Genomic DNA, 52,782 nt, shown 5'->3' with positions numbered 1-52,782 from the left:
AAGGGAAAAGTGGTGTTCATCAAGGGGATGAAAGCCGAAATGGAGAAGAGGCAAGGGAAAAGTGGTGTTCATCAAGGGGATGAAAGCCGAAATGGAGAAGAGGAAGAGAAAAATGGTGTTCATCAAGGGAATGAAAGCCTAAATGGAGAAGAGGAAGAGAAAAGTGGTGTTCATCAAGGGAATGAAAGCCGAAATGGAGAAGAGGAAAGGGAAAAGTGGTGTTCATCAAGGGGATGAAAGCCGAAATGGAGAAGAGGCAAGAGAAAAGTGGTGTTCACCAAGGGGATGAAAGCCGAAATGGAGAAGAGGAAAGGGAAAAGTGGTGTTCATCAAGGGGATGAAAGCCGAAATGGAGAAGAGGCAAGAGAAAAGTGGTGTTCACCAAGGGGATGAAAGCCGAAATGAAGAAGAGGAAAGGGAAAAGTGGTGCTCACCCACAACTGAAAGCGAAAAATAAGCAAGCAAAAAAGTAATAAAGAGGCTCCACCAAGCACTAATCGATAACCTCACACAAAATATTCCCTCTCCCTCTGTCCTACAAATGCTTATGCTATTGTTAAATAATATTTTCTTAAGCAGAAATTCAATTGGCAACAATAAGAAAATTATATTTAATATGAAGTTCATTTTATTAAAATAGTAGATAATTACTCATTTTCGTATTTTTAAAATGTAAAAATGATAAAAAGTCATAAAAAAACCTTTAAAACCGAACGAAAATAAAAATATTATCATGATAATTCGTAAATTAACTCTTTCTTTTTAAAATATATACATGATAGAATAGAGGCAGATTTACGGTGGAATAGAGAGAAATAGTCGGGAGGATATACATATGAAGCATTTAGCAGAGCAAGATGAACTTGTTTTTAAAGCAATACAGCAAGAATTAGGTCGTCAAAGAGCGAAAATTGAATTGATTGCGTCAGAAAACTTTGTTAGTGAAGCAGTAATGGAAGCGCAAGGATCTGTATTGACCAATAAATATGCAGAGGGTTATCCTTCCAAACGTTATTACGGCGGATGTGAATATGTAGATATTGTGGAGGATATTGCTCGTGACCGCGCGAAAGAAATTTTTGGCGCTGAACATGTAAATGTACAGCCTCATTCAGGCGCACAAGCAAATATGGCAGTTTATTTTACTATTTTAGAGCATGGTGATACCGTATTAGGGATGAATTTATCTCATGGTGGTCATTTGACACATGGAAGTCCTGTTAACTTTAGCGGTGTTCAATATAATTTCATTGAGTATGGTGTAGATAAAGAAACGCACTATATCAATTACGAGGATGTTCGTGAAAAAGCATTGGCACATAAACCAAAATTAATCGTTGCTGGAGCAAGTGCGTATCCACGTGAAATTGATTTTGCGAAGTTCCGTGAGATTGCGGATGAGGTTGGAGCGTATTTAATGGTGGATATGGCTCATATTGCTGGTTTAGTTGCTGCAGGTCTCCATCAAAATCCTGTTCCTTATGCTGATTTTGTAACCACAACAACACATAAAACATTACGTGGGCCTCGTGGTGGAATGATTCTTTGTAAAGAGGAATTTGCGAAGAAAATCGATAAATCGATCTTCCCTGGCATCCAAGGTGGACCATTAATGCATGTAATCGCAGCAAAGGCAGTTGCATTTGGAGAAGCGCTACAAGCCGATTTTAAAGATTATGCGGAAAATATTATTGCGAATGCAAAAAGATTAGCAAGTGGTTTGCAAAATGAAGGGCTTAGCTTAGTATCTGGTGGTACCGACAATCATTTATTGTTAGTGGATCTACAGTCTTTAGGATTATCTGGGAAAGTGGCAGAACATGTGCTAGATGAAGTTGGAATTACCGTTAATAAAAATACGATTCCATTCGATCCAGCAAGCCCATTTGTAACAAGTGGAATCCGTATTGGAACTGCAGCGGTAACATCTCGTGGCTTCGGATTAGAAGATATGGATGAAATTGCTTCTATTATTGGTTTTACTCTTAAAAATCATGAAGATACTGAGAAATTAGCGGAAGCGGCTAAAAGGGTTACGGCATTAACGAGTAAATTTGAATTGTATAATCAACTATAATAAAAAAGAGGACATTCATTAAGCAAACCTGCCTATTGAATGTCCTCTTTTCTTTAAGCTCGGTTTTTTTCTTGTCTTTTCGGAAAAACTATCATAGAATTTTCGAATTTAAAAAAGGATTTCAGTTGATTCACTAACACTTTTTCTGTAGAATGAATAGAAGTGTGTTAACGAATGTATCCTGTCGAAATAGAAGGGATACAGAGACTATAAATGAAGGAACGGAGTGAATGTTGTGGCAAAGGTATATGTATTTGATCATCCACTTATTCAGCATAAACTTACATACATTAGAGAAACGCAAACAGGTACAAAAGAATTTAGAGAGTTAGTAGACGAAGTAGCAACGTTGATGGCTTTTGAAATTACACGTGATATGCCATTGGAAGAAATTGAAATCGAAACACCAGTTAGCAAAACAAAATCGAAAGTGCTTTCTGGTAAAAAATTAGGTATTGTTCCTATCTTGCGTGCTGGTATCGGAATGGTTGACGGAGTTTTAAAATTAATCCCAGCTGCAAAAGTTGGTCATATCGGATTATACCGTGACCCTAAAACATTACAGCCGGTTGAATACTATGTAAAGTTACCTTCAGATGTAGAGGAAAGAGATTTTATAGTAGTGGATCCGATGCTTGCGACAGGTGGCTCTGCTATTGAAGCGATTCATTCTTTAAAAAACAGAGGCGGAAAAAACATTAAATTTATGTGTTTAATCGCTGCTCCTGAAGGGGTAGAAGCATTAAAAGAAGCTCATCCAGATGTGGATATCTACATTGCGGCACTTGATGAGAAATTAAATGAAAAAGGTTATATTGTACCCGGTCTTGGAGATGCAGGAGACAGATTATTTGGTACGAAATAAATATAAACAAGCTGTTACCTTTATAGGTAGCAGTTTTTTTGTTTAGTGAGAACCATTTACGATTCGTATCCTAAAAAGTTGGCTGTGAGAAATGTCACACCTGTTGGTAGCATACATAAAATAATAACTTGCGGTCAAAATAAAAAGCATAACGATTTGCAGGGGGCGAATGGTATGCTAAAAAAAACACTAATAATACTCCTTTTTCTACTACTATTATCCAATTCAACAATAGCAGCATCCTTAAAAACTCCAAATCTTCCCTCGCAAAATCCAAATGAATTACAAATTGCCATTGTACATACGAAGAAAAATTATGCGGAACAGGAAATTGATCAACTCCTTAAGCAATATCCACATTTACAAAAAAGATTTATTTTTAAAGAAGTGTTCAGTGGTTTTTCGGTAGAAGGACCAGTACGGGAACTAGAAAAATTAAAACAAAGTGAAAATGTGAATCAAGTTTCAAAAGTTCAAACTTATTTGGCAGAGGCAGAAGATCCAGTTGAAATTATTGGGGCAAATGAAATTAGAAATTATTTAGGGAAATCACTTGAACATGTTAGCGGAAAAGGGATAAAAGTAGGCGTGATAGATACAGGAATAGATTATCAGCATCCAGATTTACAAAAAAATTATAAGGAAGGCTATGATTTTGTAGATAAGGATAAGGATCCAATGGAAACAAAAGGATTAGGGAAGAGAGATACTTTGCATGGCACGCATGTTGCAGGGATTATCGCTGCAGATGGGAAAATGAAGGGTGTGGCTCCAAATGCTACTATTTATGTATATAGAGCGCTGGGTCCAGGTGGTTCTGGAACGACAGAGCAAATATTAGCAGCGATCGACAGAGCTGTAAGAGATAAGGTGGATATTATAAACCTTTCATTAGGTAGTGATGTCAATGGTCCGGATTTGCCGATTAGTCTTGCTTTAAATGAGGTAGTGAAGAAGGGGATTGTTGCTGTTGCGGCCGCAGGGAATGCAGGTCCGGCAGAATGGACGGTTGGTTCTCCAGGAACAGCGTCTAAAGCTATTTCAGTTGGAGCCTCTACTCCCAATATGAATACTTCCTTTATTAATATAAATGATCAAAAAATCCCCTTAACAAATATGGGAAACAGTAAGGAGTGGGCAAATATAGGCTCTGTTCACTTAGTAGGCGGTGGATTAGGGAAGAGAAATCAATTAGCGAATGCAAAAGGGAAAATAGTATTACTGGAAAGAGGAGAATTAACTTTTACAGAAAAGGTGGAAAACGCCTATGAAATGGGAGCTATCGGTGTATTGATATATAACAATATAGAAGGGCCATTTCAAGGGATGTTAGAAAAAGAAGTGTCTATACCAGTGGCAGGAATTACGAGAGAAGAGGGAGAATTTATTAAAGAGTCCATTCGTAAAAAGGAAGTTTATTTAACAATAGAAAAAAAGTGGGAAAAAGATATATTGGCAGATTTTAGCTCTAGAGGTCCGGTTACGAGCACGTGGGAGATAAAACCAGATGTTCTTGCGCCTGGAGTTGTGATAAATAGCACAGTACCTGATGGATATATGGCGTTGCAAGGGACAAGTATGGCGGCACCATTTGTTGCTGGAGCGTGTGCGCTGTTGTTAGAAGCGCATCCGGACTGGGGGCCAGAGGAAGTAAAAGCAGCATTAATGAATACGGCGAAGCCCGTCAAAAATAGACAAAATGTGACATATAAAGTATATGAACAAGGAGCAGGTAGAATTCAAGTCGATCAGGCAATAGATGCTAATGTTCTTGTTATGCCTGGAAGTATTCGTTTTGGGAAATATAAATTAGTGAAAGAACAAAATCAATATCAGGCGTATATTACGGTTAAAAATGTCGGAGAAAATATCGAGAAAATATCCTTTGACATCCCAAAAGGAAAACGAGGAATTAGTTGGAAATTGCCTCTTTCCTTCACTCTAAAACCAGGACAAAAGAAAAACGTCCCAATCATCATGAATATTGACAATAATCTTTTTAATGACAAACTTCAAGATGGTATAATTAAGGTAAGAGCCGGGGGACAGTTGATAGAGTTGCCGTATTTATATGTGTTAGAAGAGCCGGATTATCCAAGGATTATGGGATTCGATCTTCTCAAAAATACTGGTGAAAATAGCTATGAATATGAGACGTATTTACCGACCGGTGCAGAAGAATTTGGAATTGCCCTCTTTCGAGAAGATACATTACAATTTGTACAGTTTTTAGATTGGAAAAAAGAAGTGAAAAGAGGCCAACTGAAAGGTAAATTTAGCATTGCGAAAATAGAGGAAGCGGGAACCTATCGATTAAAAGTTTTTGCGAAAAAAGCCGGGAAAGAGGACATGCTTGAAAAAATATTAAAAATAAAATAAGCTATAAGAAAGAGATTGTTAAATGGTGAGCAATGAATTTTTTTTTTGTATTTAAATGCATTGACATTGACAATGCCCTATTGTATGCTTACAAGGGGTATGAATAGGTTTTCACCCGCGGAGTATCAAGATTTTAACACAGAGATAGTGTTAATAGAGTTAAGGGGCAAACGATGAATTTGCTTAGTTTATCTATAGAAAATGAAGGATAAACTTATTGCTTAATGCCCATGAAATGATACAAAAGGAATGTGCTTTTTCTCTGCTTCGCTTTATTTTTCGCGGGTTTAGAGTGATGCCCTGAAAATAAAGGAGGATAGAGAATTGGAACAATTGTTTGAGATATACATAAGGGTTAAGAAATATTTGTATTTCTTTTTATCATTTTGTGCATTTGCTTGGGCGCTCACCCCCTATCAATCTGTTTTTCTTGGTCTCTTCGTCGGAACGAGTGCCAGTGTATTCAATCTCACCTTACTGGTTAGAAGAGCAAAGGTATTTGATAAAGCCATTGAAGATGAAGGAAAGGTTTATGGTTTAGGAACCTTGTCTCGAATGGCGACAGCAGTAATTGTTTGCTTAATTGCCGTAGAATATCCACAAAAAGTTCACTTAATAAGTGTTGTAATTGGATTGATGACAGCTTATATTGTCATTATGGCAGATTATTTAGTGCGTTATTTTATTTTACATAAGAATGGTGAGAAAAGAGGTGAGTAATATTGCATCATGAAGCACCTACCAAAGTGTTTTTAGGATTAACTTTTAACCTATCTAATGTTTTAATGATTGTTGTATCAAGTTTAATTGTATTTTTAATTGCGTTTTTTCTCACTCGTAATCTTCAAATGAAGCCAACCGGCAGACAAAATTTGATGGAGTGGATCATGGACTTTGTCCGAAATATTATTAAGAACAACATGGATTGGAAAGACGGTGGAAGATTTCACGTATTAGGGATCACTCTTCTTATGTACATCTTTATTTCCAATATGTTAGGTCTACCTTTTGCTATTTCAGTGCATCATGAGGTTTGGTGGAAATCACCAACAGCCGATCCTGGTGTAACCTTAACGCTTGCGATTATGGTAGTAGGTTTAACTCATTACTACGGTGTCAAAATGCGTGGTACAAAAGGATACTTTAAGGAGTATGTTCAACCGGTAGGATTTTTATTACCATTAAAAATAGTCGAGGAATTTTCTAATACGCTCACGCTTGGTCTCCGTTTATACGGAAACATTTTTGCGGGTGAGGTTCTACTAGACTTACTAGTAAATGGCTTAGCAAAGACAAATCTTATTGGTACAATAGCTGCCTTTCCATTAACAATGGTATGGCAAGGATTCTCTGTTTTTATCGGAAGTATCCAAGCGTTTATTTTTACTTTATTAACAATGGTTTATATGGCTCATAAAGTAAGTCAAGACCATTAATATATATACCCAGTTCAGAAAATGGACAAACTTTATAATAATTACAATTTAGGGAGGATTTTAATAATGGGTTCATTAGCAGCAGCAATTGCAATTGGTTTAGCAGCACTAGGTGCAGGTTTAGGTAACGGATTAATCGTTTCTCGTACAGTAGAAGGGATTGCTCGTCAACCAGAAGCAAGAGGTATGCTTCAATCAACAATGTTCATCGGGGTTGCATTCGTAGAGGCGATTCCTATCATGGCGGTTGTTATCGCATTTATGGTTCTTTAATCGAATAAGAATATATTTATTCCTTAGTTATGGCGAAGATCATTCGATAAGAACCTTCGCCATTCCTTTATTTAAAACCAACAATTCACAAAAAAACAATGCTCAAATGAGTATATTGATAGCCAAAAATTGTTCCTATTATTTTATAAATAAGCATATTCACCTTTTTTCCATAAGCGAATAAAGGTTTCCTGTATGTGATAAAACACATTATCTGAAAGGAGTGAATCAAGCGTGTTCACAAATGGATTAGTATTAGGTGCCGTAATGGATTTCGCGGGCGGTGACGTAGTCGTTCAATTAGTATCTTTCTTATTATTATTGTGGGCAATTAAAAAGTTTGCTTGGGGTCCTTTAATGAAAATGATGAAGGATCGCGAGGAATTTGTCGCAAGTGAAATAGATAATGCTGAGAAAAGCAGACTAGAAGCTGCCAAACTATTAGAAGAACAAAGAGCATTATTGAAAGAAGCGCGTACTGACGCACAAGAATTAATCGAAAAAGCAAAACAACAAGCAGACGCTCAAAGAGAAACAATCATTGACGATGCTAGAAAAGATGCAGAACGTTTAAAAAATGCGGCTTTAGTAGAAATTGAGCAACAAAAAGAAAAGGCTGTTGCCACAATTCGCGATCAGGTTACTTCTCTTTCTGTTTTAATCGCTTCTAAAGTGATCGAAAAAGAATTAAACGAGCAAGATCAAGAAAAGTTAATTCATGATTACATTCAAGAGGTAGGCGAGAAACGATGATGGATACAGGTGTTGCAAAGCGTTATGCTTTAGCCCTTTTCCAAATCGCCAAAGAAAACGGACAGATAGATCAATTGGATGAAGAAGTGCGTGTGGTGAAATCACTCGTAACCTCTTCGCCAGAAATTCATACATTTCTACAATCTCCTAATATCTCATTAGAAAAGAAAAAAGAAATGGTGAAAGTAGCATTTGCTTCGGCAAGTGAGTATATACAAAACCTTTTGATGCTACTGATTGATCGCCATCGGGAAGAGATGATTACCAGTATTTGTGATCAATTTATTGCTTTTGTAAATGAAGCAAAAGGGATTGCAGATGCAAAGGTATACTCAATCAAACCGTTAACAGACGATGAGAAAAGAGCTATTTCAGCTACATTCGCTGCAAAAGTTGGGAAAATATCGCTAAATATTGAAAATATCATTGATTCTAACTTATTAGGTGGAATTAAGGTGAGAATCGGTAATCAAATATATGATGGTAGTCTTCAAGGGAAGCTAGACCGTCTACAACGACAATTATTAGGATAGTAATCTTTAGATAGGGGTGAAACGCATGAGCATCAAAGCGGAAGAAATCAGTGCTCTTATAAAAAAGCAAATTGAAAGTTACCAATCAGAAGTTCAAGTAAGTGAAGTTGGTACAGTAATTAATATTGGTGATGGTATCGCTCGTGTACATGGCCTAGATAACTGTATGGCTGGAGAACTTGTTGAATTTTCTAATGGAGTAATGGGCTTAGCTCAAAACTTAGAAGAAAGCAATGTAGGTATCATTATTCTTGGTCCTTACACAGATATTCGTGAAGGCGATGAAGTTCGTCGTACAGGAAGAATCATGGAGGTTCCAGTTGGTGATGCGCTAATCGGACGCGTAGTAAACCCTCTAGGACAACCAGTCGATGGACTTGGTGCGATTAATACAACAAAAACACGTCCAATCGAATTTTTAGCACCTGGGGTTATGGATCGTAAATCTGTAAGTGAGCCGCTTCAAACAGGTATTAAAGCGATTGACGCATTAGTGCCAATTGGTCGTGGACAACGTGAATTAATTATCGGTGACCGTCAAACAGGGAAAACATCTGTTGCGATTGATACAATTCTTAACCAAGCGGATCAAGACATGGTTTGTATCTATGTAGCAATTGGACAAAAAGAATCTACAGTACGTAACGCGGTTGAAACGCTTCGTAAAAATGGTGCATTAGATTACACGATTGTTGTAACAGCATCTGCTTCTCAACCAGCGCCATTACTATACTTAGCTCCATATGCTGGTGTAGCGATGGGTGAAGAGTTTATGTATAACGGTAAGCATGTTTTAATCGTGTATGATGATTTAACAAAACAAGCATCCGCTTATCGTGAATTGTCCCTATTACTTCGTCGTCCTCCAGGTCGTGAAGCATATCCAGGGGATGTATTCTACTTGCATTCACGTCTGCTTGAGCGTGCAGCTAAATTAAGTGACGCAAAAGGTGGAGGTTCTATTACTGCTCTTCCATTTATTGAAACACAAGCAGGAGACGTTTCTGCATATATTCCAACAAACGTAATTTCGATTACAGATGGACAAATTTTCTTACAATCTGATCTATTCTTCTCTGGTGTACGCCCAGCGATAAACGCAGGTTTATCTGTTTCTCGTGTTGGTGGTTCTGCGCAAATCAAGGCAATGAAAAAGGTTGCTGGAACATTGCGTCTTGACCTTGCATCATTCCGTGAGCTAGAATCATTTGCTCAATTTGGATCTGATTTAGATAAAGCGACACAAGATAAGTTAAATCGTGGTGCTCGTACAGTAGAAGTATTGAAACAAGATCTTAATAGACCATTAAAAGTAGAAAAACAGGTTGCGATTCTTTATGCCCTAACTCGTGGACACTTAGACGATATTCCTGTTTCAGATATTAGACGTTTCGAAGAAGAATTCTTAAATTGGCTAGATCACAATCATACTAATGTGGTAGAACATATTGTTTCAACAAAGGATCTTCCATCTGATGATGATATGAAAGCAGCGATTAACGATTTCAAAAAAACGTTTGTAGCTTCTGAATAAGAAGGCAAACTTAAAGATTGGTGGTGAGAATCTTTGGCATCTTTACGTGATATAAAAGCTCGTATTGAATCAACAAAAAAGACAAGCCAAATTACGAAAGCCATGCAAATGGTTTATTCGGCTAAAATGAATAGAGCAGTTATTAATGTAAAAGCATTTATTCCGTACATGTCTAAAATGGAAGAAGTGACACATTCAGTAGCGCTCGGCAGCTCAGGCGTTAGCCATCCAATGCTTCAAACACGTCCTGTTAAAAAAACTTGCTATCTTGTCATTACTTCTGAACGTGGACTGGCAGGGGCATACAACAGTAACGTACTTAGAAAATTGAATCAAACAATTAAAGAGCGTCATCAATCAAAAGATGAGTATTCCATTATTGTCGTTGGAAGAATCGGTAGAGACTTCCTATTGAAACAAGGACATAATGTTATCTTGGACGTAGTTGGAATACCAGATTTACCAGATTTCTTAGATATTAAAGATGTAACAAGCAAAGCTGTAGGCATGTTTGATGATGGTACTTTTGATGAGCTCTATGTTTATTACAGTCATTATGTAAGTGCAATCCAACAGGATGTAGTAGAGAAGAAGGTTCTTCCGTTAACGGATATGGATGCTACGAATACTACATTAACATCTTATGAATTCGAGCCATCAGCAGAAGAAATTCTCGATGTTCTATTACCGCAGTATGCAGAGAGTCTATTATACGGCGCTTTACTAGACAGTAAAGCGAGTGAGCATTCTGCACGTATGACAGCGATGAAGAATTCTACTGATAATGCAAAAGAATTAATAGGTGATTTAAGTTTACAGTATAACCGTGCAAGACAAGCAGCTATTACACAAGAGATAACAGAAATCGTTGGTGGAGCTGCAGCGTTAGAATAACGATGATAAATAAGTTCTGCTTGACTTCTGGTTTAGCAGAACTGCTTTTAAGAAAGTTTAGGAGGGAAAATAATGAGCACAGGACGAATTCTTCAAGTTATGGGACCAGTTGTAGACGTGAAGTTCGATGGAGGAAGTCTGCCTGACATTAACAACGCATTAAGAGTTGTTCCAGGTCCAAATAGTACTTCTAAAGTAGAATTAACACTTGAAGTGGCCCTTCATTTAGGTGATAACACAGTTCGAGCTATTGCGATGTCTTCTACTGATGGCGTTACAAGAGGCTCAGAGGTAATAGATACTGGAAAATCTATTTCTGTTCCTGTAGGTGATGTTACTTTAGGTCGTGTATTTAATGTATTAGGAGAAACAATCGATTTAGATTCAGAAATTCCAGCAAGTGCTAGACGCGATTCTATTCACAGAGAAGCTCCTAAGTTTGAACAATTATCAACACAAGTAGAAATTTTAGAAACTGGTATTAAAGTAGTAGACTTATTAGCGCCTTATATTAAAGGTGGTAAAATTGGACTATTTGGTGGAGCCGGTGTAGGTAAAACCGTTTTAATTCAGGAATTAATTAATAACATCGCTCAAGAGCATGGTGGTATTTCCGTATTCGCAGGTGTTGGGGAACGTACTCGTGAAGGAAATGACCTTTACCATGAAATGACTGATTCAGGCGTTATTAAGAAAACAGCGATGGTATTCGGACAAATGAACGAGCCACCAGGTGCTCGTATGCGTGTTGCCTTAACAGGATTAACAATGGCTGAATATTTCCGTGATGAACAAGGACAGGACGTTCTATTCTTCATTGATAACATTTTCCGCTTTACTCAAGCTGGTTCTGAGGTTTCGGCATTACTTGGCCGTATGCCATCAGCGGTTGGTTACCAGCCAACATTAGCAACAGAAATGGGTAAATTACAAGAACGTATCACATCAACAAACGTGGGTTCTGTAACATCTATCCAAGCTATCTATGTACCAGCGGATGATTATACAGATCCAGCACCAGCTACAACATTTGCTCACTTAGATGCAACAACAAACTTAGAGCGTAAATTAACAGAGATGGGTATTTATCCAGCGGTAGATCCACTTGCTTCTACGTCACGTGCTCTTTCCCCTGAAATTGTTGGCGAAGAGCATTATAATGTAGCAAGAAGTGTACAATCTACACTGCAACGATATAGAGAGCTACAGGATATCATTAGTATCCTAGGTATGGACGAGCTAAGTGATGACGATAAATTAATCGTTCACCGTGCAAGAAGAATCCAATTCTTCCTATCTCAAAACTTCCACGTAGCAGAGCAATTTACAGGTCAAAAAGGATCTTATGTACCTGTAAAAGAAACTGTAAAAGGATTTAAAGATATTCTTGATGGTAAATATGATCATCTTCCTGAAGATGCATTCCGCTTAGTAGGACGTATCGAGGAAGCGATAGAAAAAGCGAAATCTATGGGTGTAGAAGTATAAACTAATCAGGAGGGGTAGTAATGAAGACGATTAAAGTCAATGTAGTAACTCCTGATGGCCCGGTGCATGAATCAGATGTAGAAATGGTGATCGCAAAAGCAGAAAGTGGAGAGCTTGGGATTTTAGCAGGACATATTCCAATGGTTGCTCCACTTAAAATAGGAGCTGTTCATTTGAAAAACGGTTCAGATTCTGAATATCTAGCGGTGAATGGTGGGATTTTGGAAGTTCGCCCAGATCAGGTGACAGTACTTGCTCAATCTGCTGAATTAGCGGAAGAAATTGATTATGATCGTGCCTTACGTGCTAAGGAGCGTGCTGAACAAAGGTTACATGCCCAAAAGTCAGAGCATGTAGACTTTAGACGTGCAGAACTTGCTCTTCAACGTGCAATGAATCGTATATCCATTGTTGAGAAAAAATACTAAAAAAGTCCCTAAGGGGGCTTTTTTTAGTATGATAAGATATTCAACAGAAGTATGAAGTAGACTTTCATTCCGTGTTTTTCCATACGCTTCGAGAAGCATTATATCGTAATTACTTTGACTTAAGTTTTTAAATATAATTAGAAATACTGAGCAGGAGTAAGCTTAGTCCTTTGGAAAGCGAAATGGATTTCAGTCTGCAGATATTATAATGAAAAGTGCCTTAATTTTAAATTCTTTACAGCTACTTAGGTGGGGTATTGCCACCCATTTATATAGGATGAAAAAAACAAAAAAATAATAAAATTAAAGTGAAACCTTTTTATAGGTCAATACGTCAAATAAGAGTTGAATCCGAAGGGATAGATTGGAGGAAGAAATGGTAGAAGCTTTTGGACAACAAGCAATGCTGAGTATTTTAGTACATATCATTTTTATCGCTCTTTCGTGGTGGGCTTTACAGTCACTAAATTTTGAAAAATTCCTACGCAAGAACCGAGTTTTTCAAGCAAGAGTATTGTATGTATTATTAGCTGTTATAATGGGATCAATTGTCAGTAATTTTTTACTAGACTACTTAAGTTGGTCACAGCAATTACCATTAATATTGAAGTAATTACCAGAATAAGAAATAATTAATAAGAAAGATAGGTCTTCATACATGTTTTCATTGCTGCGTTTTTTCAGTAAAATTCATTTTGTGCGCTTAAATAGTTTGTTCCTTGATTAACGTTTTATTCATGTCAAAAAGTGACGATTAATCATTAGTATGCAATTCTTCTCCATGGTAACAATGATAGTATGGGGGAGGAATAACAATGAAGATATATAAAACGTTAATTATTATAATAATTATAATTGGTTTGGCTGGTCTTACATTTGGGAATAACATCACTATCGCGAAAACGAAGTCTGATTTAATAACAATAAATGAAATTTTACAAAAACAAGAAAACGTAACGATTAATGAATGGTCTCTGCATGCAAGAGAAAGACTGGAAAATGTTACAAGCATAGAAGATGCCAAAGCATATCAGTCGAAATTGAAGAAAGTTTTCCCAAATGGCGACTGGGTAGAGACAAAAACACATCAAAGCTGGCAAGCAAAGATGGTTGTTCCATCCAGTAATCAAACGGAAGAGAGTATTATCATAACCACTTCTTTAACAACTAATGCCGTTCAATCATATATTATCTATGAGGTGAGAGGGAAGAAGTTAGAGGATAAAGAAATGAAAAGGTTAGATATGGAAATTAATGAAAAAATTTCTGACATATTTCGCGGGAAACCGACAATTTTCTCTTGTATTAAAGGCGAATTCAGTGATAAGATGAATGAGACTTTGCCTTATAAAGTTAACCATTTGCTAGATGCATTTCAGGCAAAAGAAGTAGAGGCGTTGGAAGAGGATGATTTTATATCCACATCCGCATATTCGCCCTTATTTGAAGAACGAATTGATAATAGCGAAAAGGAAATGAACGTACAAATAGGATTGAGAACACAAGATATGGGAGGAAAAACTACGTTCGTAGTTGGCACACCCATCATAACGATTGAATATTAATATAGAGATATTGGACGCGGAGGGGAATAGACTTTGGATAAAATCATCGTCCGCGGCGGAAAAAGGTTAAATGGAACGGTTAAAGTAGAAGGCGCAAAAAATGCCGTTTTGCCTGTGATCGCCGCTACATTATTAGCAAGTGATGGAAAAAGTATAATTAAATCAGTTCCGACTCTTTCAGATGTATATACGATTAATGAAGTATTACGATATTTGAATGCAGACGTACATTTTGAAAATGGAGAAGTAATCGTTGATGCATCAAACGACTTAAGTGTGGAAGCACCGTTTGAATATGTACGAAAAATGCGTGCATCTGTTTTAGTTATGGGTTCATTGTTAGCAAGAAATGGCCATGCAAGAGTAGCATTACCTGGGGGTTGTGCAATTGGCTCTAGACCAATTGATCAACATCTAAAAGGCTTTGAAGCAATGGGAGCAAAGGTTCAGGTTGGTAATGGATTTATCGAAGCTTCAGTAGAAGGTCGCTTACAAGGAGCAAAGATCTATCTTGATTTTCCAAGTGTAGGTGCTACTGAAAATATTATGATGGCTGCATCTTTAGCAAAAGGTACGACTATTATTGAAAACGTAGCAAAAGAACCGGAAATTGTAGACTTAGCAAACTTCCTAAATAAAATGGGAGGAAAAGTAAGAGGTGCTGGTACGGGAACGATTCGTATCGAAGGTGTAGATGTACTACATGGTACAGAACATACTATTATTCCTGACAGAATTGAAGCAGGAACATTCTTAATTGCTGCTGCTATTACTGGTGGAAATGTATTGGTACAGGGTGCTGTTCCAGAGCATTTATCTTCTTTAATTGCAAAAATGGAAGAAATGGGTGTTGTCTTCAAAGAAGAAGAGGATGGTATCCGTGTAGTTAGTGCTGAAAATTTAAAAGCTGTAGATATCAAAACAATGCCTCATCCAGGATTCCCAACAGATATGCAGTCTCAAATGATGGCATTACTTCTTCGTGCAAAAGGAACAAGTATGATTACAGAAACAGTTTTCGAAAATCGCTTTATGCATGTTGAAGAATTTAGACGCATGAATGGCGATGTGAAAATTGAAGGTCGCTCTGTTGTAATGAACGGACCAACTAATCTGCAAGGTGCAGAAGTGGCTGCTACGGATCTTCGTGCTGCTGCTGCTTTGATTTTATCTGGACTTGTAGCTGATGGTATCACACGTGTTACAGAGCTTAAGCATTTAGATCGTGGCTATGTAAATTTCCACCAAAAGTTAGCTGCTTTAGGTGCTGATATCGAAAGAATTACAGAAGAAAGTGAATTAACATTAACTGCAAGCTATGTTGCAGATTTAAACGCATAATATATAGGGCAAACTTTATTTATCATTACGTTCAGATAAATAAAGTTTGTTTTTTTATGGGCAAAATTATACATACTATGAAAAAATATTTTAGAATGACAAAAATAACCAAAGTGAAATATGTATACGAAAAGTTGTTATATAATAGAGGAAATAGCAAGAGGTGTTTAAATAACAGGATTGCTAAAATAGTATGCATAACCGAAATATTTAGAACTGTTTTTTTAGTGAAAGCTATCTATTTAAACAGAAAAAAGAAGGAATAAAAGCTTGTCCATCTCCATAAGAATGTTTTAGAGACAGTTAGAAGGTCTTATTTCTATCTTATGGAGGCTTTTAATTCATGATTAAAATCAAACCTTTCATCGTACTAGGAGTTATTCTGTTTGTCATCACTTTACTTGTTCCTACCATCCTTGTTCTCCCCTCTGTTCAGGATAAAAAAGAAGAGGCAAAGAGTAATACGGAATCGCTTGAAGTCGCAGAGCCTGCAATTGAAGTAGCCGTATACCGGGAAAATAAGCAAGAAATAGAAAAATTGGACCTAGAAGAATATGTAGTTGGGGTTGTTGCATCCGAAATGCCAGCGAAGTTTGAAATGGAAGCATTGAAAGCACAAGCCTTAACAGCAAGAACATATATTGTAAAAAGAATGGTCAATCAAGAAAAATCAGATTTACCAGATGGAGCATTAGTTGGTGACACAATTGATTATCAAGTATACAACAATCGAGACGAATTAAAGAAAACTTGGGAAAATGCCGGCTATGATTGGCAAAAGAATATGGAAAAGATTGAAGAGGCTGTAGCGGCTACAAAGGGCCAAATTTTAACGTATGAAGGAGATCCGATTGATGCTACATTTTTCTCCACAAGCAATGGCTACACCGAAAACTCAGATGATGTATGGGCCAATTCTATCTCCTATTTACAAAGCGTAGAAAGCCCCTGGGATGTAAATTCTCCAAAGTTTAAAGGGGAAGTTACAATGACTGTCAAAGAGATCGAAAACACACTTGGAGTATCTCTGACAGCAAGCAGTGAAGTATTAGAAAATGTTAAATATACAAAAGGAAAAAGAATTGCAAGCGCGAAAATTAATGGAAAAGAAATATCAGGAACAGACATTAGGGAAAAGCTAAATTTAAAATCAACTGACTTTACAATGGAACGAAAGGGAGATACCGTTTATATTGCCACAAAAGGATATGGTCATGGTGTCGGAATGAGCCAATATGGAGCAAACGGAATGGCAGCCAACGGAAAAAACTATGAAGAAATCGTTAAATATTATTATAAAGGTGTAGAAGTAACAGCATCAGATGATATGCTGACGAAATATACAGCTCAGAAATAAGGATATGATTCAATGTAGGGTGGAAATCAGCCCAAAAAAGAATATATCAGCCAAAGCAGCAAGGAAATCAGCCAAACCAAAAATATATCAGCCAAACCCAGCAAGTCTCTATCCCGAGACTTGCTTTTTTAGCTAACAATAAAAATTTCCTTTTCTATGTATAGAAAAAAGAACTTTGTCGAAAAATAAGTCTAAAAAATTTTTTATGCTACTAGGTATATATTTGTCATTATCTGTTCAGAATGATTGCTGAGGTGATGATAAAATGAGAGAGGAAGAAAACAAACGTACTTCTCCAAAAAAGTCAAAAGTAAAAAGCTTTTTTAAAAAGCGTTGGGCATTTCCAGCCATTTATATCGCAAGTGCAGCTATTATTCTAACAGGTGTCCTTTGGTATCAAAATAGCGCATCAGAAACAGATAAGTATAAATATGATGCAGATATGCCAACAAAGCCAATTGATGAGCCTGCAGAACCAGTAGCAAAGGAATTTGAAAACTTTGCATGGCCGGTAGTAGATTCAGAGTCGTTTATTACGCAAAAGGAATTCTATGACAATACTGCAAGTAAAGAAAAACAAGCTGAATCATTAGTGTTCTACAATAATCAATATCAGCCAAATACAGGTATTGATTTAAAGATGGAAGATGATAGTGAATTTGAAGTAGTAGCTGCTTTAAGCGGAACTGTTACTAAAGTGGCAGAAGATTCTCTGTTAGGAAACACAATTGAAATTGATCATGAAGATGGGATTAAAACCTATTATCAATCAGTGAAAGATTTCCAAGTAGAAGTAGGCGATGAAGTAACGAAAGGCCAACCATTAGCTACTGCTGGAAAAAGTAAATTGAATCAAGAAGCAAGTGTCCATGTACACTTTGAAGTAAGGAAAGATAATGTTGCTGTAAATCCAATTGATTATTTTGGTAAGCCATTAAGTGCCTTGCAAAGTGACGATACTTCTGGTGCTACATCAGAAGCTGGTTCAGAGGTAGAAAACTCAAGCTCCACTGATGAAGAAATGCCAACGGACAACTCATTTGAAAATGGGGTAAATTCTAATCAAGATGAAGATTCAGAAGGAACTACATCTACAGATCCGAACGCATAATAATAACAGCTAAAAATAAGAAGCGGTTGCTATAAAAGGTCTTACAAGCATTAGGTAAAATAAATCTGATGCAAAGTAATGGCTGTATAGCAACCTCTTTTTATTTGTTTTGACGAAGCAATTTCTTCTTTTTAAAGAAAACTTTGAATTTGAAGTAAAGGAGTTCTACTCGAAGGAAGAAGATTTAGCATGGGAAATGTCGAAGGGAGAAGCGCAACAAAATTAGACAAATTAAGCTTTCTAAATAAAATTTCACCACTGGTTATGCTTTTTAGCATCCAATTAAATCGCAACTAGGTAATAAGTAATGGTATTATTTTGCTATTTATAAAAATTATAAAAGTAATATAGCGTAAAATGACAAATTTCTCGGGAAATATTTTTCCTGCATTAACAGTTTTATCTCGAATGCTTCATCAAAGAATCAACATAAATAAAAAATACTCATTGTATTTTCGTTCTTCATTTGATTCCTTTCCAGCAACTTTAATTAGAAATCCTTTTTTCTAATCTGGCATTACAAAGAAAATTAGGAAGAAACAGGTGGAAATTAAAGAAAATAAGAAAAAAATTAGACAAACCTTGTCCCTATTCATATTTTTCTGCATAAAGTCTTACCCAAGCTAATAAAATGTTACAAACCTTACAAAGAGGAAGTTTGGAGTGAGGGGTCGTTAGCAGACAATGGATATGTAGTCGAGGACATGTTTAATCATAATAAGTACAGAAAGCCTTTGACTTTCTGCCGCATGAAGAAAAGTATTTTGCAGGAAAGGAAACGTGCGGGATGAAGAATTTCGATGAAGCGAAAAGCGAGTCTCATTTCACACTTCTCACATCCAATTTAGGGAGGGCGAGTGGTGTGCACGATTACATCAAAGAGAGAACTATCAAGATTGGAAAGTATATCGTGGAGACGAGGAAAACGGTTCGCGTAATAGCGAAAGAGTTTGGCGTATCCAAAAGTACAGTCCATAAAGATTTAACAGAAAGACTTCCTGAAATTAACCCAGATTTAGCAAATGAAGTGAAAGAGATCCTTGATTATCATAAATCAATTCGACATCTACGCGGTGGGGAAGCAACTAAAATGAAGTATAAGAAGGAAGAGCTAGAAGGGGAAACTGTACAGTAAGAAAAATATGGGCAGCTTTTTCATCCATTGAAATAGAAAAAAACAGGGTGAAGTAGAGATTATACAAAAATGCCCGGGAGATTTTTAAAAAGAAAGGAAAGTTTGAGAAATGCAGTTACAACAGTCTATCGATGGAGGTGACTCCATCGGTAGAGAAAAAAAGATTTGTATAAAAAAAGGATTCGATTAGAATGCTAATAAAGGGTACATAATAGTGTTAAAGGACTTTGAAATCAATGTCCTTTTTCTTTTGTAGAGAAAAAACATAACAGCTTAAAAAAATAGTTGAGTAATTCTTCGATGCATGTAAGGTATATAGCTGCTTTTTTTTGTGAAAATAATTCATTTTTTTGACAAAAGGTTACTTATTTCTGCATCCATGTGATAAAATAAAAAATTAGAGTGGTATAAGTAGATAGAGAAAAACATACAAAATTTTAACCTAAAACATACATAATTCATCTTTTGATAAAGAAAAAATGGTTGATTTAATATAGAGCGATAGTAAGGCATATTTAAGCGTTAGTGGCATTTTTTAGGGGAGAAGTGCTAGCTGTGCGAATACATGACATTCTAGACAAGACTAATGAATGTTTATTGTCAGCATCATTTAATGAAACTTAAGTATGAGGATATCGTTACATATAGTGTGAAAGCCAGCTCTTTAACTCTATAAGGAAAATGAAATGATGAAATCGAAAAAATGACAAGCTAAACGAAGGAGGAACGTATTTAATGTTTGCTAGAGATATTGGTATTGACTTAGGAACAGCGAATGTTCTAATTCATGTAAAAGGAAAAGGGATTGTTTTAAATGAGCCTTCTGTTGTGGCGTTAGATCGCAATACAGGTAGAGTATTGGCAGTTGGAGAAGAAGCTCGTCGCATGGTTGGTCGTACACCTGGAAATATTGTGGCTATTCGACCATTAAAAGATGGCGTTATCGCTGATTTTGACGTAACGGAAGCGATGTTAAAGCATTTTATCAATAAATTAAATGTAAAGGGATTTCTTTCCAAGCCAAGAATTCTTATTTGCTGTCCAACAAATATTACAAGTGTGGAACAAAAAGCAATTAAAGAAGCAGCGGAAAAAAGCGGAGGAAAGAAAATCTATTTAGAAGAAGAACCAAAGGTTGCAGCAATTGGTGCAGGAATGGATATTTTCCAACCAAGTGGCAATATGGTAGTTGATATTGGTGGTGGTACAACAGATGTTGCAGTGCTATCAATGGGCGACATCGTTACTTCTTCCAGTATCAAAATGGCTGGAGATAAATTTGATAATGAAATTCTTCAATATATTAAACGCAGATATAAGCTGTTAATTGGAGAACGTACTGCAGAGAATATAAAAATTAACATCGGAACTGTTTTCCCTGGATCCAGAAAAGAAGAAATGGACATCCGTGGACGCGATATGGTTTCAGGTCTTCCTAGAACCATTACCGTTTATTCAGATGAAATTGAACAAGCATTGAGAGAGTCAGTGACAGTCATTGTACAAGCTGCAAAAAGTGTCTTAGAAAGAACGCCTCCTGAGCTTTCAGCGGATATCATTGATCGTGGAGTAATCTTAACAGGTGGTGGAGCATTGCTTCACGGAATTGATTTACTATTAGCGGATGAGCTTAAAGTTCCAGTGTTAGTAGCGGAAAATCCAATGGATTGCGTAGCAATTGGTACGGGGATTATGCTAGATAACATTGATCGTCTCCCAAAAAGAAAATTCAGCTAATAAATTTGGGGGGAGCATAAACAAGAGCGAAATGTTCTTGTTTATGCATAGGAAAATGAAATCTAATTATTCCATACCCGTTACGACAAAGGATAAACCTAAAAAAATCGGAACATGAAAAAAATTTCTTGTTCCGATTTTTTATTTGATTTCAGTTGTTTTTTATAGGCGAAGTCAAGGAGACTTTCATCACTCCCAGCGGAAACCAAAAGGATGTTAATAGAACTCCTCATTTTAAAAAAAGAACCACTCAAAATATATCCTCCTATATCTACCAGTAGATTGTTTTAAAGATAACCCGATATAATAAAGGATGAATACAAACATTTTTAGACTTTTTTCAACAAAATTTAATGTAATATTTTAATATTTTTTTTATAATAGAGTATATATGTGAGAATCGAAAATTTGTATAGATTGGAGACTGTTATGTTTAAGGGATTCTATACAGCAGCTTCTGGTATGCTTGCACAGCAACGCAAAACCGAAATGCTTTCTAATAATATGGCCAATAGTACAACACCAGGTTTTAAAGCAGATCAATCATCGATGAGAGCTTTCCCTGAATTATTACAGCAAAGCGTTAAGAAAAATGCGGTAGGAGCTGTCGAAAAAGAACAAGTAGGCTATTTAGCAACAGGAGTCTATATGCAGGAAGCTATACCAAAGTTTACACAGGGAGACCTTAACCAAACGGAACTAAACACTGATTTAGCACTATTAAATGTAAACGTTCCTGGGAATGGTACAAACCAAAATGGCGGATTATTTTTTACCATCCAAAATGCAAATGGAGAAGTAGCTTACTCACGAAATGGAAATTTCACTTTAGATGGGGAAGGCTATTTAACTACTGCTAGCGGATTACGCGTTTTAGATGAAAATAATGAGCCCATTCAACTAACAAGCACTGATTTTTCGGTTACGTCTGATGGTGTAATCACAGGCAGTAATGGAGAAGCATATCGTCTTGGAATAAGCTATACAGATTCACCAGAACAGCTTGTGAAACAGGGCGATGGTTTGTATCTAGCGCAGGATGGGGCAGATCTTCCAAGTGCTTACGCTAATGATGACGTTAATTTTCAGATAAAACAAGGATTTTTAGAGAATTCCAATGTGGATACAGCCCAAACAATGACGGATATGATGACGGCGTATCGAGCATTTGAGGCAAATCAGAAAATGCTGCAGGCATATGATAAGAGTATGGATCAGGCAGCAAATGAAATTGGTAAAATATAATCTCTTTTAGAGAACTATTTTCTAAAAAATATTATTAATCCATAATAAAGTTAATTAGGCTGCGGGTTAAAAGCAAAACCTTTCTGAACGCAGCTTTTCGATAGACAGGGCTAGTAAAGGGGGACGCTATGAATAGAACGATGATAACGGCTACGAATACATTAACACAGCTGCAAAAGCAAATGGACCTCATCAGTAATAATATGGCCAATGTCGATACAACTGGGTATAAAAAGCAAAATGGCACATTTACAGATATGCTTTATCAGCAATTTAACAATCAAAAGGATGAGACCCAAGAAGTCAATCGACAGACTCCAAATGGAATCAGACAAGGAGTAGGCGCAAAAATTGCGCAAACACAATTAGTGATGACACAGGGAACCATTAAAGCCTCTGATCGTGTTTTGGATACGGCGCTAACAAAAGAAGGGCAATTATACAGAGTGCTAGTACAGGATGGCGGAGCCAATGAAGTTCGCTATACAAGAGATGGAGCGATGTACTTATCTCCTGTTTCTGATACGGAGAATATGCTGGTTACAAAAGAAGGCCATGCTATCCTTGATGAGAATAATAACCCAATTTTATTAAATAATAATGGTAAAGATTATTCTTTTTCTTCCACTGGGACTCTAACAGTTCAGTTAAATAATGGTGGGCAGGAAACAGTGAACCTTGGTATCTCTTATGCCAATAACCCACAAAGTCTTGAAAAAACCGGTGATAATTTATACCGACTTTCTGACGCGGCAGATGAAAATCAAGCAATTTTGAATTTAGACGGTACTAGAAGAAATGAAATTGCTATGAAACAGAATGCATTGGAGCAATCCAATGTGGATATAAGCAAAGAAATGGTTAATCTGATTGCTACACAGCGCTCCTATCAATTTCAGTCCAGATCCATCTCTTTAGCAGATCAGATGATGGGATTAGTGAATGGAATACGTTAAAAAGGAGAGAAATGATGGCATTAAATAGCAGTAGTCAGGAAATGGTAAAGACAAGAGAAGAGTTCAAAGAAGAACGGAAAGATAAGAACAATACAGAAGAGAATGCTTCTCCTAAGCGAAAGGTTAGAGTTCGTCTGTTTCCTATTTGGCTACGTATCATTGTCATCCTTTTCATAATGGCTGTCAGTGTTCTAGCTGGAGCAGTTGTCGGATATAGTGTAATGGGAGACGGAAAAGCAAGCGATACCTTTAAAAAAGAAACATGGACGCATATTGTCAATTTAATAAATGAAGAGTAAACAAGAGGGGAATTTGTAAAAATAACATACATATTCCCTTTTTTAGGCTTTAGTCGAGAACCCTCGTGACTTCAGTCGTGGGGTGTTGACATAATGATTCATAGGAAAAAACATCTAAAAAAAGGAAGGGATATCCCTTCCTTTTTTATAGCATTTTTTAGTACAATAATATATAACCACATATTAGTAGGAGGTCACAAAATGTTAGATATAAATCAAATTAAAGAAATTATTCCTCACCGATACCCATTTTTATTAGTAGATAGAATTTTAGAAGTGGAAGAAGGAAAAAAAGCAGTCGGTATTAAAAATGTTTCAGCCAATGAAGAGTATTTTAACGGACATTTCCCAGAGTATCCTGTTATGCCAGGTGTACTGATTGTAGAAGCTTTGGCTCAGGTTGGTGCGGTTGCTATGTTGATTAAAGAAGAAAATAAAGGCAGACTTGCATTCTTCGCTGGAGTGGATAGCTGCCGCTTTAAAAAGCAAGTATATCCAGGAGATCAACTACGTCTAGAAGTAGAAATGACGAGAGTACGCGGAAACTTTGGAAAGGGAAAATGTGTAGCAACTGTGGATGGCGAAATTGCATGTGAAGCAGAAATCATGTTTGCCCTAGGGGACAAAAAAGAAGCTTAAAAGGTTTAAAAAGAGGGAAGAGACTCTGTATGAAACATACGAAGTTTCTTCTCTTTTTGCTAAAGATGCTTTACAACATTGTTTATTATTGGAATTAAGGAATAAGGCGTAATAATTTTCTATTCTTGGATAACCTAATTATTGACCAATTAAAAGGTCATTATGACGATACTTATTTCAAGAAAAGGGGTATAACGAATGAATAAATGGATTAAGTTATTAGGTATTTCAGCGTTATCTGCTATGCTTTTAACTGCTTGTGGTGACGATGATAATCAAAGTCCAGCGCCAGATGACGATACAACAGTTGAAGATACAGATCTAGACACGGATGATGTTGTACCAGATACTGATTTGGATAATGACAATGAAACAGATGTACCAGATGAGAATACGGATGAAGATCTAGATCCGACTACGGATGATAATGATCCTGGAGAAGACATGATCGAAGATAAAAATGACGCTAATGACAAAGACGACGTAGACGAATAATTGGTCTACTAAACCTTATGATTTCAAGGTTCGTTCTTACCAATTAAGCTGCATTTTAGAATGCTGGCTTATGGTAAGAACGGGCTTGAAATTATTATTTTTGATCTATCCCCAACTAATTAAGAAGCCTTAATTGACAATTGCCCTGCTTGTTCCTAACCTCTTTCCCGATTAGAGCTTCTTTTCCAAAAACGTCTGTGGTTTGCTTTGCATTAGCTCAGTAAATTTATCGGATAAATTATTCCCTTCATATCCTTCTTCAATTAAATATTGGAGGAGCAGCTCAGCATAGTCTTTTCTATCTCTTTTTAATGTTCCCTCTAAAAGAATACTTGCTTTGTCGCCGAATTTTTGAATAGACAGAATGGTGACTTCAAAAGGAGCGGGATCATTTTCTTTTTTGGTAATAATAGCTTGCACAAGTAATTCTTCCTTCTTTTGAAAGGCTTCATCGAGAAAGTCGATAGAGGACAAGTCCGTATAAACTTCTATGAGCCAATGATTATAATCATCTTCTTTATTGATAATTAAACCATCAATTAATTTAATTGGTATCAGCTTTTCTTTCGTTAGAATCTGTAAAGAAATCAACTTAAAGGTTTTCATGATAAACCCTCCCTAGGCAAATTCTCCATTTCTTATATTATACCTTATCTGAAACGTTTCATCTAAACTCTACGACAAGTAGGCTATTGTTTTGTAAGTAAATGAACTCTACTCTATATTACAAAAATGTTCCCCAGAATCCCTCATTGAAAGATTAACCGTAAAATTCCCTTTTTAAAATTATAGTGATAAAACATTGTTCTATATTGTTCACTAGTTGTCAGTGTTTAGAGGAGGTTTTTCTCCAGCCTCTTGTTTCTGCAGGTAAATCTTAACATAATACAAAGATGCTAATTTTGGGATTTATTATATAATTAGTAAATATGAATAGGTAATTGTTTCATTGGCTATTCATTAATCCCAATGTCCTATCAAATTAATCCTTAAAGTTTAGGTTAAAATAATAAAAGGGACAAGGTTTAAGGCGGAGGTAGGAAATGTATAAAATCATGATGATAGAAGACGATGAAAAAATTAGGCGAATTGTCGCTGATACATTAAAAAAATGGCAATATGATGTGGTGGAAGTGACACAATTTAACCAAATTTTAAAAGAATTTGAGAATACGGAACCTCACCTCGTTCTCTTAGATATAAATCTTCCAATTTATGATGGTTACTATTGGTGTCAGCAAATACGCTCCATATCTAAAGTGCCGATTATTTTCCTTTCTTCTAGGAATCAGAATATGGATATTATTATGGCCATCAATATGGGTGGAGATGATTTTATTCAAAAGCCGTTTGATCTGGATATTCTCGTCACGAAAATAAGTGCACTCATTCGCCGAAAGTATACTTATCAAGAGATTGAAATTCCTAGTTTTAACCATCGCGGGCTGAAATTAAATGTCACTAATTCAACCATTGAATATGAAGGAGATGGTGCAGAATTAAGTCGTAACGAATTTATCCTTCTACAATTGCTGATGAGGAATATAGGTAAAATAGTCTCGCGAGAAGATATGATGCAAGCACTGTGGAACGAAGAGCAATTCGTTGATGATAACACTTTAACTGTAAATGTGAATCGCTTGCGAAGAAAGATAGCAATTTTAGGACTTGAGGAATTCATTCATACTCGAAAAGGAATGGGGTATTTGATTGAATGAAATTCCTTCATTATCTTTCTTATGAAAAGCCTTATATATTCCTGTATCTAACAGGTACCTTAATTCCATCCGTAATATTTAGTACTATCAGTAATGAGGAGTGGAGATGGGGAACGTTTTTATATGCTTTTACCATCGCTTGCATAGTGTTATTTGGATTTTTATTATTACGTTACCAACAGAATATACGTGTTATACGACAAATGCAAAGGGAGGACTATGATGGCTTGTCGTTAGAAGGAGAATATGCGAAGGATTATATAGAAAAATTAAAAAGAGAACATATAAGAGAAATGAATACGATTCAAAATAAGCAAAAGGAACATTATGACTTTATTGTATCCTGGTTCCATGAAATAAAGACCCCTATTGCAGTTATTGGCTTACTTCAGCAAACAGAAATGGATGCCAACAGTTTAAGAGAAGAAATAGGGAAAATTGAAAACTATGTCGATCAAGCTCTTTATTATGCAAAGCTCGATAGCTTTAGTCAGGATTATGACATTCAAAGCTGTGATATTATGCAGATTTCAAAAGAGATCATTAAGTCCCACTCAAAAACCTTTTTTTCTAAAAAAATCCGCATTAATTTGCAGTCTAATTCATTGAACGTTCAAAGCGACCCCAAATGGCTACAATTTATTATCAATCAACTGTTAACCAATAGTTTAAAGTATACCGGAAATGGTGGAGAGATTACGATTTCAACACATAGTACTTCCAAAGAAAAACAACTGCTGATTCAAGACAATGGAATTGGAATTAGCCAGAAAGACCTTCCGCGAATTTTTAATCGCGGTTTTACTGGGGAAACGGGACGTACTTACGCAAAGTCAACTGGGATGGGCTTATACTTAGCTCAAGCCTTATCGAATAAGCTTGGGCATTATATCACTTGTACCTCTGAGGATGGCTCTTTTACACAATTTATTATTCATTTTCCAAATAATTACGACCCGTATGTATCAATGAAAAAAACACACATTTAACGTGTGTTTTTTTCATTGATGATTTTGTAGTAAATAGATGTGGATGAGATATAAAAGATCAGATACGTGAGTACGTATAATCCCATGACAGAGAAAATAATAGTCGTTAAAGAAGGTAAATCTTTTATAACTAGAATGACTGAGTAATATAAAAGAAACCAACTGTGTATCAATCCAAGTATCAATGGAGGCAAGAATACGAACAATAATTGTTTCCTAATAATCTTTTTTATTTCTTTATCTTCAACACCCATTTTTCGTAATACTTCATAGTGTTCACGCTCTTCTGTAGCTTCGCGAAGCTGTTTAAAGTAAATAACACTCCCTAAAGCAAACAATGCAATAACGGCAAAAAACGCCACAGAAAACAATATTAAAGAGGATGACTCAGTATCCACAGAATACATATCTACAAAGGCTGAATAATACGCTCCTTCTGTTTTCATAACAATATCGTATATTTTACGTGATACGTCATTGGATGTTTTTGGATCTTCGATTTGATAAATTTCATAGGAATAAAGAGAATTATTTTCTTTTAGTGACTCAAAAGCTTCATCAGCAATGACGAGTACAGATGGTTGAAGAGCAGTATCTCCATTGGGACTAGTTGGGATGCTCAACAATGGATATCGAATTTTTTCGATAATATGGAATTTATGATCTCCTAATACTGTTATTTCAGGTTGAGAATCTTTATAGAGTGTCGGATCATCTATTCCTCTTGTTAAAAGAATTGCCTCTTTATCTTCTAGATCCACTTTTTCACCGACTTCACGTAAATCAATAATAGCATTTAACTGTGACTCAGGGAAAAGGTGAAATTCCTCTGTATAATATTCGGGATGGCTAAAAAATGTATTTCTATTTTGTACTTTTTCTGTTTTAATTCCTGTTAGGGTTTCATGTGCAATAATTGGATGGGAGTCATTCATAATTTGTTCAATTTGTTTTTGCGTTGCGGCATCTTGTGTCGAAAATGCAAGATGATTAGGAAATTCCTTTTTTACGACATCAGCTTTCACGGCATAATCGACAGCAATAAATCCAACAGTGAAAATGACAATCGCACTAATCAGTGAATTAAACGTAAAGTTTATGGTATTTCCTCGAATAGAGAAACGAAGGGAGGAAATCCATAACATTTTGTTTCCGATAAGATAGTTTTTACTTTGACTCATTTTTTGTAAAACCCAACCCGAAAACTGGCGGAAAAATAAATACGTTCCTAACATTAATGCCACTGTTGTAGCAATTAATGTTACTTTAAAATAATCTTTCCAGATGTCCGTATCCCCTGATAAGGTAATTGTGTAATAGGATAGAGCTATTAAGATAATGGACAATAGTGCCAAAGGCATGGAAAATTTAAAGGGTTTGTCCATTTTTTCTTTAGCATGAAACAGTTCAACTAATTGCACACGACGAACATTTACATAACTTTGGACCGTTATAATACCGATTAATAAGGCAAATAACAAAATAGTTGAAGCAATAGCTTCCATCGGAAAAGAAAAGGAAATTTCTTCCTTGTAATGCATTAAGTTCATTAATACAGCACCAAAGAATTTAGATAGTAATCCGCCGATTAGAATACCACTGGATACAGAAATAGTGCTCAAAAATAATGTTTCAAAAAAGACCATTAAAGCAACTTGTCTTTCTTTCATTCCGTAAAGCAAGTACATGCCGAACTCTTTTTTTCGTTGCTTCATAAAAAATGAATTAGCATATAAAATAAAGAACACTATAAACAAAAAGACAATAATCGAGGCAATAAAGATAACCGATTTATAGTTTTCTTTATTTTGAATGGCTGCAACTACATCTTCGTTAAACATTAATCCAGAGAATGTAAAGTAAATGACAACCCCAACAAGCATGGAAATGAAATAAATCGTATACAAACGGAAGTTTCGTTTCATGTTTCTCCATGATAAATCAATGATGTTCATCGCTGCTCACTTCCTAATGCACTTTGAATCGTTAAAATTTGATCGTAGAATTCCTTTTCTGTTCGGTCTCCTTTAAACATTTCATTAACAATTTTCCCATCACGCAGAAAAATAACTCGTTGAGAGTAACTTGCTGCATACGGATCGTGGGTAATCATCATAACAGTCGTCTTAAATGTTTTATTGAGTAATTGTATTTGTTCTAGTAGCTGAGTAGCAGATCTGGAATCAAGGGCACCCGTAGGCTCATCTGCAAACACAATCACTGGATTGGTAATAATGGCTCTTGCTGCAGCCGTTCTCTGCTTTTGACCACCAGAAATTTCAGCCGGATATTGCTGTAATATCGCTTCTATATTTAACGCCTCTATTATTTTTGCTAATCGTTCTTCCATTTCTGCCACAGGTGTTTTTTGTAAAGAAAGTGGGAGCAGAATATTTTCTTTCACTGTTAAGGTATCGAGTAAGTTGTAATCCTGGAAAATAAACCCCATTCTTTTTTGGCGAAATTCTCGCAAGGCTTTCTTTTTCATATCTAACAGTGATTTTCCCTCAATCCAAACATCCCCACCATTAAAAGTATCAATTGTTGAGAGAGTATTCATTAAGGTAGTTTTTCCAGAACCAGATGGTCCCATAATCGCTGTGAATTCCCCTTGTTCAATGGTTAAATCGATATTTTTTAATACTTGGGTTTTCCCATAAGATTTCGATAAATTTTTAGTTTGAATAATTTTAGTAGTCATTGCTTCGTCTCCCTTCCTCCTATACTTTACCTATTAATTTGTCCGCAAACCATCGATTTAAGAATATGTAAAGTGACATTTTTGTCATGTTAGATACGAATAAATCAAAAGTATAGATAATTTGCTTCTAAAGTTTTATTCCTAGTGTTCTAACAACTATAAAAAGAGGATAAATTAGTCTCAAAAATAGACTAATTTATCCTCTTTATCTGTATATCCATATCATTTAAAGCACGGCGGGACTTTCATTTAATGATACTAAATCCTTTAATTCATCGGTTGTTAGCTCTGTCATCCAGTTTTCATTTTGGATAATTTGATCATTTAACGATTGTTTCTTCTCAAGCATCGCATCGATTTTTTCTTCTAGTGTCCCCGTACAAATAAGCTTATGCACGTGAACGAAACGTGTTTGGCCAATCCGATATGCACGGTCAGTCGCCTGGTTTTCAACAGCTGGATTCCACCAGCGGTCATAATGGATAACATGGTTGGCTGCTGTTAAGTTTAATCCAGTTCCTCCTGCCTTTAAGGAAAGAAGGAATATCGGGAATTCACCATCCTGGAACTGTTCAATAAGGCGATCACGCTGCTGTTTGGACATACTGCCATTTAGGAATGGGACATCCACCTTGAATTTCTTCTTCATCATTTGCTGTATCATATGTCCCATTTCAATATATTGGGTAAAAATAAGGCAGCTTTCTCCTCTTTCCAAAATGGTATCGGTCAGCTCTGCCAATTTCTCCATTTTCACAGACCGATCCAGTAAACTAGTTGGCGTTTGCTCCTTCAAATAAAGGGCAGGGTGATTGCAAAGCTGCTTTAATTTACTTAACATCTGCAAAACAAGCCCTTTGCGTTCAAATCCAGAAAGCTGCTCAATTTGGACAAACGTATCCGTTACTAATTGTTCATATAAGGCAGCCTGCTCCGTAGTTAACGGACAATATTCCTTTTGCTCCAGCTTATCAGGCAGATTTAAAGCAACATCTTCATCTTTTTTTGTTCTTCTCAGTAAGAATGGACGGATAAGCGTCTGCAGCTGCTGAATCTGCTCCGGTTTATTTTCTTTTTCAATTGGAATCACAAAGCGTTTTTGAAATTGACCAAGACTGCCTAAATAGCCGTGATTGGTAAAATCAAAAATAGACCAGAGCTCATTCAGGCGATTTTCCATTGGTGTTCCAGAAAGGGCAATATAATGGGTGCCTTTTAATTTTCTAACTGCTCTTGATTGTTTTGTCTGAGCATTTTTTATATTTTGCGCTTCATCTATGGCAATCGTGCTCCAAGTGATTTCTTCAAAATTTTGCAAATCAATATGGCTTAATCCATAGGAGGTTAAAACCACATCAGATTCCTTTGCTTTTTGAATAAAAGCATCATCTTTTAAACGGTTTGCTCCATAATGGAGGTATACGTTTAAATCAGGTGCAAACCGTTCTAATTCCTTTTGCCAATTGCCAAGGACAGAAGTAGGACAAATAATCAGTGCAGGTGTGGTCTGTTCCTTTTCGATCTCTTTCACCTTTAAGAGATAGGAGATTAGCTGTACCGTTTTTCCGAGTCCCATATCATCTGCTAAAATTGCTCCAAAACCGTACTTTCTTAGGAAAAGGAGCCAACTCATACCAAGTACCTGGTAAGCACGCAGATCCCCTAAGAAGCTTTGCGGAACTTCCTCCAATGGAAGATTCTTGACCTCTTTTAATTGATGAATCATTGTTCTCCATTGTCTGTTTAGTTCAATTTGGATTTTGGCAAATGTTTTTGGATTCTCAAGCTCATCATTTTGTTGTTCCTCTGCCTGCATTAATTCCTGCTCGATAATATCACGAACATGCAAACCTTCTTTTTCGGCTTTTTTCATTAAATCCTGTATTTGACGAATAAAGGCAGGATCTAATTTTATCCAACGACCTTTAATGAAAACAAGACGCCGTTTTTCTTCAACTAGCTTATTGAATTCTTCTTCAGAAAGGGTAACCCCATTCATGGAAAAACGCCAATTATAATCAAGCATCGCCTGAAGACCAACGAAGGATGGACGGTGACTAGTGCTAGAAACCTTTGCTTTTACCTTCAGATTGGCAGCTTTCATTGCTTGCCACCAGGAAGGAAGGAGAATGTCCACACCAAGTGCAAGGAATGTTTCACTTGCTTCTGACAAGAAAAGCCATGCTTCCTCCTCGGTTAATTGATTGGTTATTCCCTTTTTCCCTTTTAGCCATGGAAAAAGAAGGAGCCAGCGCTGTTGTTCTTCCTCTATATAAGAAGCATAATCTAACCATTTCTTCGGCATATTGCTCTCATCATGAATATCTACTACGAGCTCCGGGTTGTCCTTGGATTTTAAAAATAAATCCAAATCCCAAGTTGTATCGATTTCTGTCGGCTCATCTAAGCGAATGCCTAATGTAAATGGATAGTCGTTCTCTTTTAGTCCCATCCATTCCTGCCATTTATCCTCTGTAAAATAAGCGGCTAGCTGCTCTGCTGGAATATTCGCGTTCTTTAATGTGTCCATTCGTTCATGGAAGCTTTGTTTTGTCTCTTTATGATCCTCTAAATAATGATTAAGGGACTGATGGAACCATTGTTGAATAAAGTCATTATTCGTTTGACCCTCCAACTCATCTTGAAGCTCTATTTCCCAGAAGCTTGGATCAAACTCATCTATCACACGATAAGGAAGGGACCATTGGAAATTCCCGACTTCCCATTGACTGAAATCTGGTATCCATTCTTTATGGGTAATGGCTTCTAGTATACTTGGTGCAGCAGCAAGACAAACCTGCGCTGTATCATTCCAATCCCATTCGATATATCGATTAAATCCTTCGGTTGCTAGTAAAGTGACCAGTTGCCAGCCACTAACCAATACTCCTTCTATCCCATCAATCGTTGCGGTATCTAAAACAGTACCATAATAGCTTTCCTGATGCTGCTGGAAAAGAAGCTTTTTCCAATAGCTTGGGTAAAGATAGCGATCCTCTATTTCACCTGTTAAATAAAATCCTTTACTCTCATAATAATGAACATTTATTTTTAAATAGTTAGTTTTCAACATGGATTAGCTTTCCCTTTCTACATTCTTCATGAAAGGCTCTTAATCGTTTCGTACGCTCTAAGATAACCAGTAAGAATTGCTCGAATTCGGTTTGCTTTTTCATTTTTTTATAAAGGGTACGCAATTTCTTTAATTGGCGGACAGCGATTCGATAGTGTTCTCTATTTTTTCCATCAATATGTTCTTGAATAGAACGGTGATATAAGGAAAGCAATACAGAGTAATCGTATTCCTGCAAAATTTTAATTTGTTCTTTATGAAGGTGCTCTAGTCCAAATCCCATCATCGTAAATAAATCAATCCATTTATCAAACTGTTTTTTCTCATACAGAAAATCTTCATATTTGCGAAAGCTGTATGGAAGGGTATGAATATAAGCCTTTTCCAATAAATCCTCTTTGTTTAATGCCATGCAGTAGGGAAGAATCGCACGCAGGGCCATTTGTGTAAATTCATGGCAATACTCGTCATCTTCATCTGCAGATAGATAATTTTTCAGTTCTTGAATAAACGCTGGAACATATAAATCCATCCGTTTCCACGCTTTTCGACTCGATAAATAGTCCATCCAATAAAGCATATAAGTAGTAAGTTGAGAGCCGAGAGACTGAATCACTTTGAGAGCATCCTCATCTTTTTGGAGAAGAATTTCAAGATGGATAATAGCCACCTTTTCAGAGAATGCGGGATTTTTCCTTGCTAATATCTGTTCTAGTTCCTCTTGTCTCCACCCTTTTGTAGCAAAAAGATCTGTCCACATTAGGCGATATAGTTGAATACACTCAAAATTTAATAGTGGTTGAATCGTGAGGAGCGCCCTCACGTCCTCCTTTAAACGAACTAAAAAGTTGTCAAATGCAAATGGAAAAGTAAAGTTCGATAGTTTATAGAGATTATCCTCAATACTGTTCATTAAATCATGGAAAAGATGGCGATAATAGCGATTAATCGTTTGTGTATTATGATCTGAACTTTTACTAAGTGCTAATAATTGCTTAAATGTAAATACTTGGGCGATGACTAAATAAAGGAGCTTCCACTCTGTTTGAAGAGGCGTAGCTGCTTTTATTTTTCGCATATAAATATAATACGTTTCTGCAATCATATATGGTTTATTTTGATTGGTCTCGATAAGTGATTGAAAGCTCTTTTCAAAGGTTTCAATCCAATCTGTATAATTTGGCTCTTTGTCTTCTGTCTCTTTCAATAAGTCGCTTGCTCGCATAATGCCGAGATTTTTCAGCATTTCCGCATTTTTAATTGGCTTTCTCCAACTCTCTAGCCAAGTGGACACCTTTCCAACCTGTGCAAGTAAATAGAAAAACAAAGCAAGCTGATGACGGCAAAAACCTTCCGCATGACAAGTACAAGAGCTATATTGAATATAATCCAAATCCAATGTTGCCTTTACTGGCGTAACATCCTGGATCATTCCAGTAACAAGCTCATTGGAGAATTTGACTTGATAGACAAAGCTTTGCCTATATAGAAGAAGTCCCTTTTCTACAATCTTTTTCATTTGGGGATCATTTGCATCCAATAAATTCATTAAGTTTTCTGCACAAAAATTCACTGGCTCTAAATATTTTTCTTGAAGCATAATGCATCCCTCCCATACTCATAATTTCCGTGTAATGACTTGAAAACATGCTCCGTGAATAGCTTTAAAAAAAGGAAGCACGAAAAAAAGTCCATTCTTTAATTATAACGCTTTTTATAAGGAGATGGTAGAGGACATAAGCAAGGAAGAAAAAGAGAAGGGAAGTAAAGGCGCGAGTGGAGTGGAAGAAGAAAATTAGGTAAAGCGGTGGGCATGTGAGTGGGAAAAAGCGGAAATCAGGTTTAATTGGCTGAGGATATCAGCCAAAAAAAGAATAAATCAGCCAAAGCAACGAGGATATGAGCCAAAAAAAGAATAAATCAGCTAAAGCAACGAGGATATCAGCCAAAAAAGGAATATATCAGCCAAAGCAGCGAGGATATGAGCCAAAAAAGAAATATATCAGCCAAAGCAGCGAGGATATGAGCCAAAAAAAGAATAAATCAGCTAAAGCAACGAGGATATCAGCCAAAAAAAGAATAAATCAGCCAAAGCAGTAATATATCAGCCAAACCCACCCCTCCAACATCAAATCCACTTCCGCCACCACATAAAATAAGGGCTGTCCCATTAGACAGCCCTCATTTCATCATCCTTATTTTTAATATAAACGTTTAAAACTATCAAAATGCTCTTTATAATAGGAGTTATCCAAACTTGTCACACGAACTCCGCTTGAATCAGCATGAATAAATTCATTATTGCCAACATAAATTCCTAAATGAGAGATACCTTGCTTGTAAGTATTTTTAAAATACACAATATCTCCAATTGATGGAACATCTACGTAATAGCTGCGATCATAGTATCCTTCAGCAGAATAACGTGCAATTGATTTTCCACTATGGTTTAATACATAGTAAACAAATCCGCTGCAGTCAAAACCAGCAGTTGTTGAACCGCCCCAAACATATGGAAGGCCAATAAGATTTTTAGAGGTAGAAACTACCTTAGAAGCATAGGATTGTCCGCTATTTCCAGTGGAAATAAAGGTTGGCGTACTAGAGCTAGAACCAGAGTTAGAACTAGTATTCCCTGTGTTTGTAACCTTTTCAGATGCATTAACCTTTAGTTTTTGTCCTGGGAAAATTAAATCAGATTTAAGATTATTTAATTGCTTAAGCTGGCTCACAGACATTTTATAAATAGAAGCAATTTTGCCTAACGTATCCCCACTTTTAATTGTATAGGTGCCTGTAGATGTAGCAGCGGCATTGCTACTAGTAGTTCCGGAATTTGAATTTCCAGATGAACTCGTTGCAGATGTAGTGGAAGAGGCACTTCCTGGCTTAGAAACATACAAAACATCACCAGCATAAATAAGTGTGGATGTTAGGTTATTCCATGTTTTTAACTCGCCTAAAGAAATAGAATACTTATTTGCTATTTTAATAAGGGAATCCCCTGAAACAATTTTATGCGTTTTTGCAGCTGAGCTTGTCTTCGTTGAAGAGTTGCTTTTTGTAGTGCTAGTCGTTTTGCTGCTGGTAGACTTGGAACTATCTGCAATCGTTAATTTTTGATTGATTAGAATTAAGTCTGATGAAAGCTTATTAATCGACTTTAACTCATTAACAGTAGTATTGTAAGACTTCGCAATCTGTCCTAATGTATCCCCTTTTTTTACTACGTAAGTACTAGCTGAGGCGTTCGCTGCAAAAGTGGTTGACAGAATCGCGGTAGTTGCCAATACTGTGACTTTCTTCTTCATTTTTTATCACTCACTCCTAATGAATATACTATAGTATAACTATATTACCATATACTATCAGACTATTGACCTTTAATTTAGGAAAATAGATAGAGTAATAGGAAAATAGGTAAATTCTCATAGATAATTACGGATGGGGAGTACGTTATCTTTGGAAGGAGGCAGTGATAGAAAAAGATTCAATCTAATCAGGATATGTGAGGAACGTGATAAGAACGAAGAATGAAAAAAGATTGCGCTCAAGAACACCAATTACACACAAGTAATGTGAGAAAAGATGAGAGAGGCAATCCTGAAGCACTATATTATTATTGCCAGTTATTTATTTTATTTTGGATATAATCTGTATATCGATTATCTTTAACTAATTGGAAAATCATTAGTGCATCTTTCATATATTGAGTAGCTAGGACAAAATTCTTTTGTAATTCATAGTTATATCCTATATGATAGTGAAAGTGAGCCAACAGATAAAGATTATCCTGTTGGATAGCCCAATCAATTGCCTCCTTACAATAAGCAATGGAAGTATCAAATCGTGACTGATCCGTTAATGATTTAGCGATATTAAAATATAGCCTGCTTTTAATCGTATCATCTTGTAAATAGGGAAGCTGATTAATAGCTTTAAATGCTTGCTCATAGATAGATAGGGAATCATCGATGAAGCCTTCTTCATAGTAAAAGATACCTTTACTAATATAAATCTCTAACTCTCTTTCTGTGAAGACCTTATCAAAGGTAAGTTCAATTGCTTCATTAATAAGATTTACGGCTCGGTTAAAATCACGGTCGATTTCAAATACATAAATCGCTTTGTGCCAAAGTAGCATTTGATAGTTTTTCTTATGGTGGATAAATAAGGGATTTTTTTCTTCTGCTTTTACAATTTGTTTTACAGTATGATAATCGGTATTTCTTCGTGCCGCCTTTAATTGGCGAAAGGTTTCTTCTACATAATCTAGTCTCGGTGTGGTGCCAATATCGAAGAAATAATTCACATCTACTCCTAATCGTCCGGAGATAAGATAAAGAGTAGAAGACAATGGAAGCACTTCTCCTTTTTCAATCTTGCTTATCTGCGCCTGTGTACATATATTGTGCGAAAGCTCCTTTTGTGATAAGCCTATTTGCTTTCGTAATTCCTTGATTTTTTCTCCAACCGCTGAAAAATCCACTCGCTTCACTCCTACTTAGAAAAGCCTGCCTATTTTTATGAATATTCCTAAAGTTATATTTTACTATGATTTTTTAGATGAAACAGTGTAAAATGCCGAAAAATGCCGAATTATACTTAAAAATCAAGAATTCATCTATCTATATAATATGATTTAATAGATTTTACCGCAATATATTAAGAATATTTTTGCTATTTCTAGATGTGCCCACCTACGCCTTCTATTTATTAGCATAATGGAACTTAATTGAGCAATTTTAATAGAAATCGTGATTTCTATTAAAACCAATAACTGTTTTACAAGTAGTCCTTTTATCTCCAATTTTCTGCCGTTTTCTGATAAGAAAGCGGTCTTTTTTTGCACATTTTTAAAAGGGTGATTTTGGAATAGGGGAGGGGCTTGCTCCGTTACCGTCTTGGCGACAGAAAGGTGGAAAAGGTAACAGAGAGAGCCCATCAGTGACCGCCCAGGCAAAGAAAAAACAGAAAAGGTAACAGAGAGCAGCTCAATGCACAACTTGACTACAAAAAAGCCTGGTCAGCCTTCTTTTTCAAGATAAATTGGATGAAGACTTTATCGGTGGTTATGTATGGATAGCAATAGGAATATGTATTACAAAAACCGCTTCTTCATCTCCTCTGTCGGAAGCATGCAGGATTCTCGTTTGCCAAACCATTTATAACGATTTCTAGCAATATAGCGATAAAGAGGATCTCTTAGGAAGGAAGGAATTATTTTTAAAATAGTTAGAAGCTTCCAGCCGTTTGAAAGATAGCGGCATATTTCCAAAGCCGCATCGGATTCTATATAGCGCTTATTCTTTTTAATAAGGACAACACTATCTACATCGGAAAGATGATGTTTCTCTAGCAAGCTTTTTCCGACCTCGCTCTGCAGAGAAGCAAAGAAAAATTGTTTTTTTGGATCCCTCTTTATAATAAATTGCACACTACTATTGCATAAATTGCAAACTCCATCAAATAAAATAATCATCCGTTTTTCCTCCTAAAAAGGTGGCTATTATTAGCATGTATTTTAGCAAATTATGATAAAAAAGTATGTAACTTTTTCTCTTCATTTTCGTAATAGAGTTATTATTTTTTTAGGAAGATAATAATATACAGATAGTTGACGGAGAATAAAAAATAAAGTTTTGTAGGTGATTTTTTTTCCGTTTTTATGAAAAAATGGTACGCTAGTAGTAGTAGATTAGAAGGGGAGATAGGAATGAAAAAGAGATGGATGCTTTTACTGATATTAATACTGGTAGCAGTGGCAACAGGATGTAATAAAAACGAGCCTACCCCAGATGAACGGCTATCGCAATATATAAAACTGTGGAATGATCAGAAATTTAAAGAGATGTATGCCTGTCTTTCAACAGAAGCAAAAGAGAACATTTCGGAAGATGATTTTGTTTCCAGATACGAAAAAATCTACAAGGATTTAGACATCAATGATTTAGAGATAACATATACGAAACCATCCGAAGACGAGAAGTTCAATAAAGTAGAGAAAACAGAAATTCCATTTTCGGTAAAAATGAACAGCGTGGCAGGAGAAATCAGCTTTGATAATCAGGCGAAGCTTGTAAAAGAAGAAAAAGAGAAAGAAGAGAACTGGTATATTAATTGGGATACTACTTATATTTTTTCTGAGTTAGGTCCTGATGATAAAATTTCCGTTAGTACCATTCAAGCAGAACGTGGCAGTATAGTCGATACGAATGAAAATCCACTTGCGATGAATGGTGTCATCTACGAAATTGGACTTGTTCCAGAGCAAATGGGAGATAAACCAGATACAGTCATCAATGATCTGGCAAAGCTTCTAGATATAAAAAAGGAAACCATTGAGAAAGCATTAAATGCAGAGTGGGTACAGCCAAGCTTTTTTGTTCCGATTAAAAAAGTTGCCACAGGAGACAGTGCTTATTTAGAAAAGCTTTTTGCATTACCTGGCGTTCAAAAACAAGATACCAAAGGCAGAATTTATCCATTTGGAGAAAGTACTGCACATTTGATCGGCTACATTGGTAGCATTACAGCAGAAGAACTAGAGAAAAATGAAGGAAAAGGTTATTCAAGTACAGATGTAATTGGAAAAAGAGGCTTGGAGCAAGTGCTAGAAGAGCGACTAAAAGGCACAAATGGTGAACAAATTTTAATTAAAAAGGCAGATGGCAGTACCGTTACTTTAGCAAAAAAAGAAGTGCAAAATGGTGAAAATATAAAGCTGACGATAAATGCCGATTTACAAAAGGAAATATATGAACAAATGGATGGGGAAGCAGGAACGGCAGCTGCTATTAATCCATCAACAGGAGAAACGCTTGCGTTAGTTAGCAGCCCGGCATTTGATCCTAATAAGATGATTGTTGGTCTAACAACGTCTGAGAAGGAAGCGTACGATAATAATAAGCTAGATCCTTTTACCAATCGTTTTAAAAATAATTATGCACCTGGTTCTGTCATGAAGCCACTTGTAGCAGCAGCTGCATTAACTGAAGGCGTTATTACCCCAGAACAGGAAAGAAAGATTACAACAAAACAGTGGCAAAAGGATAAATCCTGGGGCGGATATTTTGTAACAAGAGTGCATAGCAGTTCGGCACCAGTAAATCTAGCGGATGCGCTCCTTTACAGTGATAATATTTACTTTGCGCAAACAGCACTTGATTTAGGGAAAGATAAATTTGCAAAAGAGCTACAAAAATTTGGATTTGAAGAAGCCTTGACTTATGCATTTCCAATTGAAACATCCACATATGGCAAATTAGATACAGAACAACTATTAGCAGATTCAGGCTATGGTCAAGGGCATGTGGAAATGAGTGTTATTCACCTTGCTACAGCATACACACCATTTGTTACCGGTGGAAATTTAATGACACCTGTATTATTGGATAGTGATGAGAAGGGCAAGGTATGGAAAGAAAAGATTATGGACGAATCTGTTGCCAATACAATATCAAATGACCTTCAGCAAGTCATTGACAGCCCAAGTGGTACAGCACATGCGGCGAAACTAAATGGCAAAACGTTCGCAGGAAAAACAGGGACAGCCGAATTAAAAGAGAAGCAAGGCGAAAAAGGAACAGAAAATGGCTGGTATGTTACTTATGATAAAGACAAAAAGAACCTCTTAATTGCGATGATGATCGAAGGCGTTGAAAACAAAGGCGGCTCCGGACATGTCGTGAAAAAAGTGAAAGAAATAATAGAATAAGGGGAAAAGGAGTGTTCGAAGAGAATGCTCCTTTTCTTTTTGGGGGGAAGTGGGTGATTGGAAGGTAGGCTTTGTGGAAAGTAGCGTTCATAAAGAGGATGAACGCCAAAAAGCAGAGCACCAAAGGAAAAAGTGGCGTTCATAAAGGGAATGAACGCCAAAAAGCAAAGCAACAAAGGGAAAAGTGGCGTTCATAAAGGGGATGAACGCCAAAAAGCAGAGCACCAAAGGAAAAAGTGGCGTTCATAAAGGGAATGAACGCCAAAAAGCAAAGCACCAAAGGAAAAAGTGGCGTTCATAAAGGGAATGAACGCCAAAAAGCAGAGCACCAAAGGAAAAAGTGGTGTTCATAAAGGGAATGAACGCCAAAAAGCAAAGCACCAAAGGGAAAAGTGGCGTTCATAAAGGGGATGAACGCCAAAAAGCAAAGCACCAAAGGAAAAAGTGGCGTTCATAAAGGGGATGAACGCCAAAAAGCAAAGCAACAAAGGGAAAAGTAGCGTTCATCAAAGCGATGAACGCCAAAAAAGCAAAGCAACAAAGCAAAAACACCAACAACCAAGAATCGTTCCTTTATTTTGCTTCCTATTAAATAAAAACCAACAATCTAACGCAATTTCTATCTAATTTACTCATGATTCACTTTTTCATTTCATACATTAGTTTAAACGGTGAAAGGAGAGAGCGGAATGAATGAGGTAGAACAAAAGGAATTACAATATGCCATTGAAGAAATTACTGAAATTGCTTCTGGATTTGGACTAGACTTTTATCCAATGAGATATGAAATTTGTCCTGCGGATATCATTTATACATTCGGTGCGTACGGAATGCCTACTCGATTTTCCCATTGGAGTTTTGGAAAGCAGTTTCATAAAATGAAGCTGCATTATGATTTAGGTTTATCAAAAATATATGAATTAGTGATTAACTCAAATCCATGCTATGCATTTTTGCTTGATAGTAACTCCTTAATAAATAATAAACTAATTGTTGCCCATGTTTTGGCGCACTGTGACTTCTTTAAAAATAATGTTCGTTTTCAAAATACGAAGCGTGAAATGGTCGAAAGTATGGCAGCAACTGCTGATCGGATTCGCCAATACGAGATCAAATATGGAAAGCATGAAGTGGAAACATTTTTGGATGCGGTTTTAGCGATTGATGAACATATTGATCCAAGCTTGATGCGACCAAAATTAGCATGGTCGATGGATGATGTTGAGTTTGTGGAAGAAGAGGAAACAGCGAGTACTCCTTATGATGAATTATGGGGATTAGATGATCGCAATAAACCGAAAAAGCCGAAGAAAAAGGTAGCAAAGAAATTTCCGCCACAGCCAGAGAAGGATTTATTGCTTTTTATTGAGAATTTTAGTAGAGAGCTCACGGATTGGCAAAGGGATGTCTTAACGATGATGCGGGAGGAGATGCTCTATTTCTGGCCGCAATTAGAAACGAAGATTATGAATGAAGGTTGGGCATCCTATTGGCATCAGCGAATTGTCAGGGAATTAGATTTAACAAGTGCAGAAGCGATTGAGTTTGCAAAGCTAAATGCGGGTGTAGTACAGCCGTCTAAAACAGGCATTAACCCTTATTATCTAGGATTAAAGATATTTGAAGATATTGAGGAACGCTATAATAATCCGACAGAGGAAATGAAGAAAAGGGGCGTCAAACCAGGATCAGGACGGGAAAAAATGTTTGAGGTACGTGAAATTGAATCAGACATTTCCTTCTTAAGAAACTATTTAACAAAGGATCTCGTGATGAGAGAGGATATGTATCTTTTCCAAAAACAGGGCAGAGATTACAAAATTGTCGATAAGGCTTGGGAACAGGTGCGAGATCAATTAGTTAGCATGCGAGTCAATGGTGGTTTCCCATATATTACAGTCAATGACGGCGATTATAATAAAAATGGCGAACTATACTTAAAGCATGGATATGAGGGAATTGAATTAGACTTAAAGTATTTAGAAAAAGTGCTTCCATATATTTATCAATTATGGGGCAGAGGTGTCCATATTGAAACGGTAGTAGAAGATAAACAGCTTCTTTATACCTATGATGGCAAAGCCTTGCATCGAAAATATTTATAAGAGGGACAGACCTACAGTCTTATAGTGCTGTGGGTCTTTGTTTTATTAGGCTGTCGGAAAGCCTTTGTATGGAACGGATAAATCTTTTCCATTGTTTTTAATGGATGATTCGAAATAGGCGATTGGCATTTCTGTTAAGGAGAGGGCACAGCTTTTGGCAAATGGCATTGATAATTGTAGTAGTTTTAACTAGTAAAAAATATTTCATGATAATAAAGGAAATCCATAAGAAAAGAAAGAAATCTATAGCAAAAGGGATAACAAGGAAAGGAATAAAAATATGAAAAAGCAAAGAAATATAATCATTACCGGATATGGGACTGTTGCCAAAGAATTGGTTGAATTATTATATCGTAAAAAGGAAGAGCTGATTGAAAAATATCATACAGAATTTAAAGTAGTGGGGTTGATCGGATCAATAGGGATGATTTATGAACCAGACGGCTTAAATCTTTCTGTTTTGGATGAGTTGCCAAAAGGTTCTTTAGGAATTTCCCAATATGCTAGTATGAAAAATTTATCTATTGAAGCCCCAGCGATAAAAGGGGATATTCTAATAGAATGCACGCCTACAAATCTAGAAACCGGTGAACCTGCTCTTTCTTATATGAAACAAGCACTTGAGACAAACATGGATATTGTTTCTGTCAGCAAAGGGGCGCTTGTTCATTCCTTGCCTGAATTACTGCAAATCGCAAGTGCAAAAGACTGCCGAATAAAATATAGTGGGGCAACAGCAGCAGCTTTACCAACACTAGATATCGGGGAATTTAGTTTAGCGGGAAGCAGTATTCAATCGATTAAAGGGATCTTAAATGGAACATCCAATTTTATATTGACAAGTATGTCGGAAGGGAATATTACCTTTGAAAAAGCATTGCACCTCGCACAAGAGAAGGGAATTGCAGAAAAAAACCCTGATTTAGATATAAAAGGACTGGACAGTGCTTGCAAAATTTTACTGTTGGCAAATGGATTATTTCATACGAATCTAACATTAGAGGATATTGCGATAGAGGGGATTGAAAAGATTACAAAAGCGGATATGCAGCGTGCAAAAATTAATGGGTGTGAGTGGAAGCTAATAGCATCAGCAACAAAACAGGGGGACAAGCTTATTTTGCAGGTGAAACCGGAAATTCTTCCTCCTGAAAATCCATTAATTCATGTAAAAGGAACAAATAAAGGAATATTGTTTGAAACCGAGGAGATGGGAACGATTTGCTGTGTTGGTGGTGCCTCGCATCCTAAAGGTGCAGCGGCCGCGGCCTTAAAAGATGTGATTAATCTCATTCACTAAAGGTTGGAATCGGTTTGGGAGAGAATTGGAAGAGGGTAAAGTATCTTTTATTTTTGGGCTATCTTTTTTTGATACATGACAATATATGTATCTAGCAGCTCGCTGAGTTGAATGGTATTGGGATCATTTAAGCCCTTTTCAATCCCATATTTAAGCAATTCGATTTTTAAAAGTTCGATTGTGTCCAGTAATTCACAAACGTTTTCGATATTCATTCGGGAAAGTGCCATTTTATAATGCTCCTACCTTTTATAGATTGCTTTTACTATTCTATCAAATTAAATTGGAAAAATTAAGTGCTTTTTTAATAAAATTTACAAAAATGTTGGTAGATGACTTTGCAGATGATTTCGAGCGAACATCTGCAAAGTCATTTTAATAGGAGTCTAGAGATACAATGATTTTCTAGTGATTGGCTTTTATTATAGGCTTTATCATCCCCGTGACCAATCGAGCTTTATCGGATTAGTTGACATCCACCTCCAATGTTCACAGATGTTGAAGTGGGTGTTAAAAGTCCGTTCATGCTGGATAAATCATCGTATCTATTAGATTATTTTTCCGAAGCAAGGCTAAATAAATATTCAAGGTAGGATTCTAACTCAAATTTATCTTTGTCAATAAAATCAGTCATTGCAGTATCAGTTTGTAGTTTCATCGTAATCCTCTCCTTTAAAATTGTTTTTTCTTTATCAGTAGTATTTGTCTATAATATTCCCAAACTATTAAACTTTTATACATAGTTTGTAAAAAAAATTAGAAAAAATACTTTTTCGGAAAATACCAGAAAGGAGAATTGCTTAAATGAAGGGATGGTACGGGCATTTATACGATGATTTCCCCTTTGAATTATTTTCTGTATCCCATCTAGTCATGATAGGCATTCTTATTATTGGGGGAATTTTACTTTTTATTTTTCGAAATTACATCCAAATGCGCAGTTGTATTTTTCGTTCTGTTTTTTTCTTAGTATTACTCGGTTTAGAGGCAATGTACCATTATTGGATGCATAAGGATGGGTTATGGGATGCTTCTATTATGCTGCCGTTCCATCTTTGTTCAATCAGTTTAATTCTTTGTTTGCTACTTCTGATTACCAAATGGGAGCTTGTATTTCAAGTGGTTTATTTTATTGGTATTATTGGCGCATTAATGGCCATTGTTACACCTGAATTGTTTTTAGGTTATCCCCATTTCCGCTATTTCCATTTTTTTGTGACGCACATTCTTATTATATGGACTTGTCTGTACTTTGTGCTTGTCCACCAGTATAAACCGACAAAAAAAGGATTATTTCTAGCTTTTATTTTCTTAAACAGTAGTGCGACGCTTGCCTGGATAGTCAATCGTTTGATAGGTAGCAATTATATGTTTTTAGCATATAAGCCAGCAAATGGTTCCCTTTTAGATTATTTAGGGCCATACCCGGATTATTTGCTGGTTCTTGAGCTAGTTGCACTGCTTTTGTTTTTTGTATTGCTTATTCCGTTTCAAATGGAAAGAAGAAGGCAAAGACGGAGAAACTAAAAAAGGCTGCTTCGTTTGAAACAGCCTTTTTTTCTTAATAATTGACTCGCTCTTTATTTAATAGCTCTAAAAATTGTTGTTCGTTAATAATTTCAATAGCTTTTCCTTTTGCTTGTAAATCATATGCCTTTTTCTCTTTTGAACTGATTCCTTCAGAGCCAACAAGCTTTTGATCCTGCATACCTACAACTAAATAATCAGTCTTACTGCTCACACCACTTTTAATTATACCGCCAACGTCCACTACTTGTTGCATCGCTTCTTTTCGTTCAAGCGAATGCAGGTCTCCAGTAAAGACAAGATTTTTTTGGTAGAGTGGGTGATTTTCATCAAATGAATCAGTAGTTGGCATAATTTCCGCTATCGAAACGGACGCAAACTTCTTGACTGGCTTTCTCTGTGAAAAAGCTGTTGCTCTTCCAAAAGTGGTTTGTGGCTTTAATTCGGAAAATTGTTTAATAGGAAGAGTAGGATAAGAAGTACAGTAGTTAGTTAACGAATCCTTTTTCCTTGACTCAATACAAGCAATCACAAGCTCCGCACATGCCCGAGCATCCGACCCTGCATGGTGATGTTCTTCCATAGAAATGCCAAAATAAGATGTCCGATCCTTCAACGATTGCCCCACCTTTGCTCCTCTTGTTGCTCGATTACTAATGGGGATGCTGCAAATATAAGAAAACTTAGGCTTATTCAACTGATATTTTTCTAGACAGCAGTAGAGTACACTCATATCAAACTGAGCATTATGGGCAATAATTGTATGCGTGGAAATGTCCTCTTTTATCAATTCCCATACTTCCGGAAAGCTTTTAGCGTCTGCTACATCTGTTTCTGTTATCCCATGAATCGCTGTAAACTTTGGATCGAATGATAGACTTGGAGGTTTAATTAAAAAATATTGCTCTTTTACAATGGCGTTATTTTCTACATAAGATAGTCCAAGCGAACAAGCACTAGCCATATCGGCATTTGCTATTTCAAAATCTAAAGCAATAAAATCCACTGTTTACACGCTCCCTCTTTTTTTCTACTAGTATATCATGTTCCGTCTCTTCCTTCGCGAAATTAGGATAGGATAAAGGAGAAGATTATGGAATCACAGGAATATTATTCTTATATAGTATTGTAATAGAATTGTAATCTAATTTGTATATGGATGTAACCTAATTATCTGAATAATATGAGAAGATAGACATGTTGATAGAAGGAAGCCTTGGAACATAATCTTACGTAAATGAGGTCACTAGATGAAAAAGGTTATTGTCTTGTCACTCCTGTCATTTGGATTATTTTTTACTGGCATTTTTGGTACGAATGAAGCAAATGCCGCTTCAAAGAAATCAGTTGTTACGGTTGCAAAAAATTATATAGGAACTCCTTATAAATATGGTGGAACTACGCCTAAAGGATTTGATTGCTCCGGCTTTGTTGGCTATAGTTATAAAAAAACAGGCAAGTCCTTGCCTAGAACAGCTGCGAGTATGTATAAAAAAGGAAAAAAAGTAAAAAAATCGAACTTAAAAAAAGGAGATCTAGTCTTCTTTGAAACATATAAAAAAGGTGCATCCCATGTTGGTATATACATAGGAAGTAATAAGTTTATCCATAGTTCCTCTTCAAAAGGGGTAAAAGTGGACAAGCTATCTAACTCATATTGGAAAACAAAATATTATGGTGCAAAAAGAATTTGACCCTTTCCTGTTGGAAGGGTTTTTTGTGTGTGCTGGGGGAAATGGGTTGGCTGATAAGATGAGATTTTGGCTGAAATGCTGATGGATTTGGACAATAAAACGAAACTTGGGATCATATCCGGTGTTATGGACAATAAAACAGGACTTTGGATCATATCCGACTAGTTTTGGACAATAAAACAGAACTTTGGATCATATCCGGCTAGTTTTGGACAATAAAATGAAACTTTGGATCATATCCGACTAGCTCTGCATAATAAACGAGAAATCTAGCACATATCAGCACCGCATCAGCACCGCATCAGCACGGAATTTACTAAATTAACTGAAAAAAGGCGTTCTATCATATTTATTTAAGAGAAAATTTTCTATATGATAGAGAAATAAGCAAAAATCTAGCAACTTGAAAACGGCTGTGGAGGAAAAGAATGAACGCAACAATGAAATTTGCATTATCGATGGCGATATTTGGTTCGATTGGTTATTTTTCAGCTAAGACGAATTTGCCATCTATTGAACTTGTCTTTATTCGGTGTATTTGTGCATGTGTGGTACTAAGCATTGTTTATCTTTTTTCAAGGAGAAAAAAGGAAGCGGTAGAGAAAAAGGAGATTGGCTATAGTATACTGTGTGGCATCTTTCTTGTAGTGAACTGGGTATTTTTCTTCCGTTCCTTTGAGTATATGTCTGTAACGGTTGCGGTTTCGATCTATCATTTGGCACCAGTGCTTGTCGTGTTATTGGGGAGCTTCCTTTATCGAGAAAGGGTTAGCTTGAAATTAATGCTTACTGTTATGATTTGCTTTATTGGAACGTTGTTGGTTGGGGGAATGCAAGATTTTCTTACTTTCGATGCTCTTATGTCAGCTGGGCTGCCGTGGGCATTTGGTGCGGCACTATTTTATGCACTAACGACATTGACAGGGAAGAAAATTGCCAAGCTGAACCCAATCTTAACAACGATTATTCAAACAGGTGTCGGCATCGTTATGTTAGTGCCCTTTGTAAATTGGGGTTATTTTAACCATTTAACAGGGGAAAACTGGTTTTATATTTTATTAACAGGGATTATTCACACTGGCTTCGTGTATTATTTATTTTTCAGCAGCTTGCCGAAGCTAACTTCTGGGACAATTGCAGTTCTCGTGTTTATCGATCCAGCTGTTGCCATCTTTATGGACATTGTTTTAACAGCGTATCGCCCAGATTTCCTGCAAATCATTGGTATTCTGCTTATTTTTTGGGGACAAACTCGAGCTGCCTTTAAGCGGAAAAGGAGTGAATCTTTAAATTAATTTACTTGGAGCAGCCTGAGGATAGGAAAAGTTTCCACAGGCTGCTCCATCTTATATTTTCGGATAATGAAATGCATTAATTGCTTTTTTATAAAAAGGTGGTTTCACCGTCGTTTTTGGCATGGACCATTTATGGTTGATATACGTCATGGTAACAGTATCCTTAGAATTCTTTTGTAGCAATAATTTTAACTTTGGGTTAAATTCATACATCATTCAAATACCCCTCCTTCCTTTAGCGTATTCATTCCAAGTAAAAGAGAGCTAGTCATTTCGTTAATTAGGCACCAAATAAGTGCAACGACATAGGATAATTTACTACTATTAATGGAGGGATTAGTATGTCCTTTTATCTGAATGATCCAAGAGATCCGATGTACCAGGTGCCAGAAGCGTACTATGCATTATTAGAAACGCGAAATTATCAATCGGAAAAGCTTATTCAGCTAACAGAAATGCAAGAGTTTTTTGAAGCAAATAAGCAAGTAGATCCGTATCCACTTTATCCGAATTACGGAAAAGTGACAAAGTATGAGGAAATCCCGATTAATTTTCCTGAGAATAGACAGCTCCGTCAGCCTGGTCTAGAAAGCTATATGGTTCCAAAGCCAATTATCGAAAATGACCACTACATAGGAAGTGGGAAGCTAAAGGGGAAAGTGGCGTTAATTACTGGGGGAGACAGTGGCATTGGCGCTGCCGTTGCGATTGCCTTTGCAAAAGAAGGCGCAGATATAGCAATTGCTTATTTAGATGAGCAGGAGGATGCGAACCGTACGAAAAATAGAATCGAAGCGTTAGGGCAACGGTGTCTTTTGCTGCCAGGTGATTTACGTAAGAAAAAGCAATGTATTGACATTGTGGAGAAAACGGTAACGACGTTTGGAAAGCTGGATATTCTTTGTAACCATGTCGGTATTCAATTTCAACAGGCAAAATTAACGGATATCACGGATGAACAATTTGATGATACATTTAAAGTTAATATTTATTCCCATTTTTACACAACAAGAGCAGCACTTCCTCATTTAAAGCCGGGCAGCAGCATTATTAACACAGCTTCGGTTGTTGCGTATGCAGGGGAGCCGCTGTTAATTGATTATGTTGCCACAAAAGCTGCAAATGTTGGTTTCACACGTGCTCTTGCGAGAAGCGTTGTAAAAGATGGAATACGAGTAAATGCAGTGGCACCGGGACGAATTTGGACCCCATTAATTCCGGCAAGCTTTTCTTCAGATCAAGTAGCCATTTTCGGTTCTTCTAATCCGATGCAAAGAGCGGCACAGCCATTCGAATTGGCTCCAACCTTTGTCTATTTGGCTTCCGATGATTCTCGATTTGTAACAGGGCAAGTTCTCCATGTAAATGGCGGCGAAACAGTAAGCTCGTAATAGAAAAGGAAAATGGGCTAGCGGCTAGCCCATTTTCAGCATATTAGCCAAGCAGCTTTACGAATTTTCGTTTTCCTACTTGAATAATTAATTCCTTGTTGATAGAAACTTCCATATCTGTCTCTTCGACTTTCTCTCCGTTGATACGAACCCCACCGTTTTGGATCATCCTTCTTGCTTCGCTTTTGGAGGTTAATAGATGTAAGTCTACTAGAAGCTGAACAAGCGATTCAGGATTTTTTCCAGTCCAGTGGACAGCTGGGATCTCATCTGGCAAGGACCCTTTTTGAAAAATTGTAATGAATTGCTGTTCCGCTTTCTCCCCTTCTGATTCCCCGTGGTACATGCGCACAATCGTTTTTGCTAAAAGCATTTTTGCATCTCGAGGATGGAGAGAGCCAGCATGTAAATCCTTTTTGATTTGAGCTATTTCAATCGGTTCTAAGTCTGTAATCAATTCAAAGTATTTGCTCATCAATGGATCTGGGATAGACATTGCTTTTCCATACATTTCAGTAGGACTTTCATCGATACCAATGTAGTTTTTCTTCGACTTTGACATTTTTTCAACACCGTCTAATCCTTCTAAAAGAGGCATTAATATCGCAATCTGCTTTTCTTTTCCAAACTTCTCCTGGTAGTGACGTCCCATGAGAATATTAAAATGCTGATCTGTTCCTCCAAGCTCAATATCTGCCTCTAACATGACAGAATCGTAGCCTTGCATCAATGGGTAGAAGAATTCATGCAAGGAAATCGACTTCCCGTAAGCTAATCGTTCTTCAAAATCATCTCGTTCAAGCAATCGGGCAACAGTTATTTTTCCAGCGAGCCCAATGACATCTTCGAAGGAAAGAGAAGAGAGCCATTTAGAGTTGTAATGAAGTTCGACCTTTTCCATGTCTAGTACTTTTCCGAATTGATCAAAATACGTTTTCGCATTCTCCTTCACTTCTTCATCTGTCAGCTGTTTACGCGCTGCAGATTTTCCAGTTGGATCGCCAATTTTTCCAGTAAAGTCACCGATAATTAGTTGAATCGTATGCCCGTTTTCTTGGAATTGGCGTAGCTTATTCAGTACAACAGTATGACCAAGATGAACATCTGGCGCAGATGGATCAAGGCCGAGCTTTACTTTTAACGGTGTATTTGTTACAAGCGACTTAGCGATTTTTTCTGCGAGCTCTTCTGTCGGAATAATATCTTGCACGCCCTGACGATAGATAGCTAGCTGCCTCTTCATTTCTTTTTCGTGGTCACTCGTTAACTGTTCAATAAATGGACTCATCTTTTCTTTCTCCTTTCGTAAAATGAATTTTTTTATAAATAAAAAACCACGCCCCTAAAAAAAGGGACGTGGTTGCTTTTAAGCACGTGGTACCACCCTAATTGAAGAATATAGAATATTCAACACTCATTATGGGTAACGGCTCATCCGTTCTTTGCTAATCGAAAAAAACTCTTTCACAAAGAATGCTCCTGGAGGTAATTCGCCCCTATTTTTGTGTCAATTTGCACCAACCATTGACTCTCTAATAACAGGGAAATAGGCACTACTGATTCCAATCAAAGCATATATATTTAAAGACATAATTTATAATATTATTAAGTTAGCGCTAACTTGATAAAGATACTAACAGATAAAATTAGGAAATTCAAGAGTGATTTTTTTCTTTTTAAAAAAAGTTTATGCGATATAACCCCATATCTGTTAATAAACAGCAATACTTTCAACATTTTTTAGCCATTCAATGGCTTCACTGCCATCTGGATTGGCCATCCATACATTTCTTTTATCATCAATAAGAGAAGTGCCTCTGAACCAAGTAATTTTTTGCAAAGACGGAATAAATTTTGGCTGATAGTCCCCATATCCTTTATTCGGATTCGTTATCTTTTTCTGGCTGTTGCTTTTTGTTAAAATCGTATAAAGAGTGGGGCGTGGCTGTTTCATTAGATCATTGTTCCACTCTGCCTCTGGTATTCTCGAAACAACAAGGGATTCATTATCAAGCCAATCAAAGTCTAAATCTGCAAAATGCTTTGGTGTATAAACGCCACTTGCTGGCATATCCTTTGTTTTTAACTTTTTGTTATTTAATCCGAAAACAAGTCTGCCTCCGCCTTCAATATAGGCAAGCGTATCCTTAGATGGAGCCCATTTTGGTTTTCCAACCTGCCAAATGATTTCATCCACTACCTCGAATTTTTTTCCATCTGTTGAGAGGATACAAAGCATATTGCTGTCCATCGCAATACTGGCAGTCGTGGAAGCGATAAAAGAAATCCATTTGCCACTTGGAGAAAAAGAAAAGTCAGAAGCATTAATCGGCGTAATCTTGTTATCCCCGATACCGACCTCTTTTGGAAGTGAGAAAAAGGGTTTACTTGCAGCAAGCTGTATATTTTTATAAGGCGGTTTAACATATTTCTTATAAAGCTTTGCACCCTTCCAGCCATCTGCTTCTAAGTTTCCACCTGTTGATAAGAGAAATCCGTTACCTTTTGGGAACCATTGGTAGGCATCCACTCCAAGTTCCACATTAAAGAAACCTTTTAGATCAGATAAATCAAGGGTACGAAAATCAGTATAGGCTAAAACATTTTTATGAGGATTCCAAGAGGGGGAATACCCATTATAAAAAATTTTTTGCTCTTTGCCATTTTTCACATTATAAACCCAAATTTCGGTTTGCTGCTCCTCTTCGTTAAATTGAGATGGAGCAGTTTTT

Annotated in this window: 50 protein-coding genes and 1 other annotated feature; of the genes, 36 read left to right on the top strand and 14 right to left on the bottom strand. The window is 36.5% G+C overall.

Going from position 1 to position 52,782, the window contains the following annotated elements:
* The 25 genes from RTL21_RS13925 to RTL21_RS13805 all read left to right on the top strand — a co-directional run.
* The coding region (locus RTL21_RS13925) for a hypothetical protein (protein ID WP_396954445.1) at nucleotides 1–237 on the top strand (237 nt) is incomplete at its 5' end.
* Between the two features lie 598 nt (nucleotides 238–835).
* Nucleotides 836–2,077, top strand: a complete 1,242-nt coding sequence (gene glyA, locus RTL21_RS13920) for a serine hydroxymethyltransferase (protein ID WP_312096483.1) — start codon at nucleotides 836–838, stop codon at nucleotides 2,075–2,077.
* A 235-nt stretch (nucleotides 2,078–2,312) separates the two neighbouring features.
* The gene (upp, locus tag RTL21_RS13915) at nucleotides 2,313–2,942 is read left to right on the top strand and encodes a uracil phosphoribosyltransferase (RefSeq protein WP_312096482.1); all 630 of its coding nucleotides are present in this window, start codon (nucleotides 2,313–2,315) and stop codon (nucleotides 2,940–2,942) included.
* A gap of 174 nt (nucleotides 2,943–3,116) precedes the next feature.
* On the top strand, nucleotides 3,117–5,321 hold the full coding sequence (locus RTL21_RS13910; protein ID WP_312096481.1) for a S8 family serine peptidase: 2,205 nt from the start codon (nucleotides 3,117–3,119) through the stop codon (nucleotides 5,319–5,321).
* A gap of 324 nt (nucleotides 5,322–5,645) precedes the next feature.
* Nucleotides 5,646–6,041, top strand: coding sequence for an ATP synthase subunit I (locus tag RTL21_RS13905; RefSeq protein WP_031536717.1), 396 nt, complete (start codon nucleotides 5,646–5,648; stop codon nucleotides 6,039–6,041).
* 2 nt (nucleotides 6,042–6,043) lie between these two features.
* A complete protein-coding gene (atpB, locus tag RTL21_RS13900) occupies nucleotides 6,044–6,757 on the top strand; it encodes a F0F1 ATP synthase subunit A (RefSeq protein WP_312096480.1) in 714 nt (237 codons plus the stop codon).
* A 66-nt stretch (nucleotides 6,758–6,823) separates the two neighbouring features.
* Nucleotides 6,824–7,030, top strand: a complete 207-nt coding sequence (gene atpE / locus RTL21_RS13895; RefSeq protein WP_016204791.1) for a F0F1 ATP synthase subunit C — start codon at nucleotides 6,824–6,826, stop codon at nucleotides 7,028–7,030.
* A gap of 234 nt (nucleotides 7,031–7,264) precedes the next feature.
* Nucleotides 7,265–7,783: a F0F1 ATP synthase subunit B gene (locus tag RTL21_RS13890; protein ID WP_312096479.1), complete on the top strand. Its 519-nt coding sequence runs from the start codon at nucleotides 7,265–7,267 to the stop codon at nucleotides 7,781–7,783.
* Nucleotides 7,780–8,316 (top strand): F0F1 ATP synthase subunit delta, encoded by a 537-nt coding sequence (locus tag RTL21_RS13885; protein WP_312096478.1) that lies wholly within the window; start codon nucleotides 7,780–7,782, stop codon nucleotides 8,314–8,316. Before RTL21_RS13890 ends, RTL21_RS13885 begins: the two co-directional genes overlap by 4 nt.
* A gap of 25 nt (nucleotides 8,317–8,341) precedes the next feature.
* A complete protein-coding gene (gene atpA / locus RTL21_RS13880) occupies nucleotides 8,342–9,850 on the top strand; it encodes a F0F1 ATP synthase subunit alpha (protein ID WP_312096477.1) in 1,509 nt (502 codons plus the stop codon).
* A 33-nt stretch (nucleotides 9,851–9,883) separates the two neighbouring features.
* Nucleotides 9,884–10,744, top strand: coding sequence for an ATP synthase F1 subunit gamma (atpG, locus tag RTL21_RS13875; RefSeq protein WP_312096476.1), 861 nt, complete (start codon nucleotides 9,884–9,886; stop codon nucleotides 10,742–10,744).
* 72 nt (nucleotides 10,745–10,816) lie between these two features.
* Nucleotides 10,817–12,232: a F0F1 ATP synthase subunit beta gene (gene atpD / locus RTL21_RS13870; RefSeq protein ID WP_312096475.1), complete on the top strand. Its 1,416-nt coding sequence runs from the start codon at nucleotides 10,817–10,819 to the stop codon at nucleotides 12,230–12,232.
* Between the two features lie 20 nt (nucleotides 12,233–12,252).
* On the top strand, nucleotides 12,253–12,660 hold the full coding sequence (locus RTL21_RS13865) for a F0F1 ATP synthase subunit epsilon (protein WP_312096474.1): 408 nt from the start codon (nucleotides 12,253–12,255) through the stop codon (nucleotides 12,658–12,660).
* Between the two features lie 376 nt (nucleotides 12,661–13,036).
* Nucleotides 13,037–13,273: a DUF1146 family protein gene (locus RTL21_RS13860; RefSeq protein ID WP_312096473.1), complete on the top strand. Its 237-nt coding sequence runs from the start codon at nucleotides 13,037–13,039 to the stop codon at nucleotides 13,271–13,273.
* A gap of 202 nt (nucleotides 13,274–13,475) precedes the next feature.
* Nucleotides 13,476–14,225, top strand: coding sequence for a YwmB family TATA-box binding protein (locus RTL21_RS13855; protein ID WP_312096472.1), 750 nt, complete (start codon nucleotides 13,476–13,478; stop codon nucleotides 14,223–14,225).
* A 33-nt stretch (nucleotides 14,226–14,258) separates the two neighbouring features.
* Nucleotides 14,259–15,566: a UDP-N-acetylglucosamine 1-carboxyvinyltransferase gene (gene murA / locus RTL21_RS13850; protein ID WP_312096471.1), complete on the top strand. Its 1,308-nt coding sequence runs from the start codon at nucleotides 14,259–14,261 to the stop codon at nucleotides 15,564–15,566.
* Between the two features lie 343 nt (nucleotides 15,567–15,909).
* Nucleotides 15,910–16,923 (top strand): stage II sporulation protein D, encoded by a 1,014-nt coding sequence (spoIID, locus tag RTL21_RS13845; protein WP_312096470.1) that lies wholly within the window; start codon nucleotides 15,910–15,912, stop codon nucleotides 16,921–16,923.
* Nucleotides 16,924–17,188: 265 nt separating this feature from the next.
* Nucleotides 17,189–18,034: a stage II sporulation protein SpoIIQ gene (gene spoIIQ, locus RTL21_RS13840; protein WP_312096469.1), complete on the top strand. Its 846-nt coding sequence runs from the start codon at nucleotides 17,189–17,191 to the stop codon at nucleotides 18,032–18,034.
* An 862-nt stretch (nucleotides 18,035–18,896) separates the two neighbouring features.
* A complete protein-coding gene (spoIIID, locus tag RTL21_RS13835) occupies nucleotides 18,897–19,169 on the top strand; it encodes a sporulation transcriptional regulator SpoIIID (protein WP_016204804.1) in 273 nt (90 codons plus the stop codon).
* Between the two features lie 735 nt (nucleotides 19,170–19,904).
* Nucleotides 19,905–20,906, top strand: coding sequence for a rod shape-determining protein (gene mreB, locus RTL21_RS13830; RefSeq protein WP_312096468.1), 1,002 nt, complete (start codon nucleotides 19,905–19,907; stop codon nucleotides 20,904–20,906).
* Nucleotides 20,907–21,335: 429 nt separating this feature from the next.
* A complete protein-coding gene (locus RTL21_RS13825; RefSeq protein ID WP_312096467.1) occupies nucleotides 21,336–22,151 on the top strand; it encodes a flagellar hook-basal body protein in 816 nt (271 codons plus the stop codon).
* A gap of 128 nt (nucleotides 22,152–22,279) precedes the next feature.
* A complete protein-coding gene (locus RTL21_RS13820) occupies nucleotides 22,280–23,107 on the top strand; it encodes a flagellar hook-basal body protein (protein ID WP_312096466.1) in 828 nt (275 codons plus the stop codon).
* 14 nt (nucleotides 23,108–23,121) lie between these two features.
* Nucleotides 23,122–23,406, top strand: a complete 285-nt coding sequence (locus tag RTL21_RS13815; RefSeq protein ID WP_312096465.1) for a DNA-directed RNA polymerase subunit beta — start codon at nucleotides 23,122–23,124, stop codon at nucleotides 23,404–23,406.
* A 201-nt stretch (nucleotides 23,407–23,607) separates the two neighbouring features.
* Nucleotides 23,608–24,045 (top strand): 3-hydroxyacyl-ACP dehydratase FabZ, encoded by a 438-nt coding sequence (gene fabZ, locus RTL21_RS13810; RefSeq protein ID WP_031536700.1) that lies wholly within the window; start codon nucleotides 23,608–23,610, stop codon nucleotides 24,043–24,045.
* Nucleotides 24,046–24,243: 198 nt separating this feature from the next.
* Nucleotides 24,244–24,540 carry a hypothetical protein gene (locus RTL21_RS13805; RefSeq protein WP_312096464.1) on the top strand — a complete coding sequence of 99 codons (297 nt, stop codon included), beginning with the start codon at nucleotides 24,244–24,246 and terminating at the stop codon, nucleotides 24,538–24,540.
* A 171-nt stretch (nucleotides 24,541–24,711) separates the two neighbouring features.
* On the opposite strand, the gene RTL21_RS13800 is transcribed toward RTL21_RS13805, so the two are convergent.
* The gene (locus tag RTL21_RS13800; protein ID WP_312096463.1) at nucleotides 24,712–25,146 is read right to left on the bottom strand and encodes a YwpF family protein; all 435 of its coding nucleotides are present in this window, start codon (nucleotides 25,144–25,146) and stop codon (nucleotides 24,712–24,714) included.
* Between the two features lie 437 nt (nucleotides 25,147–25,583).
* Here RTL21_RS13800 and RTL21_RS13795 point away from each other — a divergent pair, with 437 nt between their 5' ends.
* Both RTL21_RS13795 and RTL21_RS13790 read left to right on the top strand, forming a co-directional pair.
* A complete protein-coding gene (locus RTL21_RS13795; protein ID WP_312096462.1) occupies nucleotides 25,584–26,258 on the top strand; it encodes a response regulator transcription factor in 675 nt (224 codons plus the stop codon).
* Nucleotides 26,255–27,247, top strand: a complete 993-nt coding sequence (locus RTL21_RS13790; protein WP_312096461.1) for a sensor histidine kinase — start codon at nucleotides 26,255–26,257, stop codon at nucleotides 27,245–27,247. The genes RTL21_RS13795 and RTL21_RS13790 overlap by 4 nt, the downstream gene beginning before the upstream one ends.
* On the opposite strand, the gene RTL21_RS13785 is transcribed toward RTL21_RS13790, so the two are convergent.
* The 4 genes from RTL21_RS13785 to RTL21_RS13770 form a co-directional block, all read right to left on the bottom strand.
* Nucleotides 27,244–29,202 carry an ABC transporter permease gene (locus RTL21_RS13785; RefSeq protein ID WP_312096460.1) on the bottom strand — a complete coding sequence of 653 codons (1,959 nt, stop codon included), beginning with the start codon at nucleotides 29,200–29,202 and terminating at the stop codon, nucleotides 27,244–27,246. The two genes, RTL21_RS13790 and RTL21_RS13785, sit on opposite strands and share 4 nt — an antisense overlap.
* Complete coding sequence (locus RTL21_RS13780) at nucleotides 29,199–29,948, bottom strand: ABC transporter ATP-binding protein (protein ID WP_312096459.1); 750 nt, start codon at nucleotides 29,946–29,948, stop codon at nucleotides 29,199–29,201. The genes RTL21_RS13785 and RTL21_RS13780 overlap by 4 nt, the downstream gene beginning before the upstream one ends.
* Nucleotides 29,949–30,174: 226 nt before the next feature.
* Entirely contained in the window at nucleotides 30,175–33,021 is a 2,847-nt protein-coding gene (locus RTL21_RS13775; RefSeq protein WP_312096458.1) for a DEAD/DEAH box helicase, read from the bottom strand.
* A complete protein-coding gene (locus tag RTL21_RS13770) occupies nucleotides 33,008–34,621 on the bottom strand; it encodes an SWIM zinc finger family protein (RefSeq protein ID WP_312096457.1) in 1,614 nt (537 codons plus the stop codon). The genes RTL21_RS13775 and RTL21_RS13770 overlap by 14 nt, the downstream gene beginning before the upstream one ends.
* A gap of 299 nt (nucleotides 34,622–34,920) precedes the next feature.
* Between RTL21_RS13770 and RTL21_RS13765 the strand changes: the two genes are divergently transcribed.
* Nucleotides 34,921–35,121, top strand: a complete 201-nt coding sequence (locus RTL21_RS13765; RefSeq protein WP_312096456.1) for a hypothetical protein — start codon at nucleotides 34,921–34,923, stop codon at nucleotides 35,119–35,121.
* A 101-nt stretch (nucleotides 35,122–35,222) separates the two neighbouring features.
* Here RTL21_RS13765 and RTL21_RS13760 read toward each other — a convergent pair whose 3' ends face one another.
* From RTL21_RS13760 to RTL21_RS13750, 3 genes are all read right to left on the bottom strand, one after another.
* Nucleotides 35,223–36,332, bottom strand: coding sequence for a C40 family peptidase (locus RTL21_RS13760; protein WP_312096455.1), 1,110 nt, complete (start codon nucleotides 36,330–36,332; stop codon nucleotides 35,223–35,225).
* Between the two features lie 308 nt (nucleotides 36,333–36,640).
* Entirely contained in the window at nucleotides 36,641–37,510 is an 870-nt protein-coding gene (locus RTL21_RS13755; RefSeq protein ID WP_312096454.1) for a helix-turn-helix domain-containing protein, read from the bottom strand.
* Between the two features lie 612 nt (nucleotides 37,511–38,122).
* Nucleotides 38,123–38,503 carry a thiol-disulfide oxidoreductase DCC family protein gene (locus RTL21_RS13750; RefSeq protein WP_312096453.1) on the bottom strand — a complete coding sequence of 127 codons (381 nt, stop codon included), beginning with the start codon at nucleotides 38,501–38,503 and terminating at the stop codon, nucleotides 38,123–38,125.
* 234 nt (nucleotides 38,504–38,737) lie between these two features.
* Here RTL21_RS13750 and RTL21_RS13745 point away from each other — a divergent pair, with 234 nt between their 5' ends.
* The 3 genes from RTL21_RS13745 to RTL21_RS13735 all read left to right on the top strand — a co-directional run bounded on the left by RTL21_RS13745 (nucleotide 38,738) and on the right by RTL21_RS13735 (nucleotide 42,843).
* A complete protein-coding gene (locus tag RTL21_RS13745; RefSeq protein ID WP_312096452.1) occupies nucleotides 38,738–40,738 on the top strand; it encodes a penicillin-binding transpeptidase domain-containing protein in 2,001 nt (666 codons plus the stop codon).
* A 462-nt stretch (nucleotides 40,739–41,200) separates the two neighbouring features.
* Entirely contained in the window at nucleotides 41,201–41,365 is a 165-nt protein-coding gene (locus RTL21_RS13740; RefSeq protein WP_312096451.1) for a hypothetical protein, read from the top strand.
* 62 nt (nucleotides 41,366–41,427) lie between these two features.
* On the top strand, nucleotides 41,428–42,843 hold the full coding sequence (locus RTL21_RS13735; RefSeq protein ID WP_312096450.1) for a SpoVR family protein: 1,416 nt from the start codon (nucleotides 41,428–41,430) through the stop codon (nucleotides 42,841–42,843).
* A 45-nt stretch (nucleotides 42,844–42,888) separates the two neighbouring features.
* Here the strand turns inward: RTL21_RS13735 and RTL21_RS13730 are convergent, their stop codons facing one another.
* Nucleotides 42,889–43,011 carry a hypothetical protein gene (locus RTL21_RS13730; RefSeq protein WP_312096449.1) on the bottom strand — a complete coding sequence of 41 codons (123 nt, stop codon included), beginning with the start codon at nucleotides 43,009–43,011 and terminating at the stop codon, nucleotides 42,889–42,891.
* A gap of 112 nt (nucleotides 43,012–43,123) precedes the next feature.
* On the opposite strand from RTL21_RS13730, the gene RTL21_RS13725 reads away from it, so the two are divergent.
* A complete protein-coding gene (locus RTL21_RS13725) occupies nucleotides 43,124–44,143 on the top strand; it encodes a homoserine dehydrogenase (RefSeq protein ID WP_312096448.1) in 1,020 nt (339 codons plus the stop codon).
* Between the two features lie 47 nt (nucleotides 44,144–44,190).
* Here RTL21_RS13725 and RTL21_RS13720 read toward each other — a convergent pair whose 3' ends face one another.
* Nucleotides 44,191–44,373, bottom strand: coding sequence for an aspartyl-phosphate phosphatase Spo0E family protein (locus tag RTL21_RS13720; RefSeq protein WP_312096447.1), 183 nt, complete (start codon nucleotides 44,371–44,373; stop codon nucleotides 44,191–44,193).
* A 574-nt stretch (nucleotides 44,374–44,947) separates the two neighbouring features.
* Here RTL21_RS13720 and RTL21_RS13715 point away from each other — a divergent pair.
* Complete coding sequence (locus RTL21_RS13715) at nucleotides 44,948–45,670, top strand: YwaF family protein (protein ID WP_312096446.1); 723 nt, start codon at nucleotides 44,948–44,950, stop codon at nucleotides 45,668–45,670.
* A 34-nt stretch (nucleotides 45,671–45,704) separates the two neighbouring features.
* Here RTL21_RS13715 and RTL21_RS13710 read toward each other — a convergent pair whose 3' ends face one another.
* A complete protein-coding gene (locus tag RTL21_RS13710) occupies nucleotides 45,705–46,676 on the bottom strand; it encodes an exonuclease domain-containing protein (RefSeq protein WP_312096445.1) in 972 nt (323 codons plus the stop codon).
* Between the two features lie 244 nt (nucleotides 46,677–46,920).
* Here RTL21_RS13710 and RTL21_RS13705 point away from each other — a divergent pair, with 244 nt between their 5' ends.
* Nucleotides 46,921–47,364, top strand: coding sequence for a C40 family peptidase (locus RTL21_RS13705; RefSeq protein ID WP_312096444.1), 444 nt, complete (start codon nucleotides 46,921–46,923; stop codon nucleotides 47,362–47,364).
* 428 nt (nucleotides 47,365–47,792) lie between these two features.
* Nucleotides 47,793–48,659, top strand: a complete 867-nt coding sequence (locus tag RTL21_RS13700; RefSeq protein WP_312096443.1) for a DMT family transporter — start codon at nucleotides 47,793–47,795, stop codon at nucleotides 48,657–48,659.
* A gap of 51 nt (nucleotides 48,660–48,710) precedes the next feature.
* Here the strand turns inward: RTL21_RS13700 and RTL21_RS13695 are convergent, their stop codons facing one another.
* Nucleotides 48,711–48,875, bottom strand: coding sequence for a hypothetical protein (locus RTL21_RS13695; protein ID WP_312096442.1), 165 nt, complete (start codon nucleotides 48,873–48,875; stop codon nucleotides 48,711–48,713).
* 239 nt (nucleotides 48,876–49,114) lie between these two features.
* Between RTL21_RS13695 and RTL21_RS13690 the strand changes: the two genes are divergently transcribed.
* Nucleotides 49,115–50,050: an SDR family oxidoreductase gene (locus tag RTL21_RS13690; RefSeq protein WP_396954446.1), complete on the top strand. Its 936-nt coding sequence runs from the start codon at nucleotides 49,115–49,117 to the stop codon at nucleotides 50,048–50,050.
* 43 nt (nucleotides 50,051–50,093) lie between these two features.
* Here RTL21_RS13690 and tyrS read toward each other — a convergent pair whose 3' ends face one another.
* Together tyrS and RTL21_RS13680 are read right to left on the bottom strand one after the other, a co-directional pair.
* On the bottom strand, nucleotides 50,094–51,338 hold the full coding sequence (gene tyrS / locus RTL21_RS13685) for a tyrosine--tRNA ligase (RefSeq protein ID WP_312096441.1): 1,245 nt from the start codon (nucleotides 51,336–51,338) through the stop codon (nucleotides 50,094–50,096).
* Nucleotides 51,339–51,397: 59 nt separating this feature from the next.
* Nucleotides 51,398–51,629: a binding site (T-box leader), on the bottom strand.
* A 132-nt stretch (nucleotides 51,630–51,761) separates the two neighbouring features.
* Nucleotides 51,762–52,782 (bottom strand): hypothetical protein (locus RTL21_RS13680; protein ID WP_312096440.1); only part of this gene is annotated, 1,021 nt, incomplete at its 5' end.

The organism is Niallia sp. (assembly GCF_031978665.1).
In the GTDB taxonomy this organism is placed as follows: Bacteria; Bacillota; Bacilli; order Bacillales; family Cytobacillaceae; genus Niallia.
This window is presented reverse-complemented; position numbering and strand designations above follow the sequence as displayed.

Coding starts and splice junctions, on each gene's coding strand:
- RTL21_RS13740 (WP_312096451.1), top strand. CDS start 41,201: ATGAACGCCAAAAAGCAAAGCAACAAAGGGAAAAGTAGCGTTCATCAA.
- RTL21_RS13885 (WP_312096478.1), top strand. CDS start 7,780: ATGATGGATACAGGTGTTGCAAAGCGTTATGCTTTAGCCCTTTTCCAA.
- mreB (WP_312096468.1), top strand. CDS start 19,905: ATGTTTGCTAGAGATATTGGTATTGACTTAGGAACAGCGAATGTTCTA.
- RTL21_RS13820 (WP_312096466.1), top strand. CDS start 22,280: ATGAATAGAACGATGATAACGGCTACGAATACATTAACACAGCTGCAA.
- RTL21_RS13715 (WP_312096446.1), top strand. CDS start 44,948: ATGAAGGGATGGTACGGGCATTTATACGATGATTTCCCCTTTGAATTA.
- atpA (WP_312096477.1), top strand. CDS start 8,342: ATGAGCATCAAAGCGGAAGAAATCAGTGCTCTTATAAAAAAGCAAATT.
- RTL21_RS13785 (WP_312096460.1), bottom strand. CDS start 29,202: ATGAACATCATTGATTTATCATGGAGAAACATGAAACGAAACTTCCGT.
- spoIID (WP_312096470.1), top strand. CDS start 15,910: ATGATTAAAATCAAACCTTTCATCGTACTAGGAGTTATTCTGTTTGTC.
- RTL21_RS13705 (WP_312096444.1), top strand. CDS start 46,921: ATGAAAAAGGTTATTGTCTTGTCACTCCTGTCATTTGGATTATTTTTT.
- RTL21_RS13855 (WP_312096472.1), top strand. CDS start 13,476: ATGAAGATATATAAAACGTTAATTATTATAATAATTATAATTGGTTTG.
- RTL21_RS13700 (WP_312096443.1), top strand. CDS start 47,793: ATGAACGCAACAATGAAATTTGCATTATCGATGGCGATATTTGGTTCG.
- RTL21_RS13790 (WP_312096461.1), top strand. CDS start 26,255: ATGAAATTCCTTCATTATCTTTCTTATGAAAAGCCTTATATATTCCTG.
- RTL21_RS13760 (WP_312096455.1), bottom strand. CDS start 36,332: ATGAAGAAGAAAGTCACAGTATTGGCAACTACCGCGATTCTGTCAACC.
- RTL21_RS13795 (WP_312096462.1), top strand. CDS start 25,584: ATGTATAAAATCATGATGATAGAAGACGATGAAAAAATTAGGCGAATT.
- RTL21_RS13860 (WP_312096473.1), top strand. CDS start 13,037: ATGGTAGAAGCTTTTGGACAACAAGCAATGCTGAGTATTTTAGTACAT.
- RTL21_RS13695 (WP_312096442.1), bottom strand. CDS start 48,875: ATGATGTATGAATTTAACCCAAAGTTAAAATTATTGCTACAAAAGAAT.
- RTL21_RS13730 (WP_312096449.1), bottom strand. CDS start 43,011: ATGCCATTTGCCAAAAGCTGTGCCCTCTCCTTAACAGAAATGCCAATC.
- RTL21_RS13770 (WP_312096457.1), bottom strand. CDS start 34,621: ATGCTTCAAGAAAAATATTTAGAGCCAGTGAATTTTTGTGCAGAAAAC.
- atpD (WP_312096475.1), top strand. CDS start 10,817: ATGAGCACAGGACGAATTCTTCAAGTTATGGGACCAGTTGTAGACGTG.
- RTL21_RS13775 (WP_312096458.1), bottom strand. CDS start 33,021: ATGTTGAAAACTAACTATTTAAAAATAAATGTTCATTATTATGAGAGT.
- RTL21_RS13745 (WP_312096452.1), top strand. CDS start 38,738: ATGAAAAAGAGATGGATGCTTTTACTGATATTAATACTGGTAGCAGTG.
- RTL21_RS13815 (WP_312096465.1), top strand. CDS start 23,122: ATGGCATTAAATAGCAGTAGTCAGGAAATGGTAAAGACAAGAGAAGAG.
- fabZ (WP_031536700.1), top strand. CDS start 23,608: ATGTTAGATATAAATCAAATTAAAGAAATTATTCCTCACCGATACCCA.
- RTL21_RS13725 (WP_312096448.1), top strand. CDS start 43,124: ATGAAAAAGCAAAGAAATATAATCATTACCGGATATGGGACTGTTGCC.
- RTL21_RS13825 (WP_312096467.1), top strand. CDS start 21,336: ATGTTTAAGGGATTCTATACAGCAGCTTCTGGTATGCTTGCACAGCAA.
- spoIIQ (WP_312096469.1), top strand. CDS start 17,189: ATGAGAGAGGAAGAAAACAAACGTACTTCTCCAAAAAAGTCAAAAGTA.
- RTL21_RS13800 (WP_312096463.1), bottom strand. CDS start 25,146: ATGAAAACCTTTAAGTTGATTTCTTTACAGATTCTAACGAAAGAAAAG.
- RTL21_RS13805 (WP_312096464.1), top strand. CDS start 24,244: ATGAATAAATGGATTAAGTTATTAGGTATTTCAGCGTTATCTGCTATG.
- RTL21_RS13735 (WP_312096450.1), top strand. CDS start 41,428: ATGAATGAGGTAGAACAAAAGGAATTACAATATGCCATTGAAGAAATT.
- glyA (WP_312096483.1), top strand. CDS start 836: ATGAAGCATTTAGCAGAGCAAGATGAACTTGTTTTTAAAGCAATACAG.
- RTL21_RS13750 (WP_312096453.1), bottom strand. CDS start 38,503: ATGATTATTTTATTTGATGGAGTTTGCAATTTATGCAATAGTAGTGTG.
- RTL21_RS13910 (WP_312096481.1), top strand. CDS start 3,117: ATGCTAAAAAAAACACTAATAATACTCCTTTTTCTACTACTATTATCC.
- RTL21_RS13865 (WP_312096474.1), top strand. CDS start 12,253: ATGAAGACGATTAAAGTCAATGTAGTAACTCCTGATGGCCCGGTGCAT.
- RTL21_RS13690 (WP_396954446.1), top strand. CDS start 49,115: ATGCAAGAGTTTTTTGAAGCAAATAAGCAAGTAGATCCGTATCCACTT.
- RTL21_RS13720 (WP_312096447.1), bottom strand. CDS start 44,373: ATGGCACTTTCCCGAATGAATATCGAAAACGTTTGTGAATTACTGGAC.
- RTL21_RS13780 (WP_312096459.1), bottom strand. CDS start 29,948: ATGACTACTAAAATTATTCAAACTAAAAATTTATCGAAATCTTATGGG.
- atpE (WP_016204791.1), top strand. CDS start 6,824: ATGGGTTCATTAGCAGCAGCAATTGCAATTGGTTTAGCAGCACTAGGT.
- RTL21_RS13765 (WP_312096456.1), top strand. CDS start 34,921: ATGAGCCAAAAAAAGAATAAATCAGCTAAAGCAACGAGGATATCAGCC.
- tyrS (WP_312096441.1), bottom strand. CDS start 51,338: ATGAGTCCATTTATTGAACAGTTAACGAGTGACCACGAAAAAGAAATG.